Annotated in this window: 51 protein-coding genes (1 of these 51 cut by a window edge); 29 read left to right on the plus strand and 22 right to left on the minus strand. The window is 67.6% G+C overall.

What is annotated here, in order from left to right; translation table 11 throughout:
• The first annotated feature begins 168 nt into the window (after positions 1–168).
• Positions 169–1,305, plus strand: a complete 1,137-nt coding sequence (locus tag AC5JDC_RS12625; protein WP_495841656.1) for an extracellular solute-binding protein — start codon at positions 169–171, stop codon at positions 1,303–1,305.
• A 90-nt stretch (positions 1,306–1,395) separates the two neighbouring features.
• On the opposite strand, the gene AC5JDC_RS12630 is transcribed toward AC5JDC_RS12625, so the two are convergent.
• From AC5JDC_RS12630 to AC5JDC_RS12645, 4 genes are read right to left on the minus strand one after another with little or no spacing between them, the layout of a single operon-like run.
• A complete protein-coding gene (locus tag AC5JDC_RS12630; protein ID WP_495841657.1) occupies positions 1,396–1,683 on the minus strand; it encodes an addiction module antidote protein in 288 nt (95 codons plus the stop codon).
• Entirely contained in the window at positions 1,684–1,971 is a 288-nt protein-coding gene (locus AC5JDC_RS12635) for a type II toxin-antitoxin system RelE/ParE family toxin (RefSeq protein WP_106773877.1), read from the minus strand.
• 34 nt (positions 1,972–2,005) lie between these two features.
• Complete coding sequence (locus AC5JDC_RS12640; RefSeq protein ID WP_495841658.1) at positions 2,006–2,842, minus strand: amidohydrolase family protein; 837 nt, start codon at positions 2,840–2,842, stop codon at positions 2,006–2,008.
• A 38-nt stretch (positions 2,843–2,880) separates the two neighbouring features.
• Positions 2,881–3,666, minus strand: a complete 786-nt coding sequence (locus AC5JDC_RS12645) for an IclR family transcriptional regulator (RefSeq protein WP_106773875.1) — start codon at positions 3,664–3,666, stop codon at positions 2,881–2,883.
• Positions 3,667–3,837: 171 nt separating this feature from the next.
• On the opposite strand from AC5JDC_RS12645, the gene AC5JDC_RS12650 reads away from it, so the two are divergent.
• The 12 genes from AC5JDC_RS12650 to AC5JDC_RS12705 all read left to right on the plus strand — a co-directional run bounded on the left by AC5JDC_RS12650 (position 3,838) and on the right by AC5JDC_RS12705 (position 16,201).
• Positions 3,838–5,154, plus strand: coding sequence for an ABC transporter substrate-binding protein (locus tag AC5JDC_RS12650; RefSeq protein ID WP_495841659.1), 1,317 nt, complete (start codon positions 3,838–3,840; stop codon positions 5,152–5,154).
• Positions 5,155–5,475: 321 nt separating this feature from the next.
• Complete coding sequence (locus tag AC5JDC_RS12655) at positions 5,476–6,372, plus strand: carbohydrate ABC transporter permease (protein WP_495841660.1); 897 nt, start codon at positions 5,476–5,478, stop codon at positions 6,370–6,372.
• A 1-nt stretch (position 6,373) separates the two neighbouring features.
• Positions 6,374–7,240, plus strand: a complete 867-nt coding sequence (locus AC5JDC_RS12660) for a carbohydrate ABC transporter permease (protein ID WP_106773872.1) — start codon at positions 6,374–6,376, stop codon at positions 7,238–7,240.
• A gap of 161 nt (positions 7,241–7,401) precedes the next feature.
• Positions 7,402–8,499, plus strand: a complete 1,098-nt coding sequence (locus AC5JDC_RS12665; RefSeq protein ID WP_495841661.1) for an ABC transporter ATP-binding protein — start codon at positions 7,402–7,404, stop codon at positions 8,497–8,499.
• A gap of 12 nt (positions 8,500–8,511) precedes the next feature.
• The gene (locus AC5JDC_RS12670) at positions 8,512–9,633 is read left to right on the plus strand and encodes a mandelate racemase/muconate lactonizing enzyme family protein (RefSeq protein WP_495841662.1); all 1,122 of its coding nucleotides are present in this window, start codon (positions 8,512–8,514) and stop codon (positions 9,631–9,633) included.
• 2 nt (positions 9,634–9,635) lie between these two features.
• Complete coding sequence (locus AC5JDC_RS12675; RefSeq protein ID WP_495841663.1) at positions 9,636–9,965, plus strand: L-rhamnose mutarotase; 330 nt, start codon at positions 9,636–9,638, stop codon at positions 9,963–9,965.
• Positions 9,966–10,211: 246 nt separating this feature from the next.
• On the plus strand, positions 10,212–11,279 hold the full coding sequence (locus tag AC5JDC_RS12680) for a Gfo/Idh/MocA family protein (RefSeq protein ID WP_495841664.1): 1,068 nt from the start codon (positions 10,212–10,214) through the stop codon (positions 11,277–11,279).
• A 1-nt stretch (position 11,280) separates the two neighbouring features.
• Positions 11,281–11,742, plus strand: coding sequence for a MaoC/PaaZ C-terminal domain-containing protein (locus AC5JDC_RS12685; RefSeq protein ID WP_495841665.1), 462 nt, complete (start codon positions 11,281–11,283; stop codon positions 11,740–11,742).
• A gap of 12 nt (positions 11,743–11,754) precedes the next feature.
• The gene (locus tag AC5JDC_RS12690) at positions 11,755–12,486 is read left to right on the plus strand and encodes an SDR family oxidoreductase (RefSeq protein ID WP_495841666.1); all 732 of its coding nucleotides are present in this window, start codon (positions 11,755–11,757) and stop codon (positions 12,484–12,486) included.
• 91 nt (positions 12,487–12,577) lie between these two features.
• Positions 12,578–13,423 carry a fumarylacetoacetate hydrolase family protein gene (locus AC5JDC_RS12695; protein ID WP_495841667.1) on the plus strand — a complete coding sequence of 282 codons (846 nt, stop codon included), beginning with the start codon at positions 12,578–12,580 and terminating at the stop codon, positions 13,421–13,423.
• Positions 13,424–13,521: 98 nt separating this feature from the next.
• On the plus strand, positions 13,522–14,805 hold the full coding sequence (locus AC5JDC_RS12700; protein WP_495841668.1) for an L-fuconate dehydratase: 1,284 nt from the start codon (positions 13,522–13,524) through the stop codon (positions 14,803–14,805).
• A gap of 547 nt (positions 14,806–15,352) precedes the next feature.
• The gene (locus tag AC5JDC_RS12705) at positions 15,353–16,201 is read left to right on the plus strand and encodes a hypothetical protein (protein ID WP_495841669.1); all 849 of its coding nucleotides are present in this window, start codon (positions 15,353–15,355) and stop codon (positions 16,199–16,201) included.
• A gap of 7 nt (positions 16,202–16,208) precedes the next feature.
• Here the strand turns inward: AC5JDC_RS12705 and AC5JDC_RS12710 are convergent, their stop codons facing one another.
• The 5 genes from AC5JDC_RS12710 to AC5JDC_RS12730 form a co-directional block, all read right to left on the minus strand.
• Positions 16,209–17,366: a fumarylacetoacetate hydrolase family protein gene (locus AC5JDC_RS12710; protein ID WP_495841670.1), complete on the minus strand. Its 1,158-nt coding sequence runs from the start codon at positions 17,364–17,366 to the stop codon at positions 16,209–16,211.
• Positions 17,367–17,546: 180 nt separating this feature from the next.
• Positions 17,547–17,993 (minus strand): GNAT family N-acetyltransferase, encoded by a 447-nt coding sequence (locus AC5JDC_RS12715; RefSeq protein ID WP_495841671.1) that lies wholly within the window; start codon positions 17,991–17,993, stop codon positions 17,547–17,549.
• 340 nt (positions 17,994–18,333) lie between these two features.
• Positions 18,334–19,269: a 3,5-dioxohexanoate:acetyl-CoA acetone transferase gene (gene kce, locus AC5JDC_RS12720; protein ID WP_495841672.1), complete on the minus strand. Its 936-nt coding sequence runs from the start codon at positions 19,267–19,269 to the stop codon at positions 18,334–18,336.
• Between the two features lie 10 nt (positions 19,270–19,279).
• Complete coding sequence (locus AC5JDC_RS12725) at positions 19,280–20,644, minus strand: aminotransferase family protein (RefSeq protein WP_495841673.1); 1,365 nt, start codon at positions 20,642–20,644, stop codon at positions 19,280–19,282.
• 241 nt (positions 20,645–20,885) lie between these two features.
• On the minus strand, positions 20,886–22,517 hold the full coding sequence (locus AC5JDC_RS12730) for a N,N-dimethylformamidase beta subunit family domain-containing protein (protein WP_495841674.1): 1,632 nt from the start codon (positions 22,515–22,517) through the stop codon (positions 20,886–20,888).
• 211 nt (positions 22,518–22,728) lie between these two features.
• Between AC5JDC_RS12730 and AC5JDC_RS12735 the strand changes: the two genes are divergently transcribed.
• The 3 genes from AC5JDC_RS12735 to AC5JDC_RS12745 all read left to right on the plus strand — a co-directional run bounded on the left by AC5JDC_RS12735 (position 22,729) and on the right by AC5JDC_RS12745 (position 26,312).
• Positions 22,729–23,643 carry a MurR/RpiR family transcriptional regulator gene (locus AC5JDC_RS12735; RefSeq protein WP_495841675.1) on the plus strand — a complete coding sequence of 305 codons (915 nt, stop codon included), beginning with the start codon at positions 22,729–22,731 and terminating at the stop codon, positions 23,641–23,643.
• A 101-nt stretch (positions 23,644–23,744) separates the two neighbouring features.
• On the plus strand, positions 23,745–25,064 hold the full coding sequence (locus AC5JDC_RS12740; RefSeq protein WP_495841676.1) for a M20 family metallopeptidase: 1,320 nt from the start codon (positions 23,745–23,747) through the stop codon (positions 25,062–25,064).
• 36 nt (positions 25,065–25,100) lie between these two features.
• Complete coding sequence (locus tag AC5JDC_RS12745) at positions 25,101–26,312, plus strand: amidohydrolase (RefSeq protein ID WP_495841677.1); 1,212 nt, start codon at positions 25,101–25,103, stop codon at positions 26,310–26,312.
• 358 nt (positions 26,313–26,670) lie between these two features.
• Here the strand turns inward: AC5JDC_RS12745 and AC5JDC_RS12750 are convergent, their stop codons facing one another.
• Genes AC5JDC_RS12750 through AC5JDC_RS12770 form a run of 5 tightly spaced genes read right to left on the minus strand, consistent with a single transcriptional unit; the run spans position 26,671 to position 31,300 of the window.
• Positions 26,671–27,711 (minus strand): branched-chain amino acid ABC transporter permease, encoded by a 1,041-nt coding sequence (locus AC5JDC_RS12750; protein ID WP_495841678.1) that lies wholly within the window; start codon positions 27,709–27,711, stop codon positions 26,671–26,673.
• A complete protein-coding gene (locus AC5JDC_RS12755) occupies positions 27,708–28,586 on the minus strand; it encodes a branched-chain amino acid ABC transporter permease (protein WP_495841679.1) in 879 nt (292 codons plus the stop codon). Before AC5JDC_RS12755 ends, AC5JDC_RS12750 begins: the two co-directional genes overlap by 4 nt.
• A 6-nt stretch (positions 28,587–28,592) precedes the next feature.
• Positions 28,593–29,309 (minus strand): ABC transporter ATP-binding protein, encoded by a 717-nt coding sequence (locus tag AC5JDC_RS12760; protein ID WP_495841680.1) that lies wholly within the window; start codon positions 29,307–29,309, stop codon positions 28,593–28,595.
• On the minus strand, positions 29,306–30,043 hold the full coding sequence (locus tag AC5JDC_RS12765) for an ABC transporter ATP-binding protein (protein WP_106773851.1): 738 nt from the start codon (positions 30,041–30,043) through the stop codon (positions 29,306–29,308). Before AC5JDC_RS12765 ends, AC5JDC_RS12760 begins: the two co-directional genes overlap by 4 nt.
• A 3-nt stretch (positions 30,044–30,046) precedes the next feature.
• The gene (locus tag AC5JDC_RS12770; protein ID WP_495841681.1) at positions 30,047–31,300 is read right to left on the minus strand and encodes an ABC transporter substrate-binding protein; all 1,254 of its coding nucleotides are present in this window, start codon (positions 31,298–31,300) and stop codon (positions 30,047–30,049) included.
• 178 nt (positions 31,301–31,478) lie between these two features.
• Here AC5JDC_RS12770 and AC5JDC_RS12775 point away from each other — a divergent pair, with 178 nt between their 5' ends.
• The 11 genes from AC5JDC_RS12775 to AC5JDC_RS12825 all read left to right on the plus strand — a co-directional run bounded on the left by AC5JDC_RS12775 (position 31,479) and on the right by AC5JDC_RS12825 (position 47,653).
• Entirely contained in the window at positions 31,479–32,309 is an 831-nt protein-coding gene (locus AC5JDC_RS12775; protein WP_495841682.1) for an alpha/beta fold hydrolase, read from the plus strand.
• A 204-nt stretch (positions 32,310–32,513) separates the two neighbouring features.
• Positions 32,514–32,963 carry a D-erythrulose-4-phosphate isomerase gene (gene derI / locus AC5JDC_RS12780; RefSeq protein ID WP_495841683.1) on the plus strand — a complete coding sequence of 150 codons (450 nt, stop codon included), beginning with the start codon at positions 32,514–32,516 and terminating at the stop codon, positions 32,961–32,963.
• A gap of 316 nt (positions 32,964–33,279) precedes the next feature.
• Positions 33,280–35,871 carry a caspase family protein gene (locus tag AC5JDC_RS12785; protein ID WP_495841684.1) on the plus strand — a complete coding sequence of 864 codons (2,592 nt, stop codon included), beginning with the start codon at positions 33,280–33,282 and terminating at the stop codon, positions 35,869–35,871.
• A gap of 31 nt (positions 35,872–35,902) precedes the next feature.
• Positions 35,903–36,238, plus strand: a complete 336-nt coding sequence (locus tag AC5JDC_RS12790) for a hypothetical protein (RefSeq protein WP_495841685.1) — start codon at positions 35,903–35,905, stop codon at positions 36,236–36,238.
• An 81-nt stretch (positions 36,239–36,319) separates the two neighbouring features.
• Complete coding sequence (locus AC5JDC_RS12795; RefSeq protein ID WP_495841686.1) at positions 36,320–36,829, plus strand: PAAR domain-containing protein; 510 nt, start codon at positions 36,320–36,322, stop codon at positions 36,827–36,829.
• A gap of 136 nt (positions 36,830–36,965) precedes the next feature.
• Entirely contained in the window at positions 36,966–38,297 is a 1,332-nt protein-coding gene (gene tssK, locus AC5JDC_RS12800) for a type VI secretion system baseplate subunit TssK (protein ID WP_495841687.1), read from the plus strand.
• Entirely contained in the window at positions 38,294–39,919 is a 1,626-nt protein-coding gene (gene tssL / locus AC5JDC_RS12805; protein ID WP_495841688.1) for a type VI secretion system protein TssL, long form, read from the plus strand. The genes tssK and tssL overlap by 4 nt, the downstream gene beginning before the upstream one ends.
• Positions 39,920–40,273: 354 nt before the next feature.
• On the plus strand, positions 40,274–43,885 hold the full coding sequence (tssM, locus tag AC5JDC_RS12810) for a type VI secretion system membrane subunit TssM (RefSeq protein ID WP_106773844.1): 3,612 nt from the start codon (positions 40,274–40,276) through the stop codon (positions 43,883–43,885).
• A 1-nt stretch (position 43,886) separates the two neighbouring features.
• Positions 43,887–44,558 carry a type VI secretion system-associated protein TagF gene (gene tagF, locus AC5JDC_RS12815; protein WP_495841689.1) on the plus strand — a complete coding sequence of 224 codons (672 nt, stop codon included), beginning with the start codon at positions 43,887–43,889 and terminating at the stop codon, positions 44,556–44,558.
• A 49-nt stretch (positions 44,559–44,607) separates the two neighbouring features.
• Positions 44,608–45,396 (plus strand): PP2C family protein-serine/threonine phosphatase, encoded by a 789-nt coding sequence (locus tag AC5JDC_RS12820; RefSeq protein WP_495841690.1) that lies wholly within the window; start codon positions 44,608–44,610, stop codon positions 45,394–45,396.
• Positions 45,386–47,653, plus strand: a complete 2,268-nt coding sequence (locus AC5JDC_RS12825) for a serine/threonine-protein kinase (RefSeq protein WP_495841691.1) — start codon at positions 45,386–45,388, stop codon at positions 47,651–47,653. Before AC5JDC_RS12820 ends, AC5JDC_RS12825 begins: the two co-directional genes overlap by 11 nt.
• A gap of 236 nt (positions 47,654–47,889) precedes the next feature.
• On the opposite strand, the gene AC5JDC_RS12830 is transcribed toward AC5JDC_RS12825, so the two are convergent.
• The 5 genes from AC5JDC_RS12830 to AC5JDC_RS12850 are packed head-to-tail and all read right to left on the minus strand — an operon-like array spanning position 47,890 to position 51,527.
• A complete protein-coding gene (locus AC5JDC_RS12830; RefSeq protein WP_495841692.1) occupies positions 47,890–49,491 on the minus strand; it encodes a hypothetical protein in 1,602 nt (533 codons plus the stop codon).
• On the minus strand, positions 49,488–49,916 hold the full coding sequence (locus AC5JDC_RS12835) for a biopolymer transporter ExbD (protein WP_495841693.1): 429 nt from the start codon (positions 49,914–49,916) through the stop codon (positions 49,488–49,490). Before AC5JDC_RS12835 ends, AC5JDC_RS12830 begins: the two co-directional genes overlap by 4 nt.
• Complete coding sequence (locus tag AC5JDC_RS12840; protein WP_495841694.1) at positions 49,913–50,350, minus strand: ExbD/TolR family protein; 438 nt, start codon at positions 50,348–50,350, stop codon at positions 49,913–49,915. Before AC5JDC_RS12840 ends, AC5JDC_RS12835 begins: the two co-directional genes overlap by 4 nt.
• A gap of 3 nt (positions 50,351–50,353) precedes the next feature.
• On the minus strand, positions 50,354–51,061 hold the full coding sequence (locus AC5JDC_RS12845) for a MotA/TolQ/ExbB proton channel family protein (protein ID WP_495841695.1): 708 nt from the start codon (positions 51,059–51,061) through the stop codon (positions 50,354–50,356).
• Between the two features lie 40 nt (positions 51,062–51,101).
• Positions 51,102–51,527, minus strand: coding sequence for a hypothetical protein (locus AC5JDC_RS12850; protein ID WP_106773836.1), 426 nt, complete (start codon positions 51,525–51,527; stop codon positions 51,102–51,104).
• A gap of 256 nt (positions 51,528–51,783) precedes the next feature.
• Between AC5JDC_RS12850 and AC5JDC_RS12855 the strand changes: the two genes are divergently transcribed.
• A complete protein-coding gene (locus tag AC5JDC_RS12855) occupies positions 51,784–52,209 on the plus strand; it encodes a DUF1036 domain-containing protein (protein WP_245428500.1) in 426 nt (141 codons plus the stop codon).
• Positions 52,210–52,363: 154 nt separating this feature from the next.
• Positions 52,364–54,709 carry a peptidoglycan DD-metalloendopeptidase family protein gene (locus tag AC5JDC_RS12860; RefSeq protein WP_495841696.1) on the plus strand — a complete coding sequence of 782 codons (2,346 nt, stop codon included), beginning with the start codon at positions 52,364–52,366 and terminating at the stop codon, positions 54,707–54,709.
• Positions 54,710–54,748: 39 nt separating this feature from the next.
• Here the strand turns inward: AC5JDC_RS12860 and AC5JDC_RS12865 are convergent, their stop codons facing one another.
• The 3 genes from AC5JDC_RS12865 to tssH all read right to left on the minus strand — a co-directional run.
• Positions 54,749–55,177, minus strand: a complete 429-nt coding sequence (locus tag AC5JDC_RS12865; RefSeq protein ID WP_495841697.1) for a hypothetical protein — start codon at positions 55,175–55,177, stop codon at positions 54,749–54,751.
• Positions 55,178–55,214: 37 nt separating this feature from the next.
• Complete coding sequence (locus AC5JDC_RS12870) at positions 55,215–55,691, minus strand: hypothetical protein (RefSeq protein WP_495841698.1); 477 nt, start codon at positions 55,689–55,691, stop codon at positions 55,215–55,217.
• Positions 55,692–55,854: 163 nt separating this feature from the next.
• Positions 55,855–57,061, minus strand: partial view of a type VI secretion system ATPase TssH gene (tssH, locus tag AC5JDC_RS12875; RefSeq protein ID WP_495841699.1) — the final stretch only. Its footprint extends 1,538 nt past the window's final position; 1,207 of the gene's 2,745 nt are visible here — the last part of the coding sequence; its start codon lies beyond the right edge, outside the window — the gene reads right to left on this strand; the stop codon is at positions 55,855–55,857.

Genomic DNA, 57,061 nt, shown 5'->3' on the forward strand with positions numbered 1-57,061 from the left:
GCCCCCTCCACCACGCTTCGCGTGGTCCCCCTCCCCCGTAAACGGGGGAGGATCCAGGGCGTGCCGGCGGCTCCGCTGCGGCTCCTCCCCTGCGAAGCGGGGGAGGGGGACCACGCGAAGCGTGGTGGAGGGGGCGGCTAGCAATGAATCCTTCTCAAGGCGCGCGTCATGACCATCCTCAAAGGCATGACCTGGAGCCATCCGCGCGGCTACGACCCGATGGTCGCCTGCTCGGCGCTGTGGAAGGACAGGACCGGCGTCGCCGTCGAATGGGACAAGCGCTCGCTGCAGGACTTCGAATCCTTCCCGGTCGAGGAGTTGGCGCGCGCCTACGACCTGATCGTCATAGACCATCCGCATGTCGGTCAGATCACCGCGGAAGGCTGCCTGGCGCCGCTCGACGTGGCGGGGCGCGAGACCGAGCGTGACGCGCTTGCGCAAGGCAGCGTCGGCCGGTCCTTTCCCAGCTATATGTGGCAAGGCCGGCAATGGGCTTTTCCGATCGACGCGGCGGCGCAGGTGCAGGCCTGGCGGCCTGATGCGCTGGCCGCGGCGCCGGCCTTATGGGCGGAAGCGCTCGATCTCGCCCGGCAAGGCCGGGTGCTCCTGCCGCTCCGGCCGCCGCACACCTTGATGTGCTTCTTCACGCTGTCCGCCAATCTCGGCCGGCCGTGCGCGGCGACGGGGCCGGGCGACCTGATCGGCAGCGACGGCGGCGAACAGGTGTTCGAGCTGTTGCGCGAGATGGCGGCGCTGGTCGACCCGGCCTGCTTCGACATGGATCCGATCGCCGTGTCCGAACAGATGGCGGAGCCGGGCTCGAAAATAATCTGCGCGCCGCTGATCTACGGCTATGTCAGCTACGCCATGGATGGTTTTCGGCCGAACCGCCTGGCCTTCGCCGACATTCCCGTCGCCGGCGGCGAGGGCCCGGTCGGCTCGGCGCTAGGCGGCACCGGCATCGCCGTCTCGTCCTTTTCCACGGCAAGGGACGCGGCCATCGACTTCGCCTATTGGGTGGCGAGTGGGGAAGTGCAGCGCGGGCTCTATGCCGCATCCGGCGGTCAGCCGGGCCACGCCGCGGGCTGGGAGGACGAGGCGGTCAACGCCGCCACCGGCGGCTTCTACAAAGACACCCGCGCCACGCTGGAGGGCGCCTGGGTGCGCCCCCGCCACGACGGCTACATGGGTTTCCAGCAGGCCGCCTCCGACCGCATCAATGCAGGGCTGAAGGATAGGCATGCCGCCGGCGCGGTCGTGGATGACCTCAACCGGCTGTTCCGGGAGAGTTTTGCCAAGGGGTAGGGCCGCTTGAACGAAGCGGAACGCAACGGCGCAAGGCTATTGCGCCGAGGCAACGGCGTCAGCAGAACAAAAGTGACCTATCCAGGTCCGCTACTCGGCGGCGAGAGTGGAACTCTTGATGCCGAGCCGCTTCAATATGTCCAGCAGCGTGTTGACGTCGGGATTCTGGTCGTCGGCAAGCGCCGCATAGAGCGCTTCGCGCGGTACGCCGGCCTCTTCAGCGATGCTGGTCATGCCACGCGCGCGAGCGACAACACCGACCGCGTGGGCAATGTAGACCGCATCGCCGGTTCCCATCGCATCGGCAAGCAATTCGCGCTGCGATTGGTCGTCGTCGAGGTAGCGCGAACTGTCGAACGGATAGGTCTTGAGCGGCATTCATTTCTCCTTGGCGAGCTGAAGCGCGCGTCGGATATCACGGTGTTGCGTGGACTTGTCTCCACCGCAAAGCAGGATGATGAGTCTACTCCCGTGTCGGATGAAGTAAAGGCGGTAGCCCGGCCCGTGATCGATGCGCATCTCGCCAATGCCGTCGAAATATTTGACGTCGCCCAGCAGGCCGGCTCGCGCCCTGTCTATTCGTTGCAGAATACGCTGTCTGGCGCGAATGTCGGCGAGATCGCCCAGCCAGGCCATGAACTCGGCTGTCTGGACGATCTCGAACATCGGGAAAACCGCCTTCCTACGTTGAAACCTGCCGCTACAGCCGCCAGATCCTCCGCGCATTGCCCGAAAGCAGCTTCGCCTTCTCTTCCACGCTGGCGCCGGCGACCAGCGCGTGCGTCGCGGCCAGCCAGGTGGACAGGCCGCCGCCCAGCGTGCAGACCGGCCAATCGCTGCCCCACACCACCCGGTCCCAGCCGAACACGCCGATCGTGTGCTCGACATAGGGGCGCAGCGTCTCGACCGTCCAGCTTTCGGGATCGGCATAGGCGACGACGCCGGAGATCTTTCCGACCACGTTCGGGCGCCTGGCGATCTCGGTCATATGCTCGCGCCAGGGATGCTCGGCGCCGCCCTTGATGTCGGGGACACCGCAATGGTCGAGCACGAACTGCACGTCGGGCGCCAGGTCGATCAGCGCGATCGCCTTGGGTATCTGGTGCGGCAGCACGCAGAGATCGAAGGTCAGTCCGGTCCCCTTCAGCCTCCCGATGTTTTCCCGGAACAGCGCGCCCTCGGAAAGGTCGTCCGGTACGACGTGCAGCACGCGGCGAAAGCCCTTGACGAACAGCGTCTCGCGCGCCCGCTCCAGATATTCGGCGAAGCCCGGGTCCTCCGGCCTGCAGGCGGCGATGGCGCCGCGCAAAAGGCTGCCGGGCTTGCGCGCCTTGCGCGCCACATAGGCCGTCTCCGCCTCGATGTCGGCCGGGTCGACGTCGACCTCCATGTGCAGCGTGTCGGAGATGCCGCCGCGCCGCGCCTCGCGGGCGTAGTCCTCGTAGGAGAAGTCGCGGTCGAGCGCCGGCGTGCTCTTCAGCCAGGGATAGCTCAGGGCCCCGCGGTCGACGATGTGCAGATGCGTGTCGATGATCATGTGGTTCCTCCCGGCGGATCGTTGACGGGTGCGCGGCGTCAGCCCGTGTGCTTCACGTCCGAGCCGGCAAGCTGCGACAGCTTCTCCGCCGTCGCCAGCACCAGTTCGATCGTCTGCGTGATATCGGGCGCCGACGGCTGGTTGACCAGCGTGATGTAGGGGATCGTCAGCGCCGCGATCGCCCGCTCGTCCGGCCCCAGCACCGGCGCCGACAGGTTGTAGACGCCGGCCGTCTGCAGGCTCGCCATCATCTCGTAGCCGCGGTCGCGGATCTGGTCGAGGCGGTCGTAGAACGCCTGCGGCTGCGCCGGCTTCTCGGTGCTGCGCAAATGCTCGGCGATCATCATCTGCCGCTCCTCCGGCGAGCGGAAGGCGAGCAGCACGTGGCCCGATCCGGTGTCGAACAGGCTGATATGCGAGCCGACGCGGATCGAGATGCCCCAGTAGCCGGGCGCCTCTTGCTGGGCGATGACGACGGCCGAGCCGCGGTCGAACACGACGAGCTGGTTGGCCTGCCGCGACGTCTCGGCCAGCTCGCGCATCAGCGGCGTGGCGTAGGAGACCAGCCGCCGCACCGGCGCGTGCAGCTGCGCCAGCCCGAACAGCTTCAGGGTCAGAGAATAGCGGTCGCCGTCCGGCTTGGTGACGTAGCCGCGCCTCACCAGCCGGTCGAGCATGCGGTAGAATTCGTTGGGACTGCGGCCGAGCCGCTTGGCGATCTCCGCCTGGGTGAGCCCGCCGTCGACGCCGGCGAGCAGTTCGAGGATGTCCAGCCCCTTGTCCAGCGCCGGCGCGCGGTAGCGGTCCGAATCGTCTTCTTCCACGGCGGCTCTCCCTCCCCGGTGAATACTGGCCTGCATATGCGCAGAACGCAATCCGGCGGCCGACTTTGCGCTTGACCGATCCATGAAAATAATCTTTGTATATGAATGAAGAATTCGTCAACGGGTGCTTGTTGGTTTCGCGGGCTGGAGGCCCGCCTTCGGGAGGATCGGATGAAAAGACTGCTTTCCGGCGTATCCGCCGGTGTCATCGCATTGGCGTTCGGCGGCGTCGCCTTCGCCCAGGAGCTTCCGGGCAAGTTCGAGGGCGTCACCATCGACGCCAAGCTCATCGGCGGCCAGCAATACGAGGCGCTCTACGCGCGCATCGCCGAGTGGGAGAAGGCGACCGGCGCCAAGGTCAACGTCGTCTCCAAGAAGAACCATTTCGAGCTCGACAAGGAGATCAAGTCCGACATCGCCACCGGTTCGCTCTCCTGGTGCGTCGGCTCCAACCACTCGTCCTTCGCGCCGCAATATCCGGACATCTACGCCGATCTGTCGGCGCTGCTGCCGAAGGCCGAGATCGACGCCTTCGTGCCGGCCAACATCGCCGCCTCGACGCTGGGCGGCAAGCTGGTGATGCTGCCGCGCGCCCAGTTCGACGTGTCGGCGCTCTATTACCAGAAGAGCCTCTACGCCGACGAGGCGAAGAAGGCCGCCTACAAGGAGAAGACCGGCGCCGAGCTGACGCCGCCCGACACCTGGGAGGAGGTGGCCCGGCAGGCCGAGTTCTTCGCCGCGCCGCCGGATTTCTACGGCACCCAGTTCGCCGGCAAGGAAGAGGCGATCAACGGCCGCTTCTACGAGATGCTGGTGGCCGAGGGTGGCGAATATCTCGACGCCGACGGCAAGCCCGCCTTCAATTCCGAGGCCGGCGTGCGGGCGCTCGACTGGTTCGTCAACCTCTACAAGGCCAAGGCGGTGCCCGCCGGCACCACCAACTACCTGTGGGACGACCTCGGCCAGGGTTTTGCCTCCGGCACCGTCGCCCTCAACCTCGACTGGCCGGGCTGGGCTGGCTTCTTCAACGATCCGAAGTCGTCCAAGGTCGCGGGCAATGTCGGCGTGAAGGTGCAGCCCAAGGGCTCGTCCGGCAAGCGCACCGGCTGGTCCGGCCATCACGGCTTCTCGGTGACCGAGAGCTGCGCCAGCAAGGAGGCGGCCGCGTCGCTCGTCTGGTGGCTCACCAACGAGGACAGCCAGAAGCTGGAGGCCGCCGCCGGGCCGTTGCCGACCCGCACCGCCGTGTGGGAGTGGGACATCGCCCAGGCGTCCGGCGACGCCTACAAGACCGAGGTGCTGAAGGCCTTCCAGGAAGCAGCGCAGAATGCCTTCCCGGTTCCGCAGACCGCCTCGTGGATCGAGATCTCCAACGCCGTCTATCCCGAACTGCAGGCCGCCATCCTCGGCGACAAGACGTCGAAGGAAGCGCTCGACGCCGCTGCCGAAAAGGCGACCGCGATCCTGGAGGACGCGGGCGAGCTGTAAAGGAAATGGGGTGGGGCGGCTTCGCCGCCCCAAGTGGTGGAGGGTACCCCCACCCCTAGCCCCTCCCCTCAAGGGGGAGGGGACTGACTGGCATCTGCGCTTGGCGCCAATCGTCGATGGTTTCGCATGGCATGGCGGCCGCACAGTCCCCCTCCCCCTTGTGGGGAGGGGTTAGGGGTGGGGGTACGGGGCGCCGGAGTTCGTGCCGTGTGCCATATGCGATAACCCCGATGGCCACGGGGAGAGATGCCCGGCAGGGTAGTGAGGGGCGGCGCGGTATCTTCCGGATTGCATGGGCCGCAAAGAAAGAAAACGAAGCCAATGAAACTCCCGCGGCCTTCCGCCCCGACCCTGCTCCTGCTGCCGGCCTTCATCGTGCTGGCGGCGGTGGTGGTTGTGCCGCTGCTTTTGTCGCTGTGGTCGAGCTTCACGCCGTTCCGCCTGACCCGGCCGGACTCGATCTGGACCTTCATCGGCCTCCGCAACTACGCCAATTTGCTCGCCGACTGGCAGTTCTGGGTCGCCTTCGGGCGCACCGTGCTGCTGCTCACCATTGCGCTCAACCTGGAAATGCTGCTCGGCCTCGGCCTGGCGGTGCTGGTGGAAAAGGCCTCGCGCGGCCAGCGGGTCCTGCGCACCATCATGATGGTTCCCATGATGTTCTCGCCGATCCTGGTCGGCTTCCAGTTCAAGTTCATGTTCAACGACAATATCGGCCTGGTGAACAACGCCCTGCAGGCGCTCGGGCTGACCGACCGCGCCATCCCCTGGCTGATCGACGGCAATCTCGCCTTCATCGCCATCCTCGTCGCCGAGGTCTGGCTGTCGACCGCCGTCTTCGCCATCTTCATCCTCGCCGGGCTGATGGCGATGCCTCGGGAGCCGATGGAAGCGGCGCGCGTCGACGGCTGCACGCCCTGGCAGACGTTTCGCTACGTCACCTGGCCGTTCGTCATGCCCTTCGCCTTCATCGCCATGACCATCCGTTCGCTCGACATCGCGCGCGCCTACGACATCGTCAAGATCATGACCGACGGCGGCCCGGCCAAGCGCACGGAGCTGTTGTGGACGCTGATCGCCCGCACCGGCTATGCCGATTCGCGCATGGGCATGGCCAACGCCATGTCCTATTTCGCCATCATCCTGTCGATCGTCTTCACCTTCTATTTCTTCCGCAAGCTGGCGGCCGCCCGCCAGCAGATCGGCGCGGAGTGGTGAGATGAACGAGAACGCCGCCCACCGCCTGAAGCGCCGCGCGCTTTCCATCGGCCACTCGGTCGGCCTGTTCCTGGCCATGGCGGTCATCTGCCTGCCGGGCCTGTGGATCGTGCTGTCGTCGCTAAGGCCCACCGTCGAGATCCTGGCGAAGCCGCCGGTGTGGATCCCGCAGGAGATCTCCTTCGACGCCTATGTCGCCATGTTCTCCGGCGTCGGCCAGGGCGGCATCCCGGTGCTCGACTATTTCCGCAACTCGATCGTGATTTCGGTCACTTCGACCGTCATCGCGCTCGCCATCGGCATGGCCGGCGGTTATGCCTTCGCCCGCTACCGCTTCAAGGGCAAGTCCGGCATATTCCTCGGCTTCATGCTGACCCGCACCGTGCCCGGCATCGCCCTGTCGCTGCCGCTGTTCTTCGTCTTCGCCCGTCTCGGCATCATCGACACGCATTTCGGCCTGATCCTCGCCTACGTGGCGCTCAACGTGCCCTTCACCATCTGGCTGATCGACGGCTTCTTCCGCCAGGTGCCGAAGGATCTGGCGGAAGCCGCGCAGATCGACGGCTGCACGCGCTGGCAGGCGTTCTGGCAGGTCGAGTTCCCGCTGGCGCGCCCCGGCATCGCCTCGGCCGGCATCTTCGCCTTCCTCACATCCTGGAACGAGTTCGCGCTCGCCTCCCAGCTCACCCGCTCGACGGCGTCGAAGACGCTGCCGGTCGGTCTGCTCGACTACACGGCCGAGTTCACCATAGACTGGCGCGGCATGTGCGCGCTCGCGGTCGTCATGATCGTGCCGGCGCTGACGCTCACCTTCATCGTGCAGAAACACCTCGTCTCCGGCCTGACCTCGGGTGCGGTGAAGGGGTGATGATGAGCGAGCACGTCAAACCACCCCCACCCCTTACCCCTCCCCACAAGGGGGAGGGGGATTCTGGGGCGTTGACGCCCCCCTCCCCCTTGTGGGGAGGGGTAAGGGGTGGGGGTGGGTTCACGCTGCTCCGGCCGAACTCGGATCAATAGGACTCGATCATGGCCACCGTAACCCTGCGAAAACTCGAAAAACGCTACGGCGCCACCCCGGTCGTGCACGGCATCGACCTGGAGGTCGCCGACCGCGAGTTCATCGCACTGGTCGGCCCGTCCGGCTGCGGCAAGTCGACGACGCTTCGGATGATCGCGGGGCTGGAGGATATTTCCGGCGGCGAGATCAGGATCGGCGGGCGCACCGTCAACGACCTGCCGCCGCGCTCGCGCAACATCTCCATGGTGTTCCAGTCCTATGCGCTCTACCCGCACATGACGGTGCGCGAGAACATGGGGTTCTCGCTGAAGATCGCCGGGCGCCCGCAGGCCGAGATCGACAAGGCGGTCGCCGAGGCGGCTTCCATGCTGAGCCTCGAGCAATTGCTGGAGCGCCGTCCGTCGCAGCTTTCCGGCGGCCAGCGCCAGCGCGTCGCCATGGGCCGCGCCATCGTGCGGCGGCCGGAGGTCTTCCTGTTCGACGAGCCGCTGTCGAACCTCGACGCGAAACTGCGCAGCCAGGTGCGCACCGAGATCAAGAAGCTGCACGCCCGCATGCAGACAACCATGGTCTACGTCACCCACGACCAGGTGGAGGCGATGACGCTGTCTGACCGCATCGTCATCATGCGCGACGGCCATATCGAGCAGGTCGGCACACCGGAGGAGGTGTTCCGCCGCCCGGCCACCCGCTTCGTCGCCGGCTTCATCGGATCGCCGCCGATGAATTTGCAGGAGGCGCTCGTCTATGACGGGGCGCTCGCCTTCTCCGGCGGCGCGACGCTGCCCATCCCGCCGGAGTTCCGCAATCATGTTTCGGCCGGCCAGAAGGTGGTGTTCGGCCTGCGCCCCGACGACATCTTTCCGGCCGGCCACGGCCTGCATTCCGGCGACGCGGCGGCGGTGCACACGGTCGACCTGCCGATCGCGATCACCGAGCCGCTCGGCAACGAGACGCTCGTCTTCGCCGACTTCGACGGCAGGGAATGGGTCTCGCGCATGCTGAACCCGAAGCCGCTTCGGCCCGGCGAAAAAATCGCCATGAGCCTTGATCTCGGCCGGGCGCATCTGTTCGATGCCGGTACCGGCAGGACGCTGCGGAAATAAGGAGGAGGACCGATGGCGAGGATCGAGAAGGTCGAGCTGCGCATGGTGGACCTAAAGCCCAAGGTCAAGCGCACCGACGCCATCCAGAGCTTCGTTTCCCAGGAAACGCCGATCGTCACCATCACCGATGCCGACGGGGCGACCGGCACCGGCTATTCCTACACCATCGGCACCGGCGGCTCGTCGGTGATGCGGCTGCTCGCCGACCATCTCGCCCCGCGCATCATCGGCCGCGACGCCGACCAGATCGAGGCGATCTGGCACGAGCTGGAATTCGCCACCCACGCCACGACCATCGGCGCCCTCACGGCGATCGCGCTGGCGGCGATCGACACCGCGCTTTGGGACCTGCGCGCCAAAAAACTCGGCCTGCCGCTGTGGAAGCTTGCCGGCGGCGCACGCGACCGCGTGCCGCTCTACACCACCGAAGGCGGCTGGCTGCATATCGAGCCGCAGGCGCTGGTCGACGACGCCGTGCAGGCCAAGGAGAAGGGTTTTCGCGGGTCCAAGGTGAAGATCGGCAAGCCGCACGGCGCCGAGGACTTTTCCCGCCTCTCCGCCGTGCGCAAGGCGGTCGGCGACGGCTACGAGATCATGACCGACTGCAACCAGGGTTTTGCCGTGGACGAGGCGATCCGCCGGGCCGAGCGGCTGCGCGAGCTCGACCTCGCCTGGATCGAGGAGCCGCTGCCGGCCGACGACCTCGACGGCCATATCAGGCTGAACCGCTCGACCGCGACGCCCATCGCTGTCGGCGAGTCGCTCTATTCGATCCGGCATTTCCGCGAATACATGCAGAAGGGCGGCTGCTCGATCGTGCAGGTCGACGTCGGCCGCATCGGCGGCATCACGCCGTGGCTCAAGGTCGCGCACGCGGCGGAAGCCTTCGACATGCCGGTCTGCCCGCATTTCCTGATGGAGCTGCATGTCAGCCTGGTCTGCGCGGTGCAGAACGGCAAATATGTGGAGTACATTCCGCAGATCGATGATCTTACGGGCAAGCACATGCAGATCGTCGACGGTCAGGCGATCGCCCCTTCGGAGCCCGGCATCGGCATCGACTGGAACTGGGACGCGGTCAGGGGCATGAGCATCGCCGAGTTCACCAGAGAGATCACGGCAGGGGAGGCCTGACGATGCAGCGCATGGGTTTGGTTCTCGGCATCAAGCCGGAGCACATAGCCGAATACAAACGGCTGCACGCGGACGTATGGCCCTCGGTGCTGGCCAAGATCGCCGACTGCAACATCCGCAACTACTCGATTTTCCTGCGCGAGCCCGAGAACCTGATGTTCGCCTATTTCGAGTACCACGGCAGCGATTTCGCCGCCGATTCCGCCAGGATGGCCGCCGATCCCGAGACGCAGCGCTGGTGGGCAATCAACATGCCGCTCCAGGCCCCGCTCGACACCCGCAAGGAGGGCGAGTGGTGGGCCGGCATGGAAGAGGTGTTTCATGTGGATTGAGCGCCGCCTCTCCCTCCCCCTTGAGGTGAGGGTGGCCGCGAAGCGGCCGGGTGGGGTCGCCGCGGCAGTGCGCGGCGCCCCTTCCTGCACCGCCGAATCAGAAGGTCGGCGCGCGGCCGCACCAACCCCCTCTGGCCGCTACGCGGCCATCTCCCCCTCAAGGGGGGAGAGGAGGTTGACGTCCGGCCGCTCGGACCCCACCCGGCCCTTCGGGCCACCCTCCCCTCAAGGGGGAGGGAATGCGCGATGACCTTCTCCCCATCCTCCCTCGCCCAGTCCTGGCCCGCTCCCTCCAACCCGCGCCCGATCGTCACCTTCGGCGCCGGCTCGATCGTCGGGGACGCGCACTTCCCGGCCTATCGCAAGGCCGGCTTTCCCGTCGCCGGCCTCTATGATCCGGACATCGCCAAGGCCGAGAAGCTGGCTGGTGAATGGGGTGTCAAGGCCTACCGCAACCCGGAAGAGGCGGCGTCGGTCGAAGGCGCCATCTTCGACCTCGCCACGCCGCCGCAGTTCCACGCCCCCGTCCTGAAAGCCCTGCCCGACGGCGCGCCGGCGCTGATCCAGAAGCCGATGGGCGCCGACCTCGCCGGCGCAACCGAAATCCTGAAAATTTGCCGGCAAAAGAAGCTCGTTGCCGCCGTCAATTTCCAGCTCCGCTTCGCACCGATGATGCTGGCGCTGAAGGATGCGATCGCAAAGGACTGGCTGGGCAAGGTGGTCGATTTCGACGCCTGGCTGGCGCTCGACACGCCGTGGCAGCTCTGGGAGTTTCTCTTGAAGGCGCCGCGGGTCGAGCTGGCGCTGCATTCGATCCATTACCTCGACCTGATCCGGCAGCTGCTCGGCGATCCGAAGGGCGTGCACGCCAAGACGCTCGGGCACCCGAATCACGCGATCGCCCAGACCCGCACCAGCGCCATCCTCGACTATGGCGATACGGTGCGCTGCGCGCTGTCGATCAACCACGACCACAAGTTCGGCCGAAAGTACCAGGCCTGCGAGTTCCGCGTCTGCGGGACCGAAGGAGCCGCCTATCTGAAGCTCGGCGTCAATCTCGACTATCCCCGTGGCGAGCCGGACATTCTCGAGATCTATCCCAAGGGCGGCGACGGCTGGGTGTCGGTGCCGCTGCAGGGCGCCTGGTTCCCGGATGCCTTCGTCGGCCGCATGGCCAATCTGCAGCGTTTCATGGCCGGCGAGGATGCCGAACTGGTGAGCTCGGTCGAGGACGCCTGGAACACCATGGCGCTGGTCGAGGCCGCCTACCAATCCAGCGCCGCGCCCGCCACGCCGCTTGCCACAAGGCCCTGACATGGAACAGACCACCTATTTCGAGGAGTACGAGATCGGCTTCTCGCGCACGACCTTCGGGCGCACCATCACCGAGACCGACTTCGTCGTGCATGCCGGCCATACCGGCGACTTCTTCCCGCACCACATGGACGCCGAGTTCATGAAGACGACGCCGTTCGGCCAGCGCATCGCCCATGGCACCATGGTGTTTTCGATCGGCGTCGGGCTGACGGCGAGCGTCGTCAATCCGGTCGCCTTCTCCTACGGCTATGACCGGCTGCGCTTCATCCGTCCGGTGTTCATCGGCGACACGATCAAGACCCGCGCCACCATCTCGGCCAAGGAGGACGATCCCAGGCGTCCGGACGCCGGCCGGGTCATCGAGCGCGTCGAGGTCTTGAACCAGCGCGACGAGGTGGTGCTGGCGGCCGATCACATCTATGTCGTCGAGCGGCGGCCGGTCGGCGCCAGCAAGGATTGAAAGGGAACTTCCATGGCAAACCTCGAGGGAAAGACCGTTCTGCTGACGGCAGCCGCGCAGGGCATCGGCAAGGCGAGCGCGCTCGCTTTCGCGCGCGCCGGCGCCATGGTCCACGCGACCGACATCAACGAAGCCGCGCTGGCCGGGCTGCGCGGACAGGAGGGCATCGCGACGCGCAAGCTCGACGTGCTCGACGAGGCGGCGGTGAATGCCGCGGTGGCCGAGATCGGCCGCGTCGATGTGCTGTTCAACTGCGCCGGCTTCGTCCATGCCGGCTCGATCCTGGAGATGAAGGACGGCGACCTCGAATTCGCCTGGGATCTCAACGTCAAGGCGATGGTGCGCACCATCCGCGCCGTGCTGCCGGGCATGCTGGAGCGCGGCGACGGCGCCATCATCAACATGGCATCGGTGGCCTCCAGCATGAAGGGCGTGCCCAACCGCTTCGCCTACGGCGTCACCAAGGCGGCGGTGATCGGGCTGACCAAGGCGGTGGCCGCCGACTATGTCGGAAAAGGCATCCGCTGCAACGCCATCTGCCCCGGCACGGTGGAAAGCCCGTCGCTGCAGGACCGGCTGCGCGCCCAGGGCGACTACGACGCGGCCCGCGCCGCCTTCATCGCCCGCCAGCCGATCGGGCGCATGGGCACGCCGGAGGAAATCGCCGATCTCGCCGTCTATCTGGCCGGCGCCACCTACACGACCGGCCAGGCCTATGCCATAGACGGCGGCTGGACGATCTGAGAGCCGGCCGGAACTCGCGAAAACGGCTCGATTTCCGTCGTCTTTTTGCGAATTTTGCACCAGTTCTGAACCGAAAACCGGGAGACAATCGATGAAATTCATTCGTTTTGGAGAGGCAGGGCGCGAGAAGCCCGGCGTGATCGACGCCGACGGCAACATCCGCGACCTGTCCGGCCATGTGCTCGACCTCGCCGGCAGCGAGCTCGACCCGGCCTCGCTCGCGGCGCTCGGCAAGATCGATCCGGCCTCGCTGCCGCTGGTCTCCGGCAATCCGCGCATCGGCCCCTGCGTCGCCGGCACCGGAAAATTCATCTGCATCGGCCTCAATTATTCCGACCATGCCGCCGAGACCGGCGCCACGGTGCCGCCGGAGCCGATCATCTTCATGAAGGCGACCTCGGCGATCGTCGGCCCCAACGACGATGTGCTGATCCCGCGCGGCTCGCAGAAGACCGACTGGGAGGTCGAGCTCGGCGTCGTCATCGGCAAGACCGCCAAATACGTCAGCGAGGACGAGGCGCTCGACTACGTCGCCGGCTACTGCACGGCGCATGACGTGTCGGAGCGGGCGTTCCAGACCGAGCGGCACGGCCAGTGGACCAAGGGCAAGAGCTGCGACACCTTCGGCCCGATCGGCCCGTGGCTGGTCACCAAGGACGAGGTGCCGGACCCGCAGAACCTGCCGATGTGGCTGACGGTCAACGGCCAGACCATGCAGAACGGCTCGACCAAAACCATGGTCTACGGGGTGAAGTACCTGGTCTCCTACCTCAGCCAGTTCATGAGCCTGCAGCCCGGCGACGTCATCTCGACCGGCACGCCGCCCGGCGTCGGCATGGGCCTGAAGCCGCCGCGCTATCTCAAGGCCGGCGACGTCGTCGAGCTCGGCATCGAGGGGCTCGGCACGCAGAAGCAGACTTTTGTCGCTGATGCCTGAAGGCAGTGGGCAGTAGGCAATAGGCAGCAGGCTACCGCGCGCTGCCGCCAATTCTTCCCTACTGCCTATCTGCCTATTGCCTACTGCCTGGAGTTCCCATGACCCGCATCACCGGCCTTCGCACCCACGATTTGCGCTTTCCGACCTCGCAAAGCCTGGACGGCTCGGATGCGATGAACCCCGATCCGGACTATTCGGCCGCCTATGTGGTGCTGGAGACGGATGGCGGGCTGGAGGGGCACGGGCTGACCTTCACCATTGGGCGCGGCAACGACATCTGCTGCCGCGCCATCGAGGCGATGCGGCATCTGGTGGTCGGCTTGGAGCTGGACTGGATCCGCGAGGACCCCGGCCGGTTCTGGCGGCATGTGACCGGCGACAGCCAGCTGCGCTGGATCGGCCCGGACAAGGGCGCCATGCACCTCGCCACCGGCGCGGTCGTCAACGCGGTCTGGGACCTGCTCGCCAGGCAGGCCGGCAAGCCGGTGTGGCGGCTGGTCGCCGAGATGAGCCCGGAGGAGATCGTCAGGATCGTCGACTTCCGCTATCTCACCGACGCGATCACGCCGGAGGAGGCGCTAGAAATCCTGCGGCGCGCCGAGGCGGGCAAGGCCGGGCGCATCGCCCTGCTCGAGCGCGAGGGTTATGCCTGCTACACCACCTCGGCCGGCTGGCTCGGCTATTCCGACGAAAAACTGCGGCGGCTCTGCCAGGAGGCCGTCGACGCCGGCTTCACGCATGTGAAGATGAAGGTCGGCCGCGACCTCGACGACGACATCCGCCGGCTGACCATCGCCCGCGAGGTGCTCGGCCCGGATCGCTTCATGATGATCGACGCCAACCAGGTATGGGAGGTCGACCAGGCGATCGACTGGGTGAACAGGCTTTCCTTCGCAAAACCCTATTTCATCGAGGAGCCGACCAGCCCCGACGACGTCGCCGGCCACAAAAAGATCCGCGAGGCGGTGGCGCCGGTGAAGGTGGCGACCGGCGAGATGTGCCAGAACCGCATCGTCTTCAAGCAGATGATCGCCGGCGGCGCGATCGACGTGGTGCAGATCGACGCCTGCCGCATGGGCGGCCTCAACGAGGTGCTGTCGGTGCTGCTGATGGCGGCGAAATACGGCCTGCCGGTGTGGCCGCATGCCGGCGGCGTGGGTCTCTGCGAATACGTCCAGCACCTGTCGATGATCGACTTTGTCGCCGTGTCGGGCAGCAAGGACGGCCGCGTCATCGAATATGTCGACCATTTGCACGAGCATTTCGTCGAGCCCTGCGTGATCGACAACGCCGCCTACATGCCGCCGAAGCTGCCGGGGTTTTCGATCGAGATGAAGCCGGAGTCGATTGCCGCGTATGAGTTCAGGCCGAAGACGGTTTGATCCGTCGGCTCAAGGGACGTCGCTCTCCGCCCAGCCCCCTCATTCTAAACAGGGGCCAGATTTGCACTTCCGCAATTGGTGGGAAGCGGGCGCTCCGGAACACAGCTAAAGCATGTCGCCCGAACGTGGGAACCGGTGCCACGCGCTTTAGAGCATTCACTCATATGACCCGCTGAAAAGCTTTAACGGGTTCAAAAATGTTACGAGCCGGCAGTCGGCATTTTGGCCGATGTCTGAAAATTGATAATTGAGGCAGAAATCAGAAGCGACAAATGCCATGACTAGGTAAGTGGCTGTCAGGAGAGCAAAAAGTGCGCTCCACTTCCACGCAGTAGCCGTTCTTGGTCGCATTTTCCCCCCTGTTGTCTACGATCCAGCCGGGTAGTCCTTGATCTCCTTCGCGTCTCACCCGTCAATCAAACCGGCAAGCAGCGACGAGCGTCGGTTCTTTGTATTCACGTTTGATTATCGGAATTGCGATACGACGTTTAGGCCGTCTGTCCGAGCGATCGGCTCGGCGTGGAATGCACCTTGAGACGCCACGGCCATGCAGATCTCATCGCAGCTGATCCATATCCCGCAAGCCATCGTCACCAAAACTTCGTACTCCGCTTTGGCGGCGGGGCTGACCATGTCGGCGACGGACAGGGACGAGCCGGTTATCAGACCCGGCGCGCCTGCCGACCCCAGTCCGACCGAATATGACGAATCCGGAGCTTTCGGCGCTGCAGCCGCGCCGGCGAACGAGTTCGGCGCCTTGAAGACCGTCGGCGAGAAGCCCGTGGATGTCCCGATGCAAGCCGGCAAGGCCAGCTACCAAGAGCTCTATGAGGAGTATCGCAACTTCATAGGCTCCGTGGTGGAGGCCGACCGCGCGGGCGGAGATTCGACGTTCAAGCGCGGCTTCGTGCCCGCCGGCATGACGCAAGAGGCCGCGATGGCGATGGGCGACTACGACTACATGTGGGCGCTCGAAGACGAGATGAAGGCGGCGTTGCGCCGGGATCCGGAGTGGCAGGCGCAGTCGCGGCTCGCACAGCAGGAGGCGACTTACGGCGAGACGGGACGCACGACGTCGGACGCCCTCGAGCGCTTGCAGAAAGCGTTGCCCCATCTGAATACGGGCGTCATACTCAACTCCGCCGAGTATCTGTCGGAACGGCGCGCCGCCCTGTCCGGCGATGACGCCTTCCAGGTGAGCAGCGAGCGCAACGCGCTCGAGTTGAAGCGCCAGCTCCGCTACGTCAACGACATCATTCAGGGAATGAAGGATGTCAGCCGGGTGGAGGGCGACATCCTGAAGACGAACGATGACGGCAGCTATGAGCTTGGCGCCTTCTCGATCTATTTCAGGGATCGCCTCGTCGTCACCTCGACGGACGCAGCTTCCCTCTAGCGCTCCCTCAGATCAGCCCAGCCTTCGCCAGATCCCGCATCAGCCGGCTGGCGCCGTAGGTCCAGGGCGGGCATTCGGTCGACAGTTTTACCCGGTTCGTCAGCGCGCCGAGCGTCTCGGTGGAAATGGTGACGATGTCGCCGCCCTTGTGGGTAAAACCCTTGCCGGCTTCGCCGCGGTCCTTGGACGGCACGAACATGGTGCCGAGATAGAGCGCCATGCCGTCGGGATACTGATGGTGCGTGCCCATGGCGGCGGCGACCAGCTCCTCCGGCGAGCGGCTGATCTCGGCCATCGAGCTCGCGCCCTCGAGCGCGAAGCCGTCGTCGCCGGTCACCGACAGGCTGACCTTGGCCTGCTTCACGTCGGCGAGCGAGAAGGTGTCGTCGAACAGCCGGATGAAGGGGCCGAGCGCGGCCGAGGCATTGTTGTCCTTGGCCTTGCCGAGCAGCAGCGCCGAGCGGCCCTCGACGTCGCGCAGATTGACGTCGTTGCCGAGCGCGGCGCCGACGATGCGGCCCCTGCTCGAGGCGATGACGGCGATCTCCGGCTCCGGATTGTTCCAGGTGGAGATCGGGTGCAGGCCGACATCGGCGCCGAAGCCGACCGAGGCCAAGGGCTGGCATTTGGTGAAGATCTCGGCGTCGGGGCCGATGCCGACCTCCAGATATTGCGACCAGGCGCCGCGCGCGATCAGCTTCAGCTTGCAGGCCATCGCTTCCGGCGAGCCGGGCTTCAGCCTGGAGAGATCGTCGCCGATCAGCTCGGCGATGTCGGCGCGGATGCCCGCCGCCCGCTCCGGGTTGCCGCGCGCCTGCTCCTCGATGACGCGCTCCAGCAGGCTGACCACGAAGGTGACGCCGGACGCCTTCACCGCCTGCAGGTCGACGGGCGACAGCAGATGCGGCCGGCCGGCGTCGCGCTTCGCCTGAAAGCTGTTTTCGGCGATGGCCGCGAGCGTGCCGATCGGGCGGCCTGCCGCGCGGCCGACATAGCCGGCCGGATCGTCCATCTCGCAGATGTCGCGCACGGTCGGCGCCTCGCGCGAGGTGATGTCGACGACGGCGTCGCCGCGCACGGTGACGACGAGCGGATGGGCCGTGCCCGGCGCCGCCGCCCGGCCGACAAAGGCGCCCTCGTTGGGGAGTTGCAGCAGCTCGGTCATGGGTTCCTCCGTCAGGTGCTTCGGCCGTGTCGCGCGGCGCATACCCCAGTTCGGCCGCCAAGGCGAGGGCCTGGACGAGCAATCCATGCCGCGGCGTGACCGCGCCGGCCGCCCAGCCGGGAGGCTCGGAATGGAGCGGCCGGGAAAGCGGCGCACAGGCGGCGCGGGCGCCGCAGGCTTTCATGTCTGCTTCCCGGTCCTCTTCAGGGTCCCGCCCGGCGGGCTGTCGGCGGCGGCGAGATTGAGAAAGGCCTCGCCATAGGCCGCATGGATTTGTTCCGTATCCGAAACGGTGATGTCGATGCGTGTATAGAAGGCCTGCGCGGCGCTGTTCTGGACGTCGACGGAAAGCCGCAGATACGAGCCGCCACGGTCGCGGGTGATCGCCGCGACCCGCCGCAGCAGCTTCGCGCCGACGCCGAGGCCGCGAAACGCATCGTCGACGAAGAGATCCTGCACATAGGCGCCGGGCCGGCCCTGCCAGGTCGAGAAGCTGCGGAAGAACAGGCACATGCCGGCATAGGAGCCGTCCACCTCGGCGATGACGGCCTCGAAATGCGGATCGGGGCCGAAGCCGTATTCGACGAGGTCGGCGACCGTGCAGCGGACCTTGTCCACCCCGTCCATGACACGGGCAATTCCGAGGACGGAGGAGTGGATCCGTTCCGCATCCGCAACGGTGGCCGGACGGATGAGGATTCTTTGGACGGTCGAACGATCCTTGTTCATGGCCGGACGCCCAGGCACCGCATCCGAGGGCATCCCTTCGCACCCCCCTCTGGCCTGCCGGCCATCTCCCCCGCAAGGGGGGAGATTGGCAGCTTCAGGCTCGCCGCCCGATCTCCAGCGCTTGTGATTGGCGAAACGAAAACGGCCGGCTGATCTCCCCCCTTGCGGGGGAGATGGCCGGTAGGCCAGAGGGGGGTGCGAAGGGAAACAAGCATAGTCATTGCCGCGTCGTCAAAACTCAAAACGCCACCTTGTCGCCGCCCTTGAGCGCCAGCATCGCCCGCGCCTCTTCAGGTGTCGCCACCTCCAGCGACAGTCCTTCGAGGATGGCGCGGATGCGCTTCACCTGGTCGGCGTTGGAGCGGGCGAGCCCGCGGCCGTCGTACAGGCTGTCCTCCAGCCCGACACGGACGTTGCCGCCCATCGCCGCCGCCATGGTGATCAGCGGCATCTGGGCGCGGCCGGCCGCCAGCACGGAGAAGCGGTAGTCGTCGCCGAACAGCTTGTCGGCGATCCGCTTCATATGGGCGAGATTGTCGGGATCGGCGCCGATGCCGCCGAGGATGCCCAGCACGAACTGGATGAAGAAGGGGGGCTCGACGAGGCCGCGATCGCGGACATGCGCGAGCGAATAGAGATGGCCGACGTCGTAGCACTCGAATTCGAAGCGTGTGCCGAAGCCTTTCCCCAGCCGCTCGAGAATGGTCTCGATGTCGGCAAAAGTGTTCTTGAAGATGGTGGAGCGGGTCGCTTCCAAAAGCGTCGGTTCCCACTCGTGCTGCCATTCGCGCGGGCGGTCGAGCATCGGGAACAGCGCGAAGTTCATCGAGCCCATGTTCAGCGAGCACATTTCCGGCTGGGCTTGCGTGGCGGCGGCGAGCCGCTCGTCCAGGCTCATCAGCGAGGAGCCGCCGGTCGAGATGTTGATGACCGCGTCGGTCGCCTGCTTGATGCGCGGCAGGAACTGCATGAACACGGCCGGGTCGGCGGTCGGCCGGCCGTCCCGCGGATCGCGGGCGTGCAGGTGCAGGATCGCCGCGCCGGCTTCCGCCGCGGCGATCGCCTCGGCCGCGATCTGGTCCGGCGTCACCGGCAGGTGGGGCGACATGGACGGCGTGTGCACGGAGCCGGTGACGGCGCAGGTGATGACGACTTTTCTGGCTTGCTTCGCCACGCTTCCCTCCTCAGCCGGCAACGGGCAGATCGCGGGCGACCGCCCCTATGGCGTCGCCGAGGATCGACACGATCTCGGCGATGTCGGTGCGCGTGACGATCAGCGGCGGCGCGACCATGGTGTAGTCGCCCTGCACGCCGCCCTTCACCCGCCTGGAATAGACGATCAGGCCGCGCTCATAGGCGGCGTCGAGCACCCGCTGGCCGATCTTCCAGTCCGCCGGCAGCGGCGCGAAGGTCTCGCGGTCGGCATATTCGATCGCCGTCAGCAGTCCCTTGCCGCGCACGTCGGCAATGAGGGGGAAGCGCGCGGCCAGGCCGCGCAGCCCGTCCATCAGCAGCTCACCCATGGCCACCGCGTTGTCGATCAGCCCGAGGCGGTCCATCTCGCCGATGATCGCCAGCCCGGCGGCGCAGGCGAGCGGGTTGCCTGCATAGGTATGGCCGTGCTGGAAGCCGCCCATCTTCAGCACCGGCTCGACGATGCGCCGTGGCGCGGCGAGCGCGCCGAGCGGAGCGTAGCCGGAGCCGATGCCCTTCGACAGCGAGACGATGTCCGGCCGGCAGTGCCAGTGGTCGCCGCCGAGCAGCTTTCCGGTGCGGCCGATGCCGCTCATCACCTCGTCATGGATGAGCAGGATGCCGTGGCGGTCGCAGATCTCGCGGATGCGCGGATAATAGCTGTCGGGCGCCACCAGCGCGCCGGTCGCCGCGCCGCCGATCGGCTCCATGATGAAGGCCAGAACGCTTTCCGGTCCTTCGGCGACGATCCTTTCCTCAAGCATGTCGGCATAGCGCAGTCCGCGCTCCTCCATCGAAAGATTGTCGCGGTCGCGATAGGCGGTCGGCGCCGGCACGGTCGGCATCATGCGGATCTGCCCGGCGAAGCTGTCGGTCAAAAACCCATCGCCGGTGACGGCGAGCGAGCCGTAGGTGCCGCCGTGATAGGAGGGCATGCGGGCGATCACCTTCCAGCGGCCGCCCTGGCCGGTGGCGACCGCCCATTGCCTTGCCAGTTTTATGCAGCTTTCCACCGCCTCCGAGCCGCCGGAGACGAAGAAGATGCGGTCGAGCCCGGCCGGCAGCCGCTCGGCCAGGGTGGTGGCCAGTTGCTCCGCCGGCTCGTTCTCGAAATGCAGGCGGTAGGCGAAGGTGGTTTTTTCCATCTGCCGGCGCATCGCTTCCAGTACCGCGGGATTGCCGTAGCCGAGATTGACCGCCACCGGCCCGCTGGAGCCGTCGATGAAGCGGCGCCCGTCCCGTGTCCAGACATGGATGCCCTCGGCGCGCTCGACCACCGGCCGGCGCAGGCTGGCCAGGTAGAAGAGGTTGGAGGGGCGGGGGGTGATGGCTTCCTCGCGCGGGCTGATGCTCATGAACTGCGGACCTGCTTTCGATGACCCCGGTAAGCCCCCTCTCCGCCTCGCTTCGCTCGGCACCGCTCCCCCGCATGGCGGGGGCGAGGAACCGCCGCCGGAAGGCCGGTGCTCGTCCAGCTTGGGTACCTCGCCCCCACGAAGTGGGGGAGAGGTACCGAGCGAAGCGAGGCGGAGAGGGGGTTAACCGGGGCTCTCCTTGGCCAAGCTATTTCAAAGCCCTTGCTTCTGTCACTGATCGTTATTTCCCCAAATACCGGTCCAGCACGTTGCGGGTCACCTTCTCCACCATCGCATCGCTGCGCAGCAGGCCGGCGACCCACTCGCAGCTTCCGGCGTGGAACACCTCGCCATTGCCTTTGGAGAAGTTGACGATCATGCCGTTGCCGCGCTTGACCTTGTCGATGGTCTCGGGCGTCGCCTCGCCATGAAGCGTCTCGGCGGTGAAGACCGCGTCCTCGTCGTTCAGCCAGCCGGGCGCCACGCCGGGGCTTTCCTCGACCAGCGAGGCCATGCCCATGGCGAGTATCTGCACGCCGTCGGGCGGCGAGCCGATGCCGGTCGGCTCGGGCAGGCCGTTGCGCACGATGCAGTCCAGCCCGTCGACCTCGTAGCCGTAGATGTGGCTCTCGGCGCCGAGCACGTCGCCGTAGTAGAGTCCGGTGCCGGAAAAGGCCCAGTGCTCCGGGCGGTAGACGGGGAAGCCGCGCACGCCGCGCGGCAGGCAGCCGCCCCAGCCGGCATAGACGCCGGCGGTCGCGTTGAGGCCGAAGGTGAGCGCGCCGGGCCGGCCGACCTCCGGCGCCTCCCAGGCATTGGTGGTGCGGCTGGTGTCGGCGCCGCGACCGACCGGGTCCTCCTTGCGCGCCCGGTATTTGTAGCAGACCTGTCTATGCCCCTCGTCCTCCAGCCGCGTCTGCCAGAGGAAGTTGCCGGCGAAGCGCGCTGCCCGCCCGCCCCGCTCGACGAAGGCGTCGACCGCGTCGCGCATCTCCCAGGTCCAGTATTCGTCATGGCCGACGAACACGGCGCAGTCGTAGCCGTCGAGGATTTCGGGCGAAAAGTGCAACTCGTGCTGGGTGGCGAGATCGACGGCGTAGCCTTGACGCTCGGCCCATCGGAAGAAAAGCCCGTCATAGCTCGCCCAGCCGGCCGAGGCATATTTCTTCGAATGCCCGGTGGCGAACGCCCATTCCATGTGCGGATAACGCGGCTCGGCCAGCGGCGGCACGATCGCCTCGACGGGCACCCGCGGCGCGCCTTCAGGCAGCACGACGAAACCCCGGCACCATGGGCGCTGCGTGCTCACATGGGTCGCGAACTGGTTGCGCGCAGGCCCGGTGATGCCCTGGTAGTGGTTGGAGCCGCCCCATGTGTTGTAGGCCGTCCACGAGCCGGTCGCCGCGATCTGCAGGATGCGTCCAGGCCTGCGGCCGAGGGGCGGACGGACGATGAAGAGATGATGCGAGGCGATGGGCCGGCCGTCCCGCCCTTCCGCCGTCAAGGTCAGCCGGTAGGCACCGGACGGCCAGCTCTCGTCGATCATGACTTCCAGTGTTGCGCTCCAGCCGCAGCCCTCGACCGAGCACTGGTCGGGCGTGTCCTGCCAGGACGCCGCGATGCCGCGCCGCTCGAACACCTTCACCGGCCCCGCGCCGTCGCGGGCGACTTCCAGGTCGAAGCGCGGCGCGGTCGCGCTGACGAACAGGACGGCGGTCTCGCCCGGCGCATAGGAAAACCGGTCGGAATAGCACCAGATCTCGCCGCGCCCGCCGTCCATGCCCGGATATTCGTAATAGTGGCCGTACACCGCCTCGCGGCGCTGCTCGGGGGTGAGGCCGAAATCGGGATAGTCGGTCGGCAGGCTGGGCATGGCGGCTCTTCTCGGATTGGCCGGCAGAATGGGCAGACCTTGGTCCGCCGATCAAGAGCGAGGTGAACGGTGCTGGCTCGCCCGTGACGCCGCGACCGCTCCATGCCTCGCTCCGGCTGTCGCCGGGCGATGTAGAAAAAATTCCAAAATTGACAAACCGCATCAGTCTTGTAATTTATCCATCAACGGCACGGAGATGCAGGGAGGAGCGGTGTCGATCCGCGAAGAGCTGGCGCATACGCAATTGGCCCTGACCGCGGCGGAGCAGAAGATCGTGCAGGTGCTGCTGGCCGACTACCCGATGTCGGGCCTGGGCACGGCGACGCGGCTCGCCCGCCAGGCCGGCGTCAGCGACCCGACCGTCATGCGCCTGATGATCAAGCTCGGCTATGGAAAATTCTCGGATTTCCAGTCGAAGCTGCTGGAGGAGGTCGAGTCGCGGCTGCATTCGCCGCTGCTGATGATGGAGGCGAAGCGGCCGGCCAATGCCAGCGAGGGCACGGCGCTGGGCTATTACAATTCTGTCGCCGAAAGCCTCGAGCGCACGCGCACCCAGACCCCCTCGCAGGCCTACACCCGCGCGGTCTCGATGATCCTCGAGGCCAAGGGACAGGTGGTGCTGCTAGGCGGCCGCTTCAGCCGGCATGTCGCCTCGATGCTGGCCGGCTACCTGGTGCAGATGCGCAGCGGCGTCCGCGACATGGAGAAACTGTCGCCGGCGGATTTCGACATGCTGCTCGACCTGGGCAAGCGCGATCTTCTGGTGGTGTTCGACTACCGCCGCTACCAGGCGGACGTGGTCGGCTTTGCCCGGCAGGCGCATGAGCGCGGCGTCGGCATCCTCTTGTTCACCGATCCATGGCTGTCGCCGATCGCCGAATTCGCCGACCAGACCATGGTTGCAGCGATCGACGCCGATTCGCCCTTCGACACCTCGGCTTCCTGCGTGGCGCAGATCGAGGCGGTGGTGGCGCATGCGCTCGGCCTGCACGGCGCCTCGATCCGCCGCCGCATCGAGGACATCGAGACGATCCGCAGCGCCAATGCCGTGACGCTCGACGGCGGCGAGGATGCCGAGCGCGGCAAAAGCCCCGGCGACCGCATCGCGGCGGCGACCAGTCCGTGACGTCCGGCGGTTTCATGATCCCCGCAGCCCGGCGCCGCCAGCCGTTGCCGGGCGAACCCACACGCTAACCGGCCGCTGAGGCCTCGATCCGAAAGATACCCATGTCCGACACCGAAGCCACCATCAAGGCGCTGCAGGATTTCATCGAGAAGGACCGCGACTTCGTCATCAACCTGACGCGCGACCTCGTCCGCATCCCGTCGGTCAATCCGAAATTCGAAACGGCGGATGGGCTGAACCGCGAGGGCGACGTGCAGGCACTGCTGGAGCCGATCCTCAAGGACGAGGGTTTTGCCACGGAAAAATTCGACGCGCTGCCAGGCCGGCCGAACCTGATCGGCGAGAAGCCCGGCACGGAGGAGAAAAGTCTGATCCTGTGCGGGCACATCGACGTGGTGCCGACCGGCGCGCTGAAGGACTGGACGGTCGACCCCTTCGGCGGCGAGATCCGCGACGGAAGACTGTATGGGCGCGGCTCGATCGACATGAAGGGCGGCGTGGCGGCCTGCGTGGCGGCCATGCGCGCCGTCAACCGCGCCGGCATAAGACTGGACGGGCGGCTGGCCTTCCACTCGGTGGTGGACGAGGAGGCGGGCGGTGGCGGCGCCATCGACAATGTCCGCCGCGGCAAGCTCGCCAAGGCGATCCTGGTGGCCGAGCCGAGCTGGGGCGACGTGTTTCCGGCCGAGGGCGGACTGGAATGGGCGCGCGTGACCATCCGCGGCCGCAACGGCCATTCGGCCTTCCGTTTCAACGAGATCTATCCGCAGCAGCACACGGCGGATCGGCTGGTGCCGGCAGTGAACGCCATCGACATCGCCGCGCGCTTCATCGAGGCTGTTCACCTGTTCGAGCAGAACCGCGTGCGCGCCCGCTCGCATCCGCTGCTGCCGGCCGGCATGAACACCATCAACATCGGTGTCATGTGGGGCGGCACCGGCATCGGCGAGAACGGCCTGCCGACGGTGATGACCAACCCGGCGATCATCCCCGACGCGGCGGTGCTCGACCTCGACATGAAGTTTTTGCCGGACGAGACCTCGAAACAGTACCGCAAGGATTTCGAGGAGTTCGTCGCCAGCTTCTGCGCCATGGACGACTGGCTGAGGAAGAACCCGATAAAAATCGAATGGGATCTGGGTGGCCTGCATTTCCCGCCGATGAACACCGCGCCCGACCACCCGCTGGTCGCCTCGCTGATGAAGCGGGCGGCGGCCGCCGGCAAGGCGCCGACGATGAAGGGTTTCATCGCCGTCTGCGACGCGGCGCATTACGCCGGCGCCGGTGTCGACGGCGTGATCTACGGGCCCGCCGGCGACGGGTTCCATTCGACCGACGAATATGTCGACATCGAGTCGCTGGTGAGGAGCGCAAAGGTAATCGCCGCGAGCGTGATCGACTGGTGCGGGGTCAAGGCCTGACAGACGCAAGACGAGCCGCAACCGAAAGAGGCGCATATGAGCTCATCCCCACTCGACAACAGCCTCGTCGAAGAGGCGACAAGGTGGCGGCGGCATCTGCATGCCCATCCCGAGACGGCCTTCGACGAGCATCGCACCGCCGACTTCGTCGCCTCAAAGCTTGAGGAATTTGGCATCGCGGTGCATCGCGGGCTCGGCGGGACGGGCGTGGTCGGCACGCTGAAGCGGGGCACCAGTCCGGTCGCAGTCGGCCTGCGCGCCGACATGGACGCGCTGTTCATCCAGGAGGAGAACGCGGTCGACCATCGCTCGACCGTGGACGGCAAGATGCACGCCTGCGGCCATGACGGCCACATGGCGATGCTGCTCGGCGCGGCAAAACACCTTGCCAGGAACGGCGATTTCGACGGCACGGTGCACTTCATCTTCCAGCCGGCGGAGGAGACGGGCGACGAACGCTGCGGCGGCAATCTGATGGTGAAGGACGGCCTGTTCGAAAAGTTTCCGGTGCAGGCGGTGTTCGGGCTGCACAATCTGCCGTCGGCGCCGCTCGGCAGCTTCATGATGCGTCCCGGCCCGATGCTGGCGTCGATCGACACGTTCGAGGTCCGCATCGGCAGCGCGCTCGCCCATCCGGCCACCCAGTATGCGGTGGCGGACCCGCTGCTGATCGCCGCCGGTATCGTCCAGGACATGCATGCCTTCAAGGCGCGCTACGTCAACCCGGCCGAGCCGGTCGTGCTGTCGATCACGCAGTTCCAGAGCGGCAATCCGGCCGACCGGCAGAGCGTGCATGTGACGCCGGACAAGGCGGTCGTGCGCGGCACGGTCTATACGCTCAACGACGCGGTGCGCGATCAGTTCGAGGCCGGGCTGGAAAGGATTGTGCGCAACGCCGCCGAAGCCGGCGGCGCCAGCCATAAATTTTTGTTCGAGCGCGGCTATCCGGTGCTGCGCAATACGGCTGATGAAACCGAGTTCGCGGCAAGCGTCGCCCGGGAGGTTTCGGGGGCGGTGAACGCGACGATGCAGCCCGTCATGGGCGCCGAGGATTTCGCCTTCATGCTCGGCGCGGCTCCGGGATGCTATGTTTTCCTTGGTTCCCGCAATGAACGAGAAGCGGCGCCGCGCCAGCTTCATAACCCGCGCTACGATTTCAACGACGAGGTCCTGCCGGTGGGCATCCGCTACTGGGCGACGCTCGCGGAGCGCTATCTGACCGAGGCCGGGTCTAGCGGTCGGCAATGATCTGCTGAGGCACAAGCGGCGGAAATATGAATGGGCCGCCGCCACGAGTTCGAGCCTGCGCGTCACCCCTCACTGTCCTGCCGGACATCTCTCCCCGCTTGCGGCAGGCCAATCGCATATGGGATTTCAGGTACCGCTGCTCGGCCGTATACCCCCACCCCTAACCCCTCCCCACAAGGGGGAGGGGGACTTTGCGGCCGCTATGCAACGCATAACCATCGACGATTAGTGCTCGGCGGAGACGCCAGCCGGTCCCCTCCCCCTTGTGGGGAGGGGTTAGGGGTGGGGGTAATCTCATATGCGATCGTCATGCCGCTTGCGGGGAGAGATGGCAGGACAGTGAGGGGCAGCGCGAAAGTCAGGAAGGCGGAGACCCGCGCCGCGAAAACACGCCCGTTGCGCTCTTCAGCATGCCGAAAATGCCGCCGGGATAGGCGAGCATGACGACGAGGATGAGCACGGCGGTGATCATCGGCCGCCAGGCGCCGAAATCGGCCATCTCCTCGGAAAACACCGTCAGCACGAAGGCGGCGATGATCGCCCCGTAGATGGTGCCGGTGCCGCCGAGCAGCACCATCGACAGGATGATGGTGGCGAGGCTCATGCCGAACACTTCCACCGAGGCGTTGCGCTGGTAGGCGGCATAGAAGGCGCCGGCGACGCCGGTGAAGAAGGCGCTGGCCGCCAGCGTGATCAGCCGCTGCCTGACCAGCGAGATGCCGCGGCTGACCGCATATTCCTCGTTGTCGCGCAGCGCCACGATGCTGATGCCGGCACGCGAGCGCACGAAGGCGCGCAGGAACACGGTGGAGAGCACGAGCAGCCCGAGCGCGATGTAGAAATAGGCGAACTTTGCGTCGCGCACCATGTTGTGGTCGAAGACGTAGAGCGTGGGGATGCGCACCAGCCCTTGCGTGCCGCCGGTATATTCGGACTGGCTGATGATGACCTGCATGACCAGCTGGGCGAAGCCGAAGGTGACCAGGATGATGTAGATGCCCTTCAGCCTGAGGATGGGGATGGTGACGGCGACCGCCGCGACGACGGCGGACACGCCGCCCGCCGCCATGGCGATCCACGGATCCATGCCGGCGAGCTTCGTCAGCAGGCTGTAGGCGTAGACGCCGATGCCGAACAGCGCGATGTGGCCGAAGTTGAAGACGCCGCCATAGCCGAGGCTCAAGTCCCAGTTGGAGGCGACGACGGCGTAGATGAACACCATGATCAGCACGTGGCGGCTGTAGCTGTCGGTGAAGACGAAGGGCAGCAGCGCCAGCACGGCGAAGCCGACGAGCATCGCCACCGCCTCGCGCCGCCAGGGCACGCGACCGGGGCCGACGGGCGCGGCGCCGGCCGGCGCGCGCCGGTCCTGCGCGTCGGTAAGCTCGGCGGCGCTCATGCGAGCCCCCGGCTGCGCCCGCTGGTGAACAGGCCCTCGGGCTTGACCATCAAGGTCAGGATCAGCGCGGCGAAGAGCAGTGCCGGCGTCCAGTAGAGGCCGAAGTAGTAGCTGCATATCGCCTCGAAGAAGCCGATCACGTAGGCCGCGAAGATCGGCCCGGAAATGCTGGAGATGCCGCCGAAGACGACGACGATGAGGGCTTTCAGCAGCGGGTCGGCGCCCATCACCGGGGTCATGAAGCGGTAGCCGCCGAGGAAGATGCCGGCGAGCGCGGCAAGCGCGGCGGCGATGCCGAAGGCGAGCGCGTAGAGCATGGTGACGTTGAGGCCGACGAGCCGGCTGGCGTCCTCGTTCTGCGCCACCGCCCGCAGCGCCAGGCCGAGACGCGTGCGGGTGAGGAAGAACCACAGGGCGGCGAGGATGATCGGGGTGATGACGATGATGGCGATCTGGTGCAGCGACACGCCGATGCCGCCGAGCGCGATGTTACCTTCCAAGAGCGGCGGGACCTGTTTCGAGCGCGGCCCCCAGACGACCAGCGCGCCGTTCTCGATCAGCGAGCCGGCGGCGAGCGTGGTGATGACGACCACCAGCACCAGGTTGGCGCGGCCGATCAGCGGCCGCACCACGGTCGCCTGCAGCAGCCAGCCGGCGCCGGCCATCCCGGCGACGGCGAGCGGGAAGGCGACGTAGGCGGGAAGCCCCCAGGCGACGAACTGCCAGGCGAGATAGGCGCCGAGCATCATGAAGACGCCGTGGCTGAAATTGAAGACGCCGATGGTGGTCCACACCAGCGCCAGGCCGACCGCCATCATGGCATAGAGCGAGCCCTGGAACAGGCCGCCGAAAAGGATGTCCGCCGCGGTGTTCATGGCTCGCTAGTGTCCGAAATACATGGCCATGATGTCGGAGTGGGCGAGGCTTTCGCCCGGCTTGATCTCCGTCTCCACCTGGCCGTGATTGATGAAATAGAGGTGCTTGCTGAGCTCCAGCAGGAACTCGACGTCCTGCTCGACGACGATCAGCGGCACGCCGCTCTTCGAGATGTCGAGCACCGACCTGCAGAGCTCGTCCTTGATCTTGGGCGCCAGGCCGAGCGTCGGCTCGTCGAGGACGAGCAGCTTCGGGTGGCTCATCAGCGCGGTGCCGATGGACACCATCTGGCGCTCGCCGCCCGACAGCGTGCGCACCCGCTGGCGCCAGCGCTCGCGCAGTTTCGGAAAGAGCGTCAGCACCTTGTCCCGGTTGGCGGCCTCGTGCGGCCGGGCGCGCGGCGAATAGGCGCCGAGCGCCAGGCAGTCGGCGATGGTGAGGTCGGGGAACAGCGTGTTGCCCTGAGGCACATGGATGAGGCCCTTGCCGACGATGGCTCGCGGCGACAGGCCGGTGATGTCCTCGCCGTCGAATCGTATCGAGCCGCCGCGCGGCTTCAAGAGGCCGGAGACGGCGCGCAGCAGCGTCGTCTTGCCGTGGCCGTTGGGGCCGAACAGGCCGACATTGCCGAAGCCGCCGGCCTGCATCGAGATGCCGCCCAGCACCGTGACGCGGCCGTAGCCGGCGACGAGCCCGGCGACGTCGAGCATCGGCGCGCTCACGCGGCCGCCCTGCGCGTGCCGAGATAGGCCTCGACGACGCGCGCGTCGGAAATCACAGCGCGCGGCTCACCGAGCGCCAGCACGGTGCCCTGGTTGAGCACCAGCAGGTGCTGCGACAGGCTCATCAGGAAGGTCAGCACGTGCTCGATCAGCAGGATGGTGATGCCCCGCGCCGCGGTGCGGCGGATGAGCTCGATCGAGCTGTCGATCTCCGGCTTGGTCAGGCTGGAGGCGGGCTCGTCGAGCAGCAGCATTCGCGGCTTCATGGCGATCGCCGTGGCGAGCATCAGGCATTTGCGCTGGAACACGGACAGCTCGCCGGCCGGGCGGCCGAAATTTTCCGCGCCGAGCCCGACGAATTCCAGCGCCTCGGCTGCCGCTTCCCGCGCCGCGGCGGCCGGCTGGCTCGCCGCGCCGAAGCTCGAGCCCATCAGCGCGTTCTCGAACACGGTCAGCCCGTCGAAGCTGGTCTCGCGCTGGAAGGTGCGGGCGAGCCCGAGCCGGGCGATGCGGTGCCCGCGCCAACCCTGGATCTCGGTGCCGTCGAAGCGGACGGTGCCGCGGTCCGGCCCGAAGGGAATGCCGGTGATGACGTTGAACAGCGTGCTCTTGCCGCTGCCGTTGGGGCCGGCGATGCCGAAGATTTCGCCGGCCTCGACCTTGAAGGAGACGCCGTCCACGGCCTTCAGCGAGCCGAAGGCCTTAGAGACGCCGTCAAGCTCCAGCAGTGCCATGCGTCACTGCATCCACGGCTGGATCTTGAACTCGCCGGTGGCGTACTGCGTCGGCGAGATCAGCGTGCGCTGGCCGTCCCAGATCTGGAAGAAGGTGATCGGGATGAAGTCGTCGCCCTGTATGGCGAGGTGCGTCGCAGGATCGAACTTCAGCCGGCCCGCGGCGACCTGCTTGTCGGTCTCGCCCAGCGCCTTCATGACGGCCTGATGGTCGGTGGCGTCGCCGGCCTTCTTCAGCGCGTCGAGATACAGATAGACCGTCTCGTAGAGGGCGACGCCATAGGTGCCGCTCTCGACGCCGTATTTCGCCTTGTACTTGTCGGCGATCTCGGCGGCGCGCGGGTTCTTCGGCGTGGTCAGCGGCCCGCCCAGCAGGTTGTAGATGATTCCGGTGGAGTTCTTCTTGGTCAGCTCGACGAATTCCGGCACGCTCGGCGCGTATTGCAGGAACACCAGGCTCTTGGTCGGCTGCTCCATGAACTGGTTGAGGAAGGAGGCGGAGTTGCCGGGCAGGTAGTCGGTGTTGATGACGACGTCCGGCACGTTCTCGCGCACCTTGGCCAGGATGGCGCGCCAGTCGGTGACCTCGCCGAACGGCACCAGCTCGTCGACCGTGATGGTCCAGCCCTTCTCGGTAAAAGTCTTCTTCATGCCTTCCGAGATGGTCTTGGAATAGGCGTTGTCGGAGGAGATGATCGCCACCTTCTTCGTCGGCAGCTGGATCTTGCCGTCGGCCGCGAGCTTCTCCACGAAATAGGTGACGTCGGTGTTGTAGGCGTCGAAGGACGGCGTCAGCGACCAGCAGCAGCCGTATTTCTCCGGATCGGGCGCGATGATGTCGCGTGTCTGCTGCGAGGTAGCGGAGATGACATAGGGCATCTCCGCCTCGGCCATGTTGTCGATCTCGAAATTGGTCAGGCTGGCGTAGCCGGTGGTCATGAAATGCACGTCGGGATCGCCGAGCAGCCGCTCGACCGCCGAGGTGACGTTGCCGGCCGATTGGTCCTTCACGTCGCCGACCACCAGCTCGAAGGTGTTGCCGTCGAAGCCGCCGGCGGCGTTGATCTCGTCGATGGCGAGCTGGGCGCCGCGCTGGAACTCCTGGCCATCGGCGGCGGCCGGGCCGGTGAGCGGCGCGAGCAGCCCGATCTTGATGGTGTCGGCGAGGGCGGTGGTGGAGGCGGCCGCGGCAAGCGCCGCGACGGACGCCCCCAGGACCAGTTGGCGGACCCGGCGGCCCACGGCGTTGCAGATCATGACACGTTCCCCTGTTGCGTGTGTTTGCTAGGTTGAATGATTGACAATCTATGCACATGCGGGACAATCTGAAAAGATATTTTCATGCTCCTCGCGCAGTTTTGCCTATCCGGCGGACGCGTGCCGGTGTGTGATGGATTTGTGTGCAACCGCCCGAACGGGAACAATGGAGGCTGGGGTGGCGACGAAGAAATCCAGGATCGAGACCAGTCACGGCATCCTGGCCGTGCGCGAGACCGACGGCGCCGGCATGCCGGTGCTGATGATCCACGGCAACTCCTCCTGCGGCGAGGTCTTCCGCAACCAGTTCGATGGACGGATCGGGCGGGATTTTCACCTGATCGCTATCGACCTGCCGGGGCACGGCGAGTCCGACGATGCGCTCGACCCCGACCGCACTTACAACATGCCGGGTTATGCCGACGCCTTCACCGAGGCGATGCTGAAGCTGGGCCATGAGCGGGCGGCGATCTTCGGCTGGTCGCTGGGCGGCCATATCGGGCTGGAGATGATCGGCCTCTACAAGGGCATGCTCGGCCTCATGATCACCGGCACGCCGCCGGTCTCGGCCGCCGATCTCGGCAAGGGATTTCTGCCGAGCCCGCATATGGGACTGGCGGGAAAGGAGCATTTCTCGCCGGAGGACATCGACGCCTATGCCCGCAGCACCTGCGGCGAACCCTACGACCAGTTGCTCTACGACGCGGTGAAGCGCACCGACGGGCGTGCGCGAAAGCTGATGCTGGGCAAGTTCGCCGAGGGCGTCGGCCGCGACCAGAGCCGGATCATCCTGGGCGACACGCCGCCGATCGCGGTCTTCAACGGCGCCAACGAGCCCTTCGTCAATGTCGCCTTCGTCGACACCATCCCCTTCTCCAATCTGTGGGAGGGCAGGAAGCACGTGATCGACAAATCCGGCCACGCGCCGTTCTGGGATTCGCCGGACCGTTTCGATCCGGTCTTCGACCGGTTCTTGAAGAGCCTGGAAGGAGAATGGCGGAAAGGCTGAGGGGTTGCCGACGGAGCGGGCCGGCTCCGTGAAGGTCACGGCCCCGGCGATGGGATCGTTCCCACCCGCCGGTTCGAGGGGTCCGGCGCTGGCATGTCGCCGCCGGCCTATTGAACCGCGGCCCGCGGCGGAATATCTCGACCGGTGAATGCAATCGCCGCCGGACGGCAGCGCCGCTCCGCCGGGCCAGTGAAGGAGAATAGCATGAAGGTCGTCCTCGGAGCCGACAGCGCCGGCAAGCCGCTTCTCGACGTGATCGCCGCGCATCTGAAGAGCAAGCCGGAGATCGAGGTGACCGACCTCAGCCAGTCCGGCTTTTATGCAGACCTTGCCGACAAGGTCGGGCGCGACATCGTCGACGGCAAGTTCGACCGCGGCTTCCTGTTCTGCGGTACCGGCATCGGCGTCTGCATCTCGGCCAACAAGGTGCCCGGCATCCGCGCCGCCCTGACCCACGACACCTATTCGGCCGAGCGCGCGGCCAAGTCGAACAACGCCCAGATCATCACCATGGGCGCCCGCGTCATCGGGCCGGAACTCGCCAAGGCGATCGCCGACACCTGGCTCGCCTCCGAATTCGACCCGAAGGGGCCGTCCGCCGGCAATGTCGAGGCCATCGACCGGCTGGACGCCAAAAAGGCCGTCCCGGCCTGACGGGCCGTATAGACAAGTACAACGCAGAACAATTTGCGGGCGTGCAACGGAGGTTGCGCGCCCGCAAGCTTTTTCAATCACCGCGTGTCAAGTTTCGGCAGGAAAGCGAAAAAAAGAGATTCACGAGTCTGCAACGAGAGCGCGAGATTCCTGGATGCTCGCAACAAAAATAACGCGACGCGACACCGTTCTGAATCATCTTTATGTGAGGCTGCAAAGGGCGTAGATTTACAGCTGCTTTCCGGATCGAGGTGACCGGATGGAATTTCTGCCTGCCTCCTGCCGGTCATGGTTGGCAATACTTCGTATTGCAACTGTGTTCCTTGCCCTGATCGCGCTGGCGGACCTGGCCGCCGATCCCGCGCTTGCCGCAGGCGAGCCGGTGCACGGCCGGCGCGCCGCCCTGGTGATCGGCAATTCCGGCTACGCGAACCTTCCCAAGCTGCCGAATGCCGTCAACGACGCCGAGCGGATCGGCGCGGTGCTGCGCGACGCCAATTTCGAGGTGACCATCGGCAAGGACGTCGACAAGGCCGGCCTGGAGCGGACGGTGCGCGAATTCCTGCAGACGCTGAACGACGGCGACGTGGCGCTTTTCTACTATAGCGGCCACGCGGTCCAGGTCGCCGACCAGAACTTCATCATTCCCGTCGACGCCAGCCTGAGCTCGTCCTACGACCTTGAAGTGCAGAGCTACAACGTCAACAGCCTGCTCGACTACATGCGCGCCACCTCGGGGCTGCAGATCCTCGTGCTCGACGCCTGCCGCGACAACCCGTTCCGCAACCAGTACTACTATCTCGGCGACAAGAAGATCGACGTGGCCGGCAAGAAGGGCCTCGCCTCGCTGACGCCGAAGCAGGGCTCGCTCATCGTCTATTCCACCGCCCCCAACGACGTCGCCTATGACGGCGGCGGCGATTTGAGCCCGTTCGCCGGCGCCTTCGCCGAAAAGGCGCTCAGCCCCAACAAGGAGGTGCGCGAGGTCCTGACCATGGTGCGTACCGCGGTCATGGACAAGACCGGCGGGCGCCAGGTGCCGTGGGACGTCTCCAGCCTCACCTCGCAGTTCTATTTCGTCTCGGCGCAGGAAGTCCTGGTGCTCGGCGAGAGCGTCACGGAAGTGCGCGTCGGCGCCGATGCCACCCGCGTGGCGCTCAACATCCAGCCGCCGATCGCCAGCAGCGGCATGACGCTGACCGCGACCTTCGAGAAGGCGCCGCGGGCCGGCATCCTGCTGCTCGACGACAAGACGGTGCAGCCTGGCACGCCGATCGCCGCGGACCGCATCGACGACATCGTCTATGCCACCGATGCCGGCCAGAAGCCGGTCGAGCTGCTGCCCTATACGATCAAGTCGGACACCGGCCAGAGCGCCAACGGCGCCGTCGCCATCGTCTTCGACGCCAGCGTTCCGGCGACGGCCGAGAAACCGGTCGTCGTCGCCTCCAACGACGACAGCGCCAGCATCACCAAGGCGATCACGCCGGTGAAGCTGACCGTCAGCAGCGACGTCGGCACCGGCTTCACGCCGGTCCCGACGCTGGAGCTCGGCGCCGGCCGGCCGACCGGGTGGCTGCGCGTCGAGCAGCGCGACCCGTCCGCGCAGGTCGCCGTGGGCGGCGAGCTGCTGGTGCTGGGCGACCTGGTCAAGGCCGAGGACCTGCCGAAGGTGCGCATCCGGCCGGCGATCCACCGCAGCGACGCCGAGGCCGCGATCGTGCTGAAGCCGGTCGTCACCGCGCCCGAGGCGAAGCCCGTCGTCATCACCGTCGACGCCGAGGTCAATGCCTGCGACCGCCTCGCCGCCGAGCCGCTCGACATCCAGGCCGTCACCGAGGGCGTGCTGCCCAACGACATCGCCATCGACGAGGCGCTGGCCGCCTGCGGCGAGGCTGTGGCGGATTTCCCGGAGATCCCGCGCTTCAAGTTCCAGTACGGCCGCGTGCTTTATGCGAAGGGAGATTTTCCCGGCGCGCTGAAGATGGTGCGGGAAGCGCTCGACGGCGGCCATGTGCGCGCCGGGCAGTTCCTCGGCCGGCTCTACCAGCTCGGCGCGGCGGTCGAGCTCGACCCGAAGAAGGCGATCCCGCTGTTCGAGGCGGCGGCCCGCCGCGGCGATCCCTATGGCCAGTATTCGCTCGGCCGTGCCCTGCTCGACGGCAAGGGCGTCAAGGCCAATGTCCGCCGCGGCATCGAGCTGCTCAACAAGGCGGCCGAATCCGGCCACACCTATGCGCTCAATCAGCTTGGCGCCGAGTACCGATACGGCAACCGGGTGCCCAGGGACATCGAGCGCGCCTATGTGATGTTCGAGACCTCGACCAACCGCGGCGACATCTGGGGCGAGGTCAATCTCGGCATGATGTATCGCGACGGCGTCTTCGTGAAGGAGGATGCGGCGCGCGCCTACAGGATGTTCGACGAGGCGAACCGCAAGCTCCACCCCTATGCCGGCACGCTGATGGCGCTGATGGACCGCAAGGCCGGCAGGACCGACCAGGCGGCATTGCTGAAGCTGTTCCGCGAAAGCGCGGTGCGCGGCGACGGCTGGGGCGCCTTCTACGCCGCCGAGATCATCAGCGCCGAGCCGTCGCTCGCCGCCGATCCGGACGAGGCGCTGCGCCTCTACGGCCTGGCGGTGGCGCGCAAGGCCGGCAAGGCGTCGGACGATGCCCGCGCCCGGCTGGCGGCGGTCCCGCGGGAACGGCTGGTCACCGAGTTGCAGAAGACGCTGGTGCGGCTTGGCGCCGCCGGCGTCGACGTCGACGGCAAGCTCGGCCCGAAGGCCCGCGCCGCCGCGGCGGATGTTCTGGGAAGCAAGCCGCCGTCCGATCCGGTCGACCTGTTCGCCGAGATCGTGCGGCACGAATGGGTCCAGTCGACGCCCCGGCTGGACATGCTCTGACCGACCGTCAGGCGATTTGGAGGCAGTCTCGATGCGCAGGTTCTTGACTTATGTCGTTATGGGAATGGCAACGACCGCGCTGGTCAGTTGCGCAAGCGTCGAGGACACGATCCTGTCGCCGTTCAAGCAGCAGACGGTGGCCCCGAAACCCGTCTACTACGCGCCGCAGACCACTCAGAAGCCGAAGGCCAAGCGGCCGCGCAAGGCTGCGGCGACGCCCGCGACCGCCAAGCCGATGCGGCCAAAGCCGAAGATAGCGACGGAACGGCCCGGCGGCGCCGGCGGGGGCGGTGCTGGAGGAGGTGGCGGAGGCGGTGGCCCGGGCGGCGGTGACGGCGGCGGCGATCCCGGCGGCGGCTGGGGCTGAAGCCAGGATCACGTCGAACGTTCAGCCCTTCGCTTCCTGCGGAGGGGAACGCCGTCTGTTCGTTAGACTGGAGCTGTCAAAATGCCGATGGGCCCTGCTGCCAGGACGCTCGATCCGGTGATCCACCTGCTGCCCGGCATGCTGATGCCGGGGCCGGGCGCGATCACCGTGCTGATCGGCAAAAAGCCGGCATGGCGTGGCATGCCGCTGGCCGCCGCCGCGGGATTACAGGCGGCGAAGGCGGCGTCCGATGCACGTGTGATCGGCTACCAGGCGGCGACCGTCGCGGCGGCCGGGACGCCGGGCCTGCCGGCCGCCAAGGCCGCCGAGGAAGCGGGCAAGGCGGCGGAGGCGGCGGCGATGAGCGCGGCGATCCTGGCCTCGGCCGGCGGCGCCGACATCCACGCCTGCGTGCACATGGCGCCGATCCCGCTGCCGCCGCCGCACGGGCCGGGCGTCGTCGTCACCGGCTCGCCTACCGTGCTGATCAACGGCCTGCCGGCGTGCCGGGCCGGCGACATGATCGTGGAAGCTTTCGGCCCGCCCGACTTCATCGCCATGGGCGAGCCGACCGTGATCATCGGGCCATAGCCGTGGCGTCTTCCCGATACCGTGCAGATCAGGGGCAGTCGATGCCAGAAGAACATTCCACCAAATCGCGAGCGGATTCTTCGCGATTCTGATACTGTAGCGAAAGCGAGCTTGCCACTGGAGACCGACCGCCAAGATGTCATGGTATAGCAAGGTAGCGTGGTCGGAAGGGCTGTTTCTTCGCCAGCATCATTTCCAGCAGAACGATCGCTATTTCGAGCGTCTGCTTGAGAACAGGGTGCGGCAGATCGGTGCCTATCCTTGGGGTTTCGCGCAGATCGAGATCGATCGCGACCTCGCCCAGCAGAACAAGTTCGCGCTGCGGCGCGCCAGCGGCATCTTCCAGGACGGCACGCCCTTCGACATGCCGGGCTCCAGCCCGCTGCCGGAGCCGATCGACGTGCCGGCCGGCGTCGACAAGCAGGTCGTCTGGCTGGTGCTGCCGGCGGCGGTGGTGAACGGCCGCGAGGTCGACATGGCCGAGGGCACGTCGGGCAGCCGCTATGTCCGCGACATCGAGACCATCGTCGACTCCTCCTCGGGCATGCATGTCGAGCAGGAGATCGAGGTCGCCCATCCGCGCGCCACCTTCGAGATCCGCAAGACCGCCAAGCCCGGCGCGCATTGCCTCCGCGTCGCCCGCATCCTCGAGGTGCGCGACAAGACCATCGTCTTCGACGAGACCTTCGCCCCGCCGGTGATCGCCACGCAGGCGCATCCGGTCGTCGCCGGCTGGGTCGAGCGGGTGATCGGCTGGATGGACACCAAGCTGGAGACGCTGTCGCGCTACGCCGCCGACCCGAGCTCGGGCGGCGGCCTGCAGACCTTCGACTATTTCATGCTGCAGATGCTGAACCGCGAGATCAACGTGGTGAAGCACATGCGCGCCTCGCAATTCGTCCATCCGGTCGAGTTCTACAAGGAACTGCTGCGCATCTCCGGCGAGCTGTGGACCTTCTCGGCCAAGCGGCTGGCCCCCGAATACGCCGACTACGACCAGGACGCGCTCGACGCCGTGTTCGAGCCGGTGCTGTCCGACATCCAGCGCCTGCTCAGCCTCGACATCGGCCGCGCCATCCGCCTCAACCTGGTGGAGAAGGCGCCCAACGCCTTCGTCGCCACCGTGCCCGACCGCCAGCTCTTCCGCAATGCCACCTTCGTGGTCGAGGTGGCGGCGGCAAAACCGCTGTCGCAGGTGCAGCAGCAGTTCCCGGCGCTGTGCAAGGTCGGCCCCAACACCAAGATGAACGAGATCGTGCAGACGCACCTGCCCGGCATCGAGCTGGTGCACATGCCGACGCCGCCGCGCCAGATCCGCGCCATCTCCGACCACGTCTACTTCTACCTCGACAAGTCGTCGGCGCTATGGCCCGAGTTCAGCGTGGCGAGCGGCATGGGCCTGCATTTCGCCGGCGACTGGCCGGGCCTGGTGCTCGACCTGTGGGCGATCGTGGAAGACCGCAGATGAGCGGCAAGGACGACCCGTTCGGCTCCGGCGGCAAGACGGTCATCCGTCCGAACCCGGCGGGCCGTCCGCGGCCGGACCCGCTGCGTCCCGCGCCGGGCCAGGCGGGCGCGGCACCCGTCCCCGGCCCGCCGCCGTCCTCCAGCGCCACCGTCATCGCCACGCCGTCGCCGCGCGCCCCGCAGCAGCCCGCTCATGCCGCGCCGGCGCCGGGCATGCCGCCGCGGTCGCCCTATCCGGCACCGTCCTATCCGCCCTATTCGCCGATGCCATCGACTGGCGACCAGGCGCGTTACGGCATGCCCGATCCCGACGACTGGATGCGCGCGGCGCGCGCCAACGTCTTCTTCCCCGATGCCGGCCAGCCGCAGGAGCCCGTCACCCCGCACGAGAAGATCCCGCTCGACGTGGCGCTGAACGCCCGCGACGGCGGCGAATATGCGGCCGCCAATCCGCTGACGGCCGCGGCCGCGCCGCTGCTCATCCTGCTCGGCCGTCTCAGGCTGATGATCATCGACATGCAGGCCGTGCCGCTGATGAGCCATGTCGCGCAGGAGATACGCGACTTCGAGAAGAAGGCGGGCGAGGCGGGGGTGGCGCCGGAAGACATCATGGTCGCCAAATACGCGCTGTGCGGCACCGCCGACGACATCGTCCAGAACCTGCCCGGCACCGACCGGCATGTGTGGATGCAGTATTCCATGCTGGCGCAGTTCTTCCAGGTGCGCACCTCGGGCGTCGGCTTCTTCGAGGAACTGAAGAAGATTCTTGCCAACCCGGCGCCGCGCTACGACCTGCTGGAGCTGATGCATGCCTGCCTGTCGCTCGGCTTCGAGGGCCAGTACCGGGGTGCGGCGGGCGGCGACGTCGAATTGCAGCGCTGGCGGCGCGACGTCTACCAGACGCTCAGGCATCTCAGGACCCGCAACGACGACGACATCTCGCCGCGCTGGCAGGGCATGGCCAAGCTGATGAAGAGCGTCGGCGCGGCGATCCCGCTGTGGGCGATCGCCGGCGTCGTCGGCGCAGCACTTGTCGGCGTCTATCTGCTGCTGCGCTTCCTCATCAGCGCCGACGGCGAGGCGCTTGCGGCGCGGCTGATCGCGCTCAACCCGTCCGAGCCGGTGACCATCGAGCGCGGCGCCTTCGCGCCGTTCGAGGGTCCGGACCTCGGCAACACCACGCAGCTGCAGCGCATCCGCGCCGCGCTCGCCGGCGACATCGAGGCCGGCGGCCTCGACGTCGTCGCCGTCGGCGAGAACATCGTTGTGCAGGTCAACAACCTTCTGTTGTTCGCCTCCGGCCGCGCCGACGTGCGCAAGGAGTTCGCGCCGGTCGCCCAGCGCATCGCCGCCGCGCTCGACCGGGAGCCGGGACCGATCCACGTCATCGGCCACACCGACAATGTGAAGCCAAAACCGTCCGGCGCCTTCAAGTCGAACTTCGACCTGTCGGTGGCGCGCGCCAAGGCGGTGGAGAAGGTGATCGCGCCGACCCTTTCCGATCCCGGCCGCGTCAGCGTGGCGGGCCGCGGCGAGGACGAGCCGATCGAGAGCAACCGGACGGCCGAGGGCCGGGCCAAGAACAGGCGGGTGGAAGTGATGATCCCACGCGCGGAGGAATAGCGGGATGAGGGCGGTTTTGGTCATCCTGCCGGGTTTGGTTTTGGCCAAGCGTGTTCGTCTGGAAATTGTCGCGACGAACCGCCCCCTCCACCGCCTTCGGCGGTTCCCGTTGCTGGCAGACGGGCAGGGCAATCGCGTATGGAATTTACCCCCACCCCTAACCCCTCCCCTCAAGGGGGAGGGGGAGTTGCTGGCCGCAATGGCGAGCAAACCCATCGACGGTTGGCCCTGCCGGAGCTGCGGCAATTTCCCCTCCCCCTTGAGGGAAGGGGTTAGGGGTGGGGGTAAATTCCATACGCGACCGCCTCGCCCGTCTGCCAAGGCGAGGGGGCATCTCGGACGAGGTGCGGCGGCATGAGGAAGTGGCTGATCCGAACCGCCATCGCCGTCGGCCTGCTGGCTTTCGCCGCGGCCGTCTGGTTCGCGGGCCCGCTGGTCGGCTACGAGGACATCCGGCCCTTCGACCCGGTCTGGGTGCGCCTGCTCATCATCTTCGTCGTCTTCGCCGCCGTCGGCGGCTTCTACGGCGTCCGCTGGTGGCTGCGCCGACGTGCCGCCAAGGCGCTGGAGGCGGCGCTCGCCGAGAGCGAGGGCAGGCAGGGCGACGGCAAAGTGCTGGGCGAGCGCATGGCCGAGGCGCTGGAGACGCTGAAGCGCGCCAGCGGCAAGCGCAACTATCTCTACGATCTGCCCTGGTACGTCATCGTCGGCCCGCCCGGCGCCGGCAAGACGACGGCGCTGGTGAATTCCGGCCTGAAGTTCCCGCTCGCCGGACCCGATGGCGGCAAGGCGGTGGCCGGCACCGGCGGCACCCGCTACTGCGACTGGTGGTTCACCGAGGAGGCGGTGCTGATCGACACCGCCGGGCGCTACACCACCCAGGATTCCGACAGCGAGACCGACAAGAAGAGCTGGCTCTCCTTCCTGTCGCTGCTCAAGCAGCAGCGCGCAAAACAGCCGATCAACGGCGTCATCCTGGCGATTTCCATCGAGGACCTGCTGAAGCTCGACGGCCAGCAGCTCGGCGAGCACGCGACGGCGATCCGCAAGCGCCTGCTCGAACTGCACCAGCAGCTCAAGATCGACTTCCCGGTCTACGCGCTGTTCACCAAGGCCGACCTGATCGCCGGCTTCGCCGAATATTTCGGCAGCTTCACCGAGGCGCGCCGCCGCAAAGTCTGGGGCGCCACCTTCCAGACCGAGGACCGCCGGAAGAACATGGTCGGCGAGGTGCCGGCCGAGTTCGACCTCTTGGTGCGGCGGCTGACGGAGGAGGTGACCGACCGGCTGCACGAGGAGCCGGATCCGATCGCCCGCATCGCCATCTTCGGCTTCCCCGCGCAGTTCGCGCTCCTGAAGGAGCGGGTGGCCGACTTCCTCAACCGCATCTTCGAGCCGACGCGCTACCAGGCGGACGCCAATCTGCGCGGCTTCTATTTCTCCTCGGGCACGCAGGAGGGGACGCCGATCGACCAGGTGCTCGGCTCGATCGGCCGCAGCTTCGGCGAGACCGCGCATGCCTCCCAGCTGTCGGGGCAGGGCAAGAGCTTCTTCCTGCGCGACCTGCTCACCAAGGTGATCTTCGCCGAGGCCGGCTGGGTGTCGCGCGACATGGGCGCGGTGCGGCGCGCGGCTCTCCTGCGCTACGGTGCGCTGGCGGCGATGGGCCTCGTCGCGGCCGGTGCGCTCGGCGCCTGGGGTATGAGCTTTGCCAGCAACCGGCAACTCATCGCCGCCACCGACAGCTCGGCCGAGCAGTACCGCGTCAACGCGGCGCCCGAGCTCAAGACCAACACCGTCGCCGACGTCGAGCTCTCCAATGCCGCCGGGCTGCTCGACATCCTGCGCACCATGCCGGTCGGCTACGACAACCGCGACCTGCCGACGCCGATGCGCGAGAGTTTCGGCCTGGCGCAGCGTCCGCGCCTGGTCTCCGCGGCCGGGACCACCTACCGGCAGGCGCTGGAGCGCATGTTCCGCTCGCGCCTCATCCTGCGGCTGGAGCGGCAGATCGAGGCCAGCATGAACGACCCGCTGGCGCTCTACGAGACGCTCAAGGTCTATCTCATGCTCGGCGGCCAGGCGCCCAAGGTCGACGAGGACCTGGTCGAGACCTGGATGCGAAAGGACTGGGAGGAGAACCTCTATCCGGGCCCGAACAACCGCGCGCTGCGCGAGGACCTCGTCCGTCATCTCGGCGCCATGCTCGACCTCGGCTCCTCGCACAAGCCGAGCTTCGAACTCAACGGGCCGCTGGTCGAATCGGCGCAGCGCTCGCTGGCGCGCATGAACATGGCCGACCGCGCCTATGCGCTGATCAAGACCGCCTCCTACTCGGCACCGGTCGAGAATTTCTCGGTGATCGCGCGCGGCGGCCCGGACACCGCGCTGGTGTTCGAGACCGTCGACGGCACCGAACTCGACAAGCTGGCCGTGCCCGGCCTCTACACCTATGCCGGTTTCCAGGACTTCTTCATCCCGCAGCTCGCCGCCGTCGCCGACAAGATCGAGGGCGAGAAATGGGTGATGGGCGAACTGGCCGAGCAGAAGGGCGTCGAGGAGCAGTTCGGCCAGCTCGGCCCGGTGCTGATCGAACGCTACGGCAAGGATTTCGTCGATGCCTGGAACGCCGTCATCGACAACCTCAAGCTGAAATCGATGTCTGCCGACAAGCCGCAATATCTCGCTTTGTCGGCGGCCTCGTCGCCGAACTCGCCGATCCGCCAGCTGTTCGAGGCTGTGAGCCTGGAGACGCAGCTGACGCGCGAGCCGGTCGAAGGCGAGCTGACGCTCGACCTGCCCGCCAACCTGCCGGATATTGGCGGCGACGCCGCCGATGCGGCCAGGACCGTGGCGAAATACGCCGCCGACCGGGCGGCGGCGCGCGCATCGGGCCTGGCGCGCATCGGCATCGACCTGGCGATGAAGAAGTTCGACAGCCGCGCCGGCGACACTTTCTCCGGCTCCGCCGGGGCGCGTCCGGTTCCAGGCGCCAACATCGAGGCGCAGTTCCGGCCGTTCCACGAGCTGGTGAAGGGCGATCCGGGCAAGCGGCCGGTCGACGCGCTGGTGCAGAACTTCTACGAGGTCTACCAGAGCCTGGTGCTGGCCGCGACCAATCCGTCGCAGGCTGCCCGCGCCAACGCCAACATGCAGATGCAGGTGGTGAACCTGCGCGCCAACGCCTCGCGGCTGCCGCGTCCGGTGGCGCGTATGGTCAACGCCGCAGTCGACGATTTCGAGGGCGACGCGGCCGGCAACTCGCTGGCCCAGCTCAACCAGATGCTGAACAGCGAGGTGACGCAGGCCTGCGATTCGGTGATCGCCAACCGCTATCCCTTCGCCAAGGACAGCGAGCGCGACGTGCGCATGCAGGATTTCGCGCGCATCTTCGCACCGAACGGCGTCATCGACCGCTTCTTCGCGCAGAACCTGGCCCCGCTGACCGACATGGGCGGCGGCGACTGGGTGTGGAAGGAGGACACCCGGCTCGGACGCGAGCTTTCGAAGGCGACGCTCAAGGAGTTCCAGCGCGCCGCCGAGATCCGCGATGCCTTCTTCCCGCAGACCGGTCCGATGCCGGCGGTCAGCCTCACCGTCACGCCCTTCTCGCTGAACGGCGAGGCCGAGATGGCGCTGTTCCGCATCGACGGCCAGCTCGTCCAGAGCACGCAGGTCGGCGGGCTGCCGCTGTCGGTGCAGTGGCCGTCCAGCATGTCGGGGGGAACCGCCAGCGTCGAGCTGACGCCGGACATTCCCGGCCGCGCCTCGGGCGTCGTCACCGAAGGCGACTGGGCGCTGATGCGGCTGTTCGAATACGGCTCGGTATCGCAGACGCCGGACGGCATGCGGGCCCGCTTCGTCATCGGCGGCCGCGACGTCGCCTATTCGATCCGGGTCGGCTCGGTGGCCAATCCGTTCTTCCTGCCGGCGCTCACCCAGTTCTCCTGTCCGAGCGGGTTGTGACATGGGTTTCGGTCTGTTCGGCAAGCTGCCGCAGAAGCGCGACTTCATCGCCTTCGGCATCGCCGGCGAGGTGCTGTCGCCGCTGGAGACGTGGCTGCAGTCGGCCGTCGCGGCGAGCCGCAGCGAACTCGGCCGCGGCTGGGAGGAGCTTTACCTGGTCGCGCCGATCTGGCGCTTCTGGATCGGCGCCGACGTGCTCGGCGTCAACTGCGCCGGCGCGCTGATGCCCTCCGTCGACGGCATCGGCCGCTTCTTCCCGCTGCTGGCGCTCTATGCCTGCGAACCGGGCGAGAGCCTGCCGCCGCCGTCCTATTCGCCGCAGGAGAAGTGGTTCGCCGGGATCGAGGCGCGCCTGCTCGGCGTGCTCGAGGAGGGCGCGGCGCCGGCGGTCGAATCCGTGCTGGGCGGCCTGCCGGCTCCCGCCCTCGACCGGCTGGTACCGAATGCGCGTCGCTCTATGTTCAAGGGCGGGCCGCTGTGGCAGGCCGGGCAGGACATCGACACGCCGAGCTTCCTGGCAGCGATCTTCGAGGACGACTATCGGCAGGTGGCACGCGGCCGCAGCTATTGGTGGGTGCCGGGCAACGACGAGCGCGGCCCTCTGCTGCATGCCAGGAACGGCCTCCCCGATCCGTATTTTCATACGCGCATGCTGAAGGCCGTGGCCGAGTGACTGAACCGCCGGCAGCGCGGCGCGCGCCGGCCATCGCGGGTGACGAAAAGTGCACGATGCCGGTATCCGCTTCGAAAGTTTCGGCCTCACCCATCCCGGCCGGGTGCGCGATCTCAACGAGGACCGTTTCCTGATCGCGCCGCGCAGCGGGCTGTGGCTGGTGGCCGATGGCATGGGCGGGCACGATTCCGGCGAGGTGGCGTCGTCGGCGATCGTCGACCACCTGGCGACGCTCGGCGTGGCAAGCTCGGCGCCGGACCTGCGCGCCCGCTTCGAGGATCGCATCGTGCGCGCCAATGCCCGCATCTGGCAGATCGCCCAGGCGCGCGGCGGCACCATCGGCTCGACGGTCGCGGCCCTGCTCGCCTTCGATCGCCAGTTCGCCTGCATGTGGCTGGGCGACAGCCGCGTCTACCTGGTGCGCGACGGCGTGCTGACGCAGCTTTCGCACGACCACACCGAGGTGCAGGAACTGCTCGACCGCGGCGTGCTGACGCCGGCGGAGGCGCGCGTCTGGCCGCGCCGCAACGTCATCACGCGGGCTGTCGGCGCGGAGGAGGAGATATCGACCGACATGGAGCTTGGCCAGACGCGGCCCGGCGACGTCTTCGTCCTCAACACGGACGGGCTCACCGCCCACGTGACCGACGACGAGATACGCGACGCGGTGCGCGCGGCGCCGGCGGAGGCCGCCTGCCGCATGCTGGTCGACCGGGCGCTGGAGCGCGGCGGCACCGACAACGTGACCGTCGTGGTGGTGAAGTGCCACGCGGTGGGCGAGGACGATGAGCTTGCGGCCGTCCCGGCAAGCGGTTCGGACGAGCGCCATGTCCTCTGACGAAAAGACCATGCTGGTGGCGCTGCCAGAAGGGGTGGCGGTCGGCACGCAGCTCAGCGGCACCTACGAGCTCGACGAGCGCATCGCCGCCGGCGGCATGGGCGAGGTGTTCCGCGGCCACAACATCCAGACCGGCGACCCGGTGGCGATCAAGATCGTGCTGCCGGAATTCGCCCGCGACGCGATGATCCTGTCGCTGTTCCGCAAGGAAGCCTCGATCCTCAACCACCTGTCGCACGAGGCGATCGTGCGCTACCACGTCTTCGCCATCGACCAGGCGATCGGCCGGCCGTATCTGGCCATGGAGTTCGTCGACGGGCTGTCGCTGGTCGACATGTTCGCGCGCGGGCCGATGCCGGCCGGCGATGCGCGCGCCCTGCTGTTCCGGCTGGCCTCCGGCCTGGCCGCCGCGCATGAGGCCGGCATCATCCACCGCGATCTCTCGCCCGACAACATCATCCTGCCTGGCGGCAAGGTCGGCCGCGCCAAGATCATCGACTTCGGCATCGCCCGCTCGGCCACCGTCGGCGGCGAGACGCTGCTCGGCGGCGTGTTCGCCGGAAAGTACAACTTCGTCTCGCCCGAGCAGCTCGGCATGCATGGCGGCGAGGTCACGGAAAAATCCGACATCTACAGCCTCGGGCTGGTGATGGCGGCGGCACTGCGCGGCGCCCCGCTCGACATGAGCGGCAGCCAGGTCGAGGTGATCGAGAAGCGGCGCGCCGTACCCGACCTCGCCGGTGTCGACGCTGAGCTGCGCCCGGTCCTGGAGGCCATGCTGCAGCCGGATCCGGGCGACCGGCCGGGCGGCATGGACGAGGTGGCAAGCTGGGTCGCGCCCGGCCGCGACGCCTGGCGGGTTCAGGAGCCGACGGTGACGGCGCCGCCGCCGCAGCGGCCCGCCCCGGCGGCGGCCGAACCGACCGGCGGCCCGGCAAGGACCGCTTCCGGCGAGACGGCGGCGACGCCGGAAGCGCCTCCGCCGCCCGCCAGCGAAAGCCCGTTCGGCCCCTATCGCGGACCGGAGAAGATCGCGATTCCCGAGCTGAAGCCGGCGAGCGGCCTGCCCGGCACGGAGCCGGCCTCGACCGGCAGGCGGAGCCGCGGGCGCGGCGGGCTGGCGGCCGGCCTGCTGGCGCTGCTTGCCGCCAGCGTCGCCGCCGTCGTCTGGTATGGCGGGTTCGCCGACCGCTTCCTGCCGGTGCCGCAGCCCCGGCCCGAGCCGACGACGACCCCTGACGCCACGCCGGATGGTGGGGCGGCCGATCAGGGCACGACGCCCGACGAAGACCGAACCGCGCCCGTCGATGCGCCCGCCGACGCCGACGGTGGTCGACCCGCGGACAAGGAGACGGCGCCGGATGCGGGGCCGCCGGCGCCTCCGGACACGTCGCCCGCTCCCGACCCGCGGCCAGGTCCGCCGGACACGCAGCCAAGCGAGCCGGACACGACCGCCCCGCCGCAGGGCGACCCGCCGGCTCCGGAGGACGGAAAAGGCCCGACGGACAAGACAGCCGAACCGGGCCCGGCGCCGCAAGAGCCGCCCCCCGACGTCCAGCCCGATGGCGACAAGCCGCAACCGGAGCCGATACCGGACACGCAAGCCGGTCCGCAGGGCGTCGACGCGGCCGCCGAGCAGGCGGAGTGGGTGAGGAGCTTTTCCGGCGGCGACTGTTTCTTCGCCAGCGCGACGTCGATGAACGGCAGGACCGTCGAGCTCGAAGGATTCGGGAACAGCGTCGAGCCGTTCAAGACCCTGCTCGCCGACTTCACGAAACGCTTCAAGACCGACCCCGAGATCGGCGTGCGCCTGATCCGGCAGAAACAATGTCCGGTGACGCGGTTCCTGGCCGGCCTCGCGCAGGCCGCCGGCGATCCGCCGGACGTGTCCCTGGTGAAATACGAGCTTGTCGACCGCGACCCGATGAGCGGCGAGGTGGAGATCGCTCCGTCGCGCCAGACCTACCTGCTGCTGGTCGACCATGACGGCATCGCCCACGATCTCGACCGCATCCTGAAGCGCGGCGACGGCAAGGCGACGTTCAGCATCGCGCTCGGGCTGGGCACCGGCAAGGGCGAAGACAAGAGCGCGGTGCCGCAGGTGCTGATCGCCTTCGCCACCTCGCAGGCGGTCGATGCCATGCAGGTCACCCGCCCGGCGCCGGCCGACGACCTGCTGCCGCGCATTCTCGCCGAGATCCGCGCCAAGAAGATGGAAGCCGCGGCGACGGCGCGGTATTTTCGCATCCGGGGTTGAGTCGGGCCGACCGTTGCCCGCAGAAGCGCCCCCCTCTCCGTCCCCCCTCTCCGTCTCGCCCTTCGGGCTCGCCACCTCTCCCCCACTCCGTGGGGGAGAGGAACCGCTGCCGCGATGCCGCGCCTCTCCAGCTTGGGTTCCTCGCCCCCACGCAGTGGGGGAGAGGTGGCGAGCCTGAAGGGCGAGACGGAGAGGGGCAGCAGTACGGCAGTCTGGATCGGGAACAAGCCGGTTGTCTACCGCACCACGAACGAGGTGATACCGAAGGCGATGGAACGCTGATCGGCGACGATCTCCCGCGCGAGCCGCTCGAAATAGTCCTCGGCCGGCAAGCCGGGTCGTTCCGGCAAGGTGCGCAGCGGTCCGTCCGAGGCGATGGCGACGAGCAACTGCACGGAGGAGACCGGGCCCGAGGTGAGCGTCATCGGCGCCCGGAAATTCGTCAGCGTGACGCGCTGGCCGAGATAGGAGCTGACGAGCTGCGCCTTGCCCTCGTCATCGACGATGATGAGATAGAGCGTGTCCTTGCGCAGCCCCGAGATCACCCCGGAGAGCGCCTGGCCGCTGGCGATCGTCGTTTCGGCCAAAGTGAGCCGCAGCGGAAAATCGGGGTATTGGGCGAGGCTGCGGGCGAAGGCGAGCGCGCTGCACTGGTCCGGCGAGACCGGGCGCAGGGTGGCCTTGAGCGGCCGGCCCGACAGCCGCTGGTAGTCGGCGCCGAGCCGTTCGACGGTCTCCGGCCTTGCCGCATAGGCATCGACGGCGGCCTGCGTCGGCCCGATTCCGGCGGGCAGCGCCAGCAGGCAGTCGTCGCCGCGTCCGGCGAGGAAATCGGCGATGCGCGGCGGGCCCGGCCGGCGCGCCGCGGGGAGCATCTCGCGCGGAACGTCCGGACGCTGAGGCACAGGCGCGGCCATCGCGGTTTCGGTTGGCGCGGCTGGCGCAAGCACCGGCCGCGCCGCGCGTGCTGCCGGTGCCCGGGGTGCTGCGACGGTGGCCATCCCGTCCGTCCGCATGGGCGCTGGCCGTGGAGCTACCGCAGCCGATTCTTGCGACCGAGCCGATGCCGCGGCCGGGATGCCGGCAGCCGGTCTTGTGGCGGCGATCGTGGATGTGGCCGCCGACGGTTCAATGGAGGATGCCGTCTCGCGCATCGGCGAGGTGGCAGGGGAGGCCGAGGGCGATTGTGCCGGGGCAAGGCCTGCCGCCCCGCCGACCGCGACGGTCGGAGTCCGGGTCTCGATCGCCGCGACCGTTTCCGCCTCGGTCCGGCTCGCTGCCGGAGCGGGCGAGGAAAGCGCCGCCGGCGTGGCTGGCCGGAGCGGTGCGGCCTGCGCTATTGGTGGGGCAGGTGTAGTGCTGGCCGCAACGGCCGCTGCCGTAGCCGCCGCGCCCGCAGCCGGGGCCGCGACCTTGCCGGGTTCCGCGACCGCCGAGGCTTGCCCGCTCGGCTCGACGGCTTCCGCTCGCGCGGACGGGGCAGACGTCCCGATCGTCTTGTCGGGCAACCTGACTTCAGCGCGCGTCGCGGTCACGGGGGCGGCTGCCTTGCTGTTCGGGGCAGGGCGGGCCGCGATCGTGGTCGGCGTGGCGATCGGCTGCAGCGCACCGCCGTCCCCGCGGATCGGTGCCGCTCGGGCGGCAGCCACGACCGCCGCCTTTTCGCTCCGCGCCGCCCGTGCCGTGGTTCCTGCCGTAAGTGTGGCGATGTCGATCTCGGTGCGGACCGGCGCCGGCGCGTCGGGCAGCGGCATGACGTAGATCGCCGCGCCGATGGCGCCGTGCAGCGCCAGCGAGCCGGCGACGGCAATCAGCCAGAGGCCGGGAGCGGCGCTCATGGCGCCGCCGCCCTTCCCTCGGGCTCATGCAGCGTCACGATCTGCAGCGGCACGTCGTTCGCACGCAGCGCCTCGGCAATGGCGAGGAAGGGAGCTGCGGGCATGTCGCGTTGCGCCAGCAGGCTGAGCGCCGTGCCGGTTCGGCCCGTGGCCGCCAGCGCCTTGCGCGCCGCTTCGATCAGCCCGGCGCGGGGCACAGGCTGGCCGTCGAGCAGCAGCGTGCCGTCGGCTTCGAGCAGCAGCAGCGGGCGCGGCAGCCGTTCCAGCGGCAGGTCGCGCGTGACCGGAACGGTCGACTGCGCCTCCTGGCGATTGCTCAGGCTGCCGGTGGTCAGGAAGAACAGCAGCAGCAGGAAGACGATGTTGATCATCGCCAGCGTGAAATCGTTGTGCCGGCGCGGTGCCGGATCTGGGATGATCTTCATGGTGCGCCGCCCCGGCGGCCGAGCACGGTGACGTTGCCGAGCGCCGCCTGCCTGCTCGCCTCGAGCACGGTGACGACGTCCTGCACCGTCGCCGTCGTGGCCGGCATCAGCAGGATCGACGTGGCGCCCTGCGCCTTCAGCGCGGCGAAGGCGTCGCCCACCTCGGCCATCGCGATGCTGTCGCCGCCGATGGCGACGCGCCCCGCCAGGATGCGCACGGCGATCGGCCGCGCCGATCGGGTCTCCGATGCGCCGGCGGCGGGGCCTTCCGCCGCCAGCGGCCCGAGCGGCAGCAGCGAGAACGGCACGATCTGCGACGACACCATGAAGAAGATGACGAGCAGGAAGATGACGTCGATCAGCGAGGTCAGCACGAACGAGGGCCGCCGGCGCCGTAGCGGCCTGGGCAGGATGGCCCCCGGCTGCTCGGCCATCGCCTATCCTCCGGCGGCTGCCGGAACCGTCGCCGGCGGCGGGGCGAAGGCCGGCCTTGCCGCCGGCGCGGCGGCGCCCTGCGTGACCGGGGCGATGCTGAACAGCACTTTCGCGATCGCCGCCTCCATGGAGGCGCGCTCATGGTCGACCCGCGCCTCGAACCACATGGAGGCGAAATAGGCGGGGATCGCCACCGACAGGCCAGCCGCGGTGGTGATCAGCGCCACCCAGATGCCGCCCGCCAGCGCCGACGGATCGATGGCGCCGCCCTTGGCGGAAAGCTCGCCGAAGGCCGAGATCATGCCGATCACCGTGCCGAGCAGGCCGAGCATCGGCGCGGCCTGCGCCACCGTCTCCAGGAAACGCAGGTGCTTCGACAGCGTGTTGAGCTGGCTGAGCGCGATGTGCGCGGCGACCTCGCGCGCCCTGTCGCGGTCGGCCGGGTAGGCGAGCAGCGAGGCCATCGCCCCGGCCACCGCCGCAGAAGCCGGGGAGACGTCCGCATTGGCCCGGCGCAGCCCGTCGTCGAAGGCCCCGGCGGCCCAGCGTGCCAGCGCGTCGTCCGTCCCCTCGCTGCGTCCGACGCCGAGGCGGGCGAACTGCATGGTCTTGAACAGGAAGATCGTGCCGGCGGCGAGCGAGATGACGAAGAGCGCGACCAGCACCGGACCGCCGGAGGACGCGAGCTGTTCGGAAATCAGCCTGATCATCTGTGCGGCTCCCGGGCATCGCGCCGGCCGACCCGGCAGGTCACAGCCCGAACTCGATCTTGGCGCGCGTCGACGTGGTCAGCGTGTCGATGCACACATCCGACGCCTTGCCGTCGACCGTGCACTCGGCGATGTCGTTGACGAGCAGCCGGGTGATCGTTTCGCAGGGCTGGTCGGGCAGGTCGAACTGCACGACCTTGGTCTTGCCCGCGGGCAGCCGCCCGAACTGGAAGGTCAGCGACGTGCCGACCTTGCCGGACGCGTCAAAGGTGACGACGTCGTAGGACGTCTTCTCGAGCAGCAGGCCGCTCTCGTTGACGGCGACGAAGACGAGCCGGCAGGCGGCGTCGACGGTCGTGGCATCGTTCAGCTCGATCGAGATCGACTTCTCCTGGGCGGTGCCGGACACCGTTCCGCCAAGGATCAGCGCCGCCGCAAGCAAGGCCGGCCGCCGGCTTCGCGCCATTGATCTTCCTCCGCCCGTAACGCGTTGGCGAAAGCCTATCCCTCTGCGAGATTTAGTCCAGCATCGATGCATGATTTCTCCTGCCGCCGTGAGTTGCATCCCGAGATTCATTCGCCGTGCCATGTGTTCCGGCCAAGTTTAGGCACGGCTTCGTATCGAAATGAAGTCGAGGTGATTGGAGAATGATGCAACGCCTTGTAGAATTGCAGTGATTTTGCTGTGAGGCGGGAAGGTGAGGCGGCCGGGATTTGCGAAGGTGATCTGGTTGGCGCCGCTGCTCGGCGCAGCCCTCGTCTTTTGCGCGGCCGGCCCGGCGCGCGCCGAGTTCACCGTCTGCAACCAGACGCTCGACGTCGTCAATCTCGCGGTCGGCCAGGAGATGCGCGAGCCGAGCGAGGCGTTCTGGCAGACCGAAGGCTGGTGGTCGGTCGGCGCAAACCAGTGCGTCAACGTCATCCGCGACGAGCTGGTCAACCGCTACATCTACGTCTACGCGATCGACGTCTTCGGCCAGCCGCTGCTCAGCGGCTCGACCTCCATGTGCGTCGGCACGCGCCGCTTCGTCATCCGCGGCGACAAGGACTGCTGGGTGCGCGGCCACAAGGCGGCGCCCTTCTACGAGGTCGACACGCAGCAGATGGAGCGCTGGACCCTGTTCCTGAGCACCGGCGGCCTGCAATGATCGCCTTGTCGAAGGATGCCGCAGGGGACAGTTTACTTTTTTCGGCCCGCGCGCCTTCTGAACTGCTGCCGCCTTTCTGCCGAAAGAAAGTAAACTGTCCCCGGCTCTTTTGTCGGGTCGGCAGGCCCGCTCCGCGGTCTCCCAGCTAGCGGCCATGCACACCATCGACGCCAGCTTTCGGCAGAAGAAGGAAGCGGCCGCCGCGCGGCGCCGCAAGGCTAGGCTGCGCAGGATTGCCGGGGCCGCGGCCGCGCTGGCCGTTGCCGGCATCGGGCTCGGCTACTGGCTCACCGCCAACAAGTGGTCGATCGAGGGGCTGGACAACGACCTGGTCGAGGTCGACACCGGCGAGCGGGACGCCGACGTCCCGGTGTTCGTCCCGGCGATCGTCGACCTCGCCGGCGATCCGATGACGATCAGCATCGGCGGCGCCGGCTCGTCCTTCACGCCGCGCCTGCGCCAGGTGCCGCGTCCGGCCGACCTGCTTGAGCCCGGCGTGGCCGAGACGGTGGAGATACTGTCCGACGTGATGCTGAGCACCAGCGAGACGCTGATGACCACCATCCCGTCCAGCCCCGAGGATTTCGCCTTCTTCCAGGCACAGCGCACGGCGTATGTGCCGGATCCGGCCATCCCTCCGCCGGCTGACGCGGCCAGCCAAACGGACGCGCCGGACGTCGAGACCCCGGCCGACGAGACAGCCTTCGCCGATCCGGCCGCCGGCTGGGGGGAGACGATCGGCGAGGGCGAGGAGAGCCTGCCGGCGTTCACGAAGACCCGCATCGAGAACAATACCTCCGTCGCCCTGGTCTGGCCGGAGCGCGAGCGTGCCGTCGCCGCGGAGGATTTCGTCGACAAGGTGCTGGGGCCGCGCACGCTGGACAGCCTGGCGCTGGAGCATCGCTTCGGCGCCGAGGACGCGAAGGCGGCCGGCGAGGCGATGAAGGCGCTGTTCGGCAAGGACCGGCTCGATGCGGGTTATGTCGTAGCCATGCGCGGCATCAAGGCGGACGTGAAGGCGACAAGCCTCACCCTGGTGCAGGTGTCGATCTATGCCGACGCGCAATATGTCGGCACGCTGGCGCGCGGCGACGACGGCCGCTTCGTCGCCGGCGTCGATCCCTGGGTGCGCGAGGACCTGCTCCACTACACCGGCTTCGAGCAGCAGGCCGGGCCGCCGCGCCAGTACCGGCTGCTCGACGCGATCTATTCCACCGCGATCCGCAACGGCGTGCCGGCCGGCGTGATTGGCGAGGCGATCATGTTCCTGTCGCGCGGCCAGGACTTGAATGCCTTCGCTACCCATGGCGACCGCCTGGTCCTGATCTATTCGGCCAGCGCGCGCGGCGGCGACGGCTCGTCGGGACGCGTCCTCTACGCCGCCGTGCGCGGCGCCCAGAAGAACATCGAATGCTTCGTCTTCCGACCCTCCGGCTCGAACGATTTTGCCTGCGTCACCGAGGAGGACCAGGTCTATTCGCTCACCGTCACCAACGGCATGGTGACGCCGGTGAACGGCGTGATGACGTCGACCTTCGGGCCACGCAAGCACCCGATCCTGAAGACGGTGCGCGTGCACAAGGGCGTCGACTGGGCTGCTCCCGTCGGTACGCCGGTCTATGCTGCCTTCGACGGCATGATCGCCTTCCATGGCGACGGCGCCGGCTACGGCAATGTCGTGCGCATCACCCATGAGGGCGGCCGCGAGACACGTTACGCGCATCTGTCGCGCTTCGCCCAGGACCTCAAGGCCGGCATGGCGGTCAAGGCCGGCGACATCATCGGCTATGTCGGCACCACGGGCCTGTCGACCGGGCCGCATCTGCATTTCGAGCTCTATGCCGGCGGCGATGCGATCAACCCCCTGGAGACGCCGGCGGTGGCGGTTGTCGCCGGCACCGGCGACGCGGCGGTCGAGCTTCTGGTCGACCGCATCATCCGGGTCGAGAGCGGCGGCAGCGCCACCGCCAAGAATCCGTTGTCCTCCGCCACCGGCCTCGGCCAGTTCATCGAAAGCACCTGGCTCAGGATGATGCGCACCTACCGGCCGGACCTGGCGCGCACGCTGTCGCGCGAGGAGCAGTTGCGGCTGCGCTTCGACCCGACTCTGTCGCGCGAGATGGTGCGCCGGCTGGCGCAGGAAGGCGAAGCCTATCTGCGCGCCCGCGGCCACGAGATCACCGCCGGCCGGCTCTATCTCTGCCATTTCCTCGGCATGGAAGGCGCGAGCACCGTCCTCTCGGCCGGCGACGGCGAGGCGTTGGTCGCCGTGCTCGGCCAGCCGGTCATCTCGGCCAATCCGTTCCTGACCGGCAAGACCGTGAGCTACGTGAAGATGTGGGCGGAGGCCAAGATGCGCGGCCGCGGCGTCCCGGCGACGCCCGCTCCCCCTATCGTCGAGACCAGGAACGTCGCCAAAACCTCGCCGGAGTTCATAGCCTACAAGGCGGCGATCAGCGCGCTCGTGACGGCCAGCGCCGATGCGGGAGAGCCGGGGTAGGGCAGGGCGCAGCAGGCATGCACGACCGCGGGCGGCCGCCTACTCCGCCACCTCCGCCCCGGCGCCGTTGCGCCGCAGCCACTGCATCACCGTTCCGGCCTCGGTCAGCGGCCTCGTGCCGGCGCAGCGCGTGGTCGAAAAGGCTGCCCGTCCGGTGGCCGCCTTCAGATAGATCACGTAGGATTCTCCACGCTTGAACGCGACGGCGCAGGTGGTGCGCGACGATACCCGAAGGCGGCGCGGGACACGTTTCTTCCAGGCCTTGCCGACGCTGAGGATCGCCACGCCGCCGCCTTTCACCAGGAAGTCGCCCTCGACGCCGACGACCCTGCCGACCACCACGGCGTCGGCCTGCCGGTAGGCGCCGGCCGGCGTGAACTCGCCGCAGCGGCAGGCGAGCGCGACGCCGGGAACAAACATCGTCGCCGTGGCGAGCGCCAGCGGCAGGAGCATCGTTCTGCTGGACATGTCTTTGCCCTCCGTCGCACCAGCTCAGCGCTGGCTCCTAACCGCCGATGGTCGGGTCATAGGGCGTCCACGGATCGTCCACGCCGGACCTCAACTCGGAGCGCCGGCCGAGGCCGCATTCCAGCACGGCGCGTTCCGCATCCTGCGAGCCGCTGTCACCCGAGGCGCCGTTCACATGGGCGAGCTCGTGGACGAGCGTGGCAAGCACCGTCCAGCGGCCGATGCGGAAGGACCGCGTGGTGATCGCGATCTCGCTGCCGCCGACCGCGTCGGTATAGCCGAAATCGTCGGAGGAGGCGTGGTAGTTCACCCAGATCGACCGGTCGTTGAGCAGGTCGGTGAGGCTGCGGCCGCCGCTCAGCGAGCGGAAGTAGACGTCGGCGCTGGCAATGGTGCGGGCGATCCATTTGGCCTTGGTGCGCGCCCACTGCGCCTGGCCGCGCAATTCGCGCGGAATGGCGATGAAATCCGCCTCGGAGCTGATATGGTCTCCAATGTTCAACTGTATCGACATGACATCCCCGTTGCTGTGGCCTGCATGCGGACAGGACTGGCCTGCGCGGACCGCACCCGGCGGCCGCGTCCAGACGCTTCCGTTCCGGAGCGGCGGGCCGCACCGGTCGGCATTTCGGAGTGGGATGACTTGCCCCGGCTCTATCCCTGGCTGGGTAGAGCCCTCACCCGACCTCGTAGGCGAACGCGCCGTCCTTGATGTCGACGGCGGCGCGTGAAATCTCCAGTTTCTCCATCGCGCGGTTGAGGAAATGCCGCGAGAGCTCGGGCAGCAACGTGTTGGTGATGATGTTGTCGATCATGCGCCCGCCCGAATCCGGGTCCTTGCACTGCGAGACGATATGCTCGACGACCGCGTCCGAGTAGGTGAAGGCGGCGTCGTGGTTCTCGGCGATCCGTCTTTTTATGCGGTCGAGTTGTAACCGGACGATGCCGCCGAGCATCTCGCCGGACAACGGGAAATACGGGATTGTAACAAGCCGCCCGAGCAGCGCCGGCGGAAACACCTGGAGCAGCGACGGGCGCAGCGCCTGGTTCAGCGTTTCCGGGTCCGGCCGCGTCCTGCCCTCCTCGGCCATCTTCATGATTACCTCGGTGCCGACATTGCAGGTGAGGATGATCAGCGTGTTCTTGAAGTCGATGCGCCGGCCTGTGCCATCCTCCATCTGGCCCTTGTCGAACACCTGGAAGAACAGCTCGTGCACGTCCGGATGCGCCTTCTCGACCTCGTCGAGCAGCACCACGCTATAGGGTTTTCGCCGCACCGCCTCGGTCAGCCGCCCGCCCTCGCCATAGCCGACATAGCCGGGCGGCGCGCCCTTCAACGCCGAGACCGTGTGCGCCTCCTGGAACTCGCTCATGTTGATGGTGATCATGTTCTGCTCGCCGCCATAGAGCGATTCCGCCAGCGCCAGCGCCGTCTCGGTCTTGCCGACGCCGGAGGGCCCGCACAGCATGAACACGCCGATCGGCTTGTTGGGATTGTCCAGCTTGGCGCGGTTGGTCTCGATGCGCTTGGCGATCATCTTCAGGCCGTGATCCTGCCCGACCACGCGCCGGCCCATGATCTCGGCAAGCTGCAGCACCGTCTCGACCTCGTCCTTGACCATGCGGCCGACCGGGATGCCGGTCCAGTCGGAGACCACGGAGGCGACCGCCGGCTCGTCGACATGCGCGTAGATCATGCGGCTGTCCGGACCGATCCCGTCGAGTTCGGCAAGCTTGCCGCCCAGCTCCGCCTTCGCTCCGCCCGCCGCGATGATCCCGCCGCCGGTGTCGGTGCCTTCGGATGGAATCGAGGCGGGTGCCGTCTCGGCATTGTCGTTGGCGGAGGCCGCGGACGCGTCAGCGGCGCCCTCCGGCGCGGGCGAA

The sequence above is a fragment of the Kumtagia sp. genome, from assembly GCF_059502445.1.

Bases quoted from the DNA above. Each gene is read 5' to 3' on its own strand.
- AC5JDC_RS12625 (WP_495841656.1), top strand. From the start codon at position 169: ATGACCATCCTCAAAGGCATGACCTGGAGCCATCCGCGCGGCTACGAC.
- AC5JDC_RS12630 (WP_495841657.1), bottom strand. From the start codon at position 1,683: ATGCCGCTCAAGACCTATCCGTTCGACAGTTCGCGCTACCTCGACGAC.
- AC5JDC_RS12635 (WP_106773877.1), bottom strand. From the start codon at position 1,971: ATGTTCGAGATCGTCCAGACAGCCGAGTTCATGGCCTGGCTGGGCGAT.
- AC5JDC_RS12640 (WP_495841658.1), bottom strand. From the start codon at position 2,842: ATGATCATCGACACGCATCTGCACATCGTCGACCGCGGGGCCCTGAGC.
- AC5JDC_RS12650 (WP_495841659.1), top strand. From the start codon at position 3,838: ATGAAAAGACTGCTTTCCGGCGTATCCGCCGGTGTCATCGCATTGGCG.
- AC5JDC_RS12655 (WP_495841660.1), top strand. From the start codon at position 5,476: ATGAAACTCCCGCGGCCTTCCGCCCCGACCCTGCTCCTGCTGCCGGCC.
- AC5JDC_RS12660 (WP_106773872.1), top strand. From the start codon at position 6,374: ATGAACGAGAACGCCGCCCACCGCCTGAAGCGCCGCGCGCTTTCCATC.
- AC5JDC_RS12665 (WP_495841661.1), top strand. From the start codon at position 7,402: ATGGCCACCGTAACCCTGCGAAAACTCGAAAAACGCTACGGCGCCACC.
- AC5JDC_RS12670 (WP_495841662.1), top strand. From the start codon at position 8,512: ATGGCGAGGATCGAGAAGGTCGAGCTGCGCATGGTGGACCTAAAGCCC.
- AC5JDC_RS12675 (WP_495841663.1), top strand. From the start codon at position 9,636: ATGCAGCGCATGGGTTTGGTTCTCGGCATCAAGCCGGAGCACATAGCC.
- AC5JDC_RS12680 (WP_495841664.1), top strand. From the start codon at position 10,212: ATGACCTTCTCCCCATCCTCCCTCGCCCAGTCCTGGCCCGCTCCCTCC.
- AC5JDC_RS12685 (WP_495841665.1), top strand. From the start codon at position 11,281: ATGGAACAGACCACCTATTTCGAGGAGTACGAGATCGGCTTCTCGCGC.
- AC5JDC_RS12690 (WP_495841666.1), top strand. From the start codon at position 11,755: ATGGCAAACCTCGAGGGAAAGACCGTTCTGCTGACGGCAGCCGCGCAG.
- AC5JDC_RS12695 (WP_495841667.1), top strand. From the start codon at position 12,578: ATGAAATTCATTCGTTTTGGAGAGGCAGGGCGCGAGAAGCCCGGCGTG.
- AC5JDC_RS12700 (WP_495841668.1), top strand. From the start codon at position 13,522: ATGACCCGCATCACCGGCCTTCGCACCCACGATTTGCGCTTTCCGACC.
- AC5JDC_RS12705 (WP_495841669.1), top strand. From the start codon at position 15,353: ATGCAGATCTCATCGCAGCTGATCCATATCCCGCAAGCCATCGTCACC.
- AC5JDC_RS12710 (WP_495841670.1), bottom strand. From the start codon at position 17,366: ATGACCGAGCTGCTGCAACTCCCCAACGAGGGCGCCTTTGTCGGCCGG.
- AC5JDC_RS12715 (WP_495841671.1), bottom strand. From the start codon at position 17,993: ATGGACGGGGTGGACAAGGTCCGCTGCACGGTCGCCGACCTCGTCGAA.
- AC5JDC_RS12725 (WP_495841673.1), bottom strand. From the start codon at position 20,644: ATGAGCATCAGCCCGCGCGAGGAAGCCATCACCCCCCGCCCCTCCAAC.
- AC5JDC_RS12730 (WP_495841674.1), bottom strand. From the start codon at position 22,517: ATGCCCAGCCTGCCGACCGACTATCCCGATTTCGGCCTCACCCCCGAG.
- AC5JDC_RS12740 (WP_495841676.1), top strand. From the start codon at position 23,745: ATGTCCGACACCGAAGCCACCATCAAGGCGCTGCAGGATTTCATCGAG.
- AC5JDC_RS12745 (WP_495841677.1), top strand. From the start codon at position 25,101: ATGAGCTCATCCCCACTCGACAACAGCCTCGTCGAAGAGGCGACAAGG.
- AC5JDC_RS12750 (WP_495841678.1), bottom strand. From the start codon at position 27,711: ATGAGCGCCGCCGAGCTTACCGACGCGCAGGACCGGCGCGCGCCGGCC.
- AC5JDC_RS12755 (WP_495841679.1), bottom strand. From the start codon at position 28,586: ATGAACACCGCGGCGGACATCCTTTTCGGCGGCCTGTTCCAGGGCTCG.
- AC5JDC_RS12765 (WP_106773851.1), bottom strand. From the start codon at position 30,043: ATGGCACTGCTGGAGCTTGACGGCGTCTCTAAGGCCTTCGGCTCGCTG.
- AC5JDC_RS12770 (WP_495841681.1), bottom strand. From the start codon at position 31,300: ATGATCTGCAACGCCGTGGGCCGCCGGGTCCGCCAACTGGTCCTGGGG.
- derI (WP_495841683.1), top strand. From the start codon at position 32,514: ATGAAGGTCGTCCTCGGAGCCGACAGCGCCGGCAAGCCGCTTCTCGAC.
- AC5JDC_RS12790 (WP_495841685.1), top strand. From the start codon at position 35,903: ATGCGCAGGTTCTTGACTTATGTCGTTATGGGAATGGCAACGACCGCG.
- AC5JDC_RS12795 (WP_495841686.1), top strand. From the start codon at position 36,320: ATGCCGATGGGCCCTGCTGCCAGGACGCTCGATCCGGTGATCCACCTG.
- tssK (WP_495841687.1), top strand. From the start codon at position 36,966: ATGTCATGGTATAGCAAGGTAGCGTGGTCGGAAGGGCTGTTTCTTCGC.
- tssL (WP_495841688.1), top strand. From the start codon at position 38,294: ATGAGCGGCAAGGACGACCCGTTCGGCTCCGGCGGCAAGACGGTCATC.
- tssM (WP_106773844.1), top strand. From the start codon at position 40,274: ATGAGGAAGTGGCTGATCCGAACCGCCATCGCCGTCGGCCTGCTGGCT.
- tagF (WP_495841689.1), top strand. From the start codon at position 43,887: ATGGGTTTCGGTCTGTTCGGCAAGCTGCCGCAGAAGCGCGACTTCATC.
- AC5JDC_RS12825 (WP_495841691.1), top strand. From the start codon at position 45,386: ATGTCCTCTGACGAAAAGACCATGCTGGTGGCGCTGCCAGAAGGGGTG.
- AC5JDC_RS12830 (WP_495841692.1), bottom strand. From the start codon at position 49,491: ATGAGCGCCGCTCCCGGCCTCTGGCTGATTGCCGTCGCCGGCTCGCTG.
- AC5JDC_RS12835 (WP_495841693.1), bottom strand. From the start codon at position 49,916: ATGAAGATCATCCCAGATCCGGCACCGCGCCGGCACAACGATTTCACG.
- AC5JDC_RS12840 (WP_495841694.1), bottom strand. From the start codon at position 50,350: ATGGCCGAGCAGCCGGGGGCCATCCTGCCCAGGCCGCTACGGCGCCGG.
- AC5JDC_RS12845 (WP_495841695.1), bottom strand. From the start codon at position 51,061: ATGATCAGGCTGATTTCCGAACAGCTCGCGTCCTCCGGCGGTCCGGTG.
- AC5JDC_RS12850 (WP_106773836.1), bottom strand. From the start codon at position 51,527: ATGGCGCGAAGCCGGCGGCCGGCCTTGCTTGCGGCGGCGCTGATCCTT.
- AC5JDC_RS12860 (WP_495841696.1), top strand. From the start codon at position 52,364: ATGCACACCATCGACGCCAGCTTTCGGCAGAAGAAGGAAGCGGCCGCC.
- AC5JDC_RS12865 (WP_495841697.1), bottom strand. From the start codon at position 55,177: ATGTCCAGCAGAACGATGCTCCTGCCGCTGGCGCTCGCCACGGCGACG.
- AC5JDC_RS12870 (WP_495841698.1), bottom strand. From the start codon at position 55,691: ATGTCGATACAGTTGAACATTGGAGACCATATCAGCTCCGAGGCGGAT.